This window comes from Rufibacter sp. XAAS-G3-1 (genome assembly GCF_013623775.1).
Taxonomy (GTDB): domain Bacteria; phylum Bacteroidota; class Bacteroidia; order Cytophagales; family Hymenobacteraceae; genus Nibribacter.
In genome coordinates this window covers 288,358-346,028 of sequence record NZ_JABFAM010000003.1, presented here as the reverse complement: position 1 = coordinate 346,028, position 57,671 = coordinate 288,358, and the positions used below count along the sequence as shown (strand labels likewise).

At 49.4% G+C, this 57,671-nt stretch carries 46 protein-coding genes, 1 tRNA gene, 1 pseudogene and 1 riboswitch (2 of these 49 only partly in view); of the genes and pseudogenes, 26 read left to right on the top strand and 22 right to left on the bottom strand.

The window, feature by feature from the left end; all coding sequences use genetic code 11:
* From HHO50_RS02290 to HHO50_RS02280, 3 genes are all read right to left on the bottom strand, one after another.
* Window positions 1-22, bottom strand: the beginning of a protein-coding gene (locus HHO50_RS02290; RefSeq protein ID WP_181304385.1) for a M61 family metallopeptidase. Its footprint begins 1,808 nt before the window's first position; only the first 22 of its 1,830 coding nucleotides appear in the window; its start codon is at window positions 20-22; its stop codon lies beyond the left edge, outside the window.
* Between the two features lie 587 nt (window positions 23-609).
* On the bottom strand, window positions 610-1,278 hold the full coding sequence (locus HHO50_RS02285) for a class I SAM-dependent methyltransferase (protein ID WP_181304384.1): 669 nt from the start codon (window positions 1,276-1,278) through the stop codon (window positions 610-612).
* A 616-nt stretch (window positions 1,279-1,894) separates the two neighbouring features.
* Window positions 1,895-2,389: a CinA family protein gene (locus HHO50_RS02280; protein WP_181304383.1), complete on the bottom strand. Its 495-nt coding sequence runs from the start codon at window positions 2,387-2,389 to the stop codon at window positions 1,895-1,897.
* Window positions 2,390-2,555: 166 nt separating this feature from the next.
* On the opposite strand from HHO50_RS02280, the gene HHO50_RS02275 reads away from it, so the two are divergent.
* The 8 genes and pseudogenes from HHO50_RS02275 to fabV all read left to right on the top strand — a co-directional run bounded on the left by HHO50_RS02275 (window position 2,556) and on the right by fabV (window position 7,828).
* Window positions 2,556-3,275: a phosphatase PAP2 family protein gene (locus tag HHO50_RS02275; protein WP_181304382.1), complete on the top strand. Its 720-nt coding sequence runs from the start codon at window positions 2,556-2,558 to the stop codon at window positions 3,273-3,275.
* A 90-nt stretch (window positions 3,276-3,365) separates the two neighbouring features.
* Window positions 3,366-3,447, top strand: a tRNA-Leu gene (locus HHO50_RS02270).
* A 170-nt stretch (window positions 3,448-3,617) separates the two neighbouring features.
* Window positions 3,618-4,403 (top strand): hypothetical protein, encoded by a 786-nt coding sequence (locus HHO50_RS02265; RefSeq protein ID WP_181304381.1) that lies wholly within the window; start codon window positions 3,618-3,620, stop codon window positions 4,401-4,403.
* A gap of 67 nt (window positions 4,404-4,470) precedes the next feature.
* Entirely contained in the window at window positions 4,471-4,923 is a 453-nt protein-coding gene (locus HHO50_RS02260; protein WP_181304380.1) for a hypothetical protein, read from the top strand.
* A gap of 125 nt (window positions 4,924-5,048) precedes the next feature.
* Window positions 5,049-5,309, top strand: a pseudogene (locus HHO50_RS02255) (DUF4160 domain-containing protein).
* A 10-nt stretch (window positions 5,310-5,319) separates the two neighbouring features.
* Window positions 5,320-5,568 carry a DUF2442 domain-containing protein gene (locus tag HHO50_RS02250; RefSeq protein ID WP_181304379.1) on the top strand — a complete coding sequence of 83 codons (249 nt, stop codon included), beginning with the start codon at window positions 5,320-5,322 and terminating at the stop codon, window positions 5,566-5,568.
* Window positions 5,569-5,759: 191 nt separating this feature from the next.
* On the top strand, window positions 5,760-6,482 hold the full coding sequence (locus tag HHO50_RS02245) for a phosphatase PAP2 family protein (RefSeq protein ID WP_181304378.1): 723 nt from the start codon (window positions 5,760-5,762) through the stop codon (window positions 6,480-6,482).
* A 155-nt stretch (window positions 6,483-6,637) separates the two neighbouring features.
* Window positions 6,638-7,828, top strand: coding sequence for an enoyl-ACP reductase FabV (gene fabV / locus HHO50_RS02240; RefSeq protein ID WP_181304377.1), 1,191 nt, complete (start codon window positions 6,638-6,640; stop codon window positions 7,826-7,828).
* A gap of 202 nt (window positions 7,829-8,030) precedes the next feature.
* Here fabV and map read toward each other — a convergent pair whose 3' ends face one another.
* From map to HHO50_RS02195, 9 genes are all read right to left on the bottom strand, one after another.
* Window positions 8,031-8,798 carry a type I methionyl aminopeptidase gene (gene map / locus HHO50_RS02235; protein WP_181304376.1) on the bottom strand — a complete coding sequence of 256 codons (768 nt, stop codon included), beginning with the start codon at window positions 8,796-8,798 and terminating at the stop codon, window positions 8,031-8,033.
* 78 nt (window positions 8,799-8,876) lie between these two features.
* On the bottom strand, window positions 8,877-9,353 hold the full coding sequence (locus tag HHO50_RS02230) for a hypothetical protein (protein WP_181304375.1): 477 nt from the start codon (window positions 9,351-9,353) through the stop codon (window positions 8,877-8,879).
* A gap of 319 nt (window positions 9,354-9,672) precedes the next feature.
* Window positions 9,673-10,212 carry a hypothetical protein gene (locus HHO50_RS02225; protein WP_181304374.1) on the bottom strand — a complete coding sequence of 180 codons (540 nt, stop codon included), beginning with the start codon at window positions 10,210-10,212 and terminating at the stop codon, window positions 9,673-9,675.
* Window positions 10,213-10,503: 291 nt separating this feature from the next.
* A complete protein-coding gene (locus HHO50_RS02220) occupies window positions 10,504-11,043 on the bottom strand; it encodes an O-acetyl-ADP-ribose deacetylase (RefSeq protein WP_181304373.1) in 540 nt (179 codons plus the stop codon).
* Between the two features lie 597 nt (window positions 11,044-11,640).
* Window positions 11,641-13,977, bottom strand: a complete 2,337-nt coding sequence (locus HHO50_RS02215; protein WP_181304372.1) for a GAF domain-containing protein — start codon at window positions 13,975-13,977, stop codon at window positions 11,641-11,643.
* Between the two features lie 323 nt (window positions 13,978-14,300).
* Window positions 14,301-16,244, bottom strand: coding sequence for a type I pullulanase (pulA, locus tag HHO50_RS02210; protein WP_181304371.1), 1,944 nt, complete (start codon window positions 16,242-16,244; stop codon window positions 14,301-14,303).
* Window positions 16,245-16,396: 152 nt separating this feature from the next.
* Window positions 16,397-17,557, bottom strand: a complete 1,161-nt coding sequence (locus HHO50_RS02205; RefSeq protein ID WP_181304370.1) for an MFS transporter — start codon at window positions 17,555-17,557, stop codon at window positions 16,397-16,399.
* Between the two features lie 554 nt (window positions 17,558-18,111).
* A complete protein-coding gene (locus tag HHO50_RS02200) occupies window positions 18,112-18,696 on the bottom strand; it encodes a thioredoxin family protein (RefSeq protein WP_181304369.1) in 585 nt (194 codons plus the stop codon).
* Between the two features lie 100 nt (window positions 18,697-18,796).
* Window positions 18,797-20,176, bottom strand: a complete 1,380-nt coding sequence (locus HHO50_RS02195; RefSeq protein WP_181304368.1) for a dicarboxylate/amino acid:cation symporter — start codon at window positions 20,174-20,176, stop codon at window positions 18,797-18,799.
* A gap of 237 nt (window positions 20,177-20,413) precedes the next feature.
* Between HHO50_RS02195 and HHO50_RS02190 the strand changes: the two genes are divergently transcribed.
* Window positions 20,414-21,412 (top strand): enolase C-terminal domain-like protein, encoded by a 999-nt coding sequence (locus HHO50_RS02190; protein ID WP_181304367.1) that lies wholly within the window; start codon window positions 20,414-20,416, stop codon window positions 21,410-21,412.
* Window positions 21,413-21,902: 490 nt separating this feature from the next.
* On the opposite strand, the gene HHO50_RS02185 is transcribed toward HHO50_RS02190, so the two are convergent.
* The 3 genes from HHO50_RS02185 to HHO50_RS02175 form a co-directional block, all read right to left on the bottom strand.
* A complete protein-coding gene (locus HHO50_RS02185; protein WP_370457513.1) occupies window positions 21,903-22,331 on the bottom strand; it encodes a DUF4142 domain-containing protein in 429 nt (142 codons plus the stop codon).
* A 921-nt stretch (window positions 22,332-23,252) separates the two neighbouring features.
* On the bottom strand, window positions 23,253-23,831 hold the full coding sequence (locus tag HHO50_RS02180; RefSeq protein WP_181304365.1) for a DUF6799 domain-containing protein: 579 nt from the start codon (window positions 23,829-23,831) through the stop codon (window positions 23,253-23,255).
* Between the two features lie 80 nt (window positions 23,832-23,911).
* The gene (locus HHO50_RS02175) at window positions 23,912-24,556 is read right to left on the bottom strand and encodes a DedA family protein (protein ID WP_181304364.1); all 645 of its coding nucleotides are present in this window, start codon (window positions 24,554-24,556) and stop codon (window positions 23,912-23,914) included.
* A 151-nt stretch (window positions 24,557-24,707) separates the two neighbouring features.
* Here HHO50_RS02175 and HHO50_RS02170 point away from each other — a divergent pair, with 151 nt between their 5' ends.
* From HHO50_RS02170 to HHO50_RS02150, 5 genes are all read left to right on the top strand, one after another.
* Window positions 24,708-25,157, top strand: coding sequence for a MarR family winged helix-turn-helix transcriptional regulator (locus HHO50_RS02170; RefSeq protein WP_181304363.1), 450 nt, complete (start codon window positions 24,708-24,710; stop codon window positions 25,155-25,157).
* A gap of 62 nt (window positions 25,158-25,219) precedes the next feature.
* The gene (locus HHO50_RS02165; protein WP_181304362.1) at window positions 25,220-25,894 is read left to right on the top strand and encodes a YceI family protein; all 675 of its coding nucleotides are present in this window, start codon (window positions 25,220-25,222) and stop codon (window positions 25,892-25,894) included.
* A gap of 412 nt (window positions 25,895-26,306) precedes the next feature.
* Window positions 26,307-29,567 carry a helicase-related protein gene (locus HHO50_RS02160; RefSeq protein WP_181304361.1) on the top strand — a complete coding sequence of 1,087 codons (3,261 nt, stop codon included), beginning with the start codon at window positions 26,307-26,309 and terminating at the stop codon, window positions 29,565-29,567.
* A 1-nt stretch (window position 29,568) separates the two neighbouring features.
* Window positions 29,569-30,387 (top strand): KilA-N domain-containing protein, encoded by an 819-nt coding sequence (locus tag HHO50_RS02155; RefSeq protein WP_181304360.1) that lies wholly within the window; start codon window positions 29,569-29,571, stop codon window positions 30,385-30,387.
* Window positions 30,384-33,755 (top strand): TaqI-like C-terminal specificity domain-containing protein, encoded by a 3,372-nt coding sequence (locus HHO50_RS02150; RefSeq protein WP_181304359.1) that lies wholly within the window; start codon window positions 30,384-30,386, stop codon window positions 33,753-33,755. The genes HHO50_RS02155 and HHO50_RS02150 overlap by 4 nt, the downstream gene beginning before the upstream one ends.
* A 26-nt stretch (window positions 33,756-33,781) precedes the next feature.
* Here HHO50_RS02150 and HHO50_RS02145 read toward each other — a convergent pair whose 3' ends face one another.
* A complete protein-coding gene (locus HHO50_RS02145) occupies window positions 33,782-34,594 on the bottom strand; it encodes a TaqI-like C-terminal specificity domain-containing protein (RefSeq protein WP_181304358.1) in 813 nt (270 codons plus the stop codon).
* A 180-nt stretch (window positions 34,595-34,774) separates the two neighbouring features.
* Here HHO50_RS02145 and HHO50_RS02140 point away from each other — a divergent pair, with 180 nt between their 5' ends.
* Window positions 34,775-35,398 carry a master DNA invertase Mpi family serine-type recombinase gene (locus tag HHO50_RS02140; protein WP_181304357.1) on the top strand — a complete coding sequence of 208 codons (624 nt, stop codon included), beginning with the start codon at window positions 34,775-34,777 and terminating at the stop codon, window positions 35,396-35,398.
* 453 nt (window positions 35,399-35,851) lie between these two features.
* On the opposite strand, the gene HHO50_RS02135 is transcribed toward HHO50_RS02140, so the two are convergent.
* Window positions 35,852-36,073 (bottom strand): hypothetical protein, encoded by a 222-nt coding sequence (locus HHO50_RS02135; RefSeq protein WP_181304356.1) that lies wholly within the window; start codon window positions 36,071-36,073, stop codon window positions 35,852-35,854.
* 158 nt (window positions 36,074-36,231) lie between these two features.
* Window positions 36,232-36,329: riboswitch (TPP riboswitch) on the top strand.
* A 61-nt stretch (window positions 36,330-36,390) separates the two neighbouring features.
* Here HHO50_RS02135 and HHO50_RS02130 point away from each other — a divergent pair.
* The 4 genes from HHO50_RS02130 (at window position 36,391) to queG (ending at window position 43,073) form a co-directional block, all read left to right on the top strand.
* Entirely contained in the window at window positions 36,391-38,826 is a 2,436-nt protein-coding gene (locus HHO50_RS02130; protein ID WP_181304355.1) for a TonB-dependent receptor, read from the top strand.
* Window positions 38,827-39,163: 337 nt separating this feature from the next.
* Window positions 39,164-40,342, top strand: a complete 1,179-nt coding sequence (locus HHO50_RS02125; RefSeq protein ID WP_181304354.1) for an acyl-CoA dehydrogenase family protein — start codon at window positions 39,164-39,166, stop codon at window positions 40,340-40,342.
* 441 nt (window positions 40,343-40,783) lie between these two features.
* Window positions 40,784-41,827 (top strand): Holliday junction branch migration DNA helicase RuvB, encoded by a 1,044-nt coding sequence (ruvB, locus tag HHO50_RS02120; RefSeq protein WP_181304353.1) that lies wholly within the window; start codon window positions 40,784-40,786, stop codon window positions 41,825-41,827.
* 274 nt (window positions 41,828-42,101) lie between these two features.
* Window positions 42,102-43,073: a tRNA epoxyqueuosine(34) reductase QueG gene (gene queG / locus HHO50_RS02115; RefSeq protein WP_181304352.1), complete on the top strand. Its 972-nt coding sequence runs from the start codon at window positions 42,102-42,104 to the stop codon at window positions 43,071-43,073.
* On the opposite strand, the gene HHO50_RS02110 is transcribed toward queG, so the two are convergent.
* The 3 genes from HHO50_RS02110 to HHO50_RS02100 all read right to left on the bottom strand — a co-directional run bounded on the left by HHO50_RS02110 (window position 43,038) and on the right by HHO50_RS02100 (window position 45,137).
* A complete protein-coding gene (locus tag HHO50_RS02110) occupies window positions 43,038-43,232 on the bottom strand; it encodes a hypothetical protein (protein WP_181304351.1) in 195 nt (64 codons plus the stop codon). The genes queG and HHO50_RS02110 overlap by 36 nt on opposite strands.
* Window positions 43,233-43,511: 279 nt before the next feature.
* The gene (locus HHO50_RS02105; protein WP_181304350.1) at window positions 43,512-44,360 is read right to left on the bottom strand and encodes a ferritin-like domain-containing protein; all 849 of its coding nucleotides are present in this window, start codon (window positions 44,358-44,360) and stop codon (window positions 43,512-43,514) included.
* 15 nt (window positions 44,361-44,375) lie between these two features.
* On the bottom strand, window positions 44,376-45,137 hold the full coding sequence (locus tag HHO50_RS02100) for a ferritin-like domain-containing protein (RefSeq protein ID WP_181304349.1): 762 nt from the start codon (window positions 45,135-45,137) through the stop codon (window positions 44,376-44,378).
* Between the two features lie 276 nt (window positions 45,138-45,413).
* Here HHO50_RS02100 and HHO50_RS02095 point away from each other — a divergent pair, with 276 nt between their 5' ends.
* Both HHO50_RS02095 and aroC read left to right on the top strand, forming a co-directional pair.
* Window positions 45,414-46,844, top strand: a complete 1,431-nt coding sequence (locus HHO50_RS02095; protein WP_181304348.1) for a BatD family protein — start codon at window positions 45,414-45,416, stop codon at window positions 46,842-46,844.
* On the top strand, window positions 46,841-47,923 hold the full coding sequence (gene aroC / locus HHO50_RS02090) for a chorismate synthase (protein ID WP_181304347.1): 1,083 nt from the start codon (window positions 46,841-46,843) through the stop codon (window positions 47,921-47,923). The genes HHO50_RS02095 and aroC overlap by 4 nt, the downstream gene beginning before the upstream one ends.
* A 533-nt stretch (window positions 47,924-48,456) precedes the next feature.
* Here the strand turns inward: aroC and HHO50_RS02085 are convergent.
* Window positions 48,457-49,833, bottom strand: coding sequence for a sodium:proton antiporter (locus HHO50_RS02085; protein WP_181304346.1), 1,377 nt, complete (start codon window positions 49,831-49,833; stop codon window positions 48,457-48,459).
* 213 nt (window positions 49,834-50,046) lie between these two features.
* Between HHO50_RS02085 and HHO50_RS02080 the strand changes: the two genes are divergently transcribed.
* The 3 genes from HHO50_RS02080 to HHO50_RS02070 all read left to right on the top strand — a co-directional run bounded on the left by HHO50_RS02080 (window position 50,047) and on the right by HHO50_RS02070 (window position 54,822).
* On the top strand, window positions 50,047-50,664 hold the full coding sequence (locus HHO50_RS02080; RefSeq protein WP_181304345.1) for a NifU family protein: 618 nt from the start codon (window positions 50,047-50,049) through the stop codon (window positions 50,662-50,664).
* A 303-nt stretch (window positions 50,665-50,967) separates the two neighbouring features.
* The gene (locus HHO50_RS02075; protein ID WP_181304344.1) at window positions 50,968-52,614 is read left to right on the top strand and encodes a peptide MFS transporter; all 1,647 of its coding nucleotides are present in this window, start codon (window positions 50,968-50,970) and stop codon (window positions 52,612-52,614) included.
* A gap of 783 nt (window positions 52,615-53,397) precedes the next feature.
* Window positions 53,398-54,822, top strand: coding sequence for an APC family permease (locus HHO50_RS02070; protein ID WP_181304343.1), 1,425 nt, complete (start codon window positions 53,398-53,400; stop codon window positions 54,820-54,822).
* 169 nt (window positions 54,823-54,991) lie between these two features.
* On the opposite strand, the gene HHO50_RS02065 is transcribed toward HHO50_RS02070, so the two are convergent.
* On the bottom strand, window positions 54,992-55,873 hold the full coding sequence (locus HHO50_RS02065) for a YitT family protein (protein WP_181304342.1): 882 nt from the start codon (window positions 55,871-55,873) through the stop codon (window positions 54,992-54,994).
* A gap of 129 nt (window positions 55,874-56,002) precedes the next feature.
* On the opposite strand from HHO50_RS02065, the gene HHO50_RS02060 reads away from it, so the two are divergent.
* Window positions 56,003-56,398, top strand: a complete 396-nt coding sequence (locus tag HHO50_RS02060) for a hypothetical protein (RefSeq protein WP_181304341.1) — start codon at window positions 56,003-56,005, stop codon at window positions 56,396-56,398.
* A gap of 430 nt (window positions 56,399-56,828) precedes the next feature.
* Window positions 56,829-57,671 carry the start of a cation:proton antiporter gene (locus HHO50_RS02055; protein ID WP_181304340.1) on the top strand. The gene runs 1,410 nt beyond the window's last position, so the window shows 843 of its 2,253 coding nt (coding positions 1-843); its start codon is at window positions 56,829-56,831; its stop codon lies beyond the right edge, outside the window.

Here is a 57,671-nt window from a genome sequence, read left to right as displayed (position 1 = left end):
AGGCAGTGAAGAGTTTCTTCATGGAGAGGGATGTTTCAACCCCCAAGTTACGCACGAAAGTCAAAAACCACCACTCGGCGCTTAATTATACCATTCTTGTTTCCTTTCTGTGCTTTAGCCTCTGCCTGGAACCGGCTTCTTTGGAGAGATTGGCGGGTGCACGGAATACGCTGTTCCCTTGGCTTGTCCGTTTGTTTCGTGGGTGCAGGTGCTGTATTGTTTCATCTTTGGCGGTATGCGCTCACGGCCGCGGGGCCCCGTCTTCCCCTCTCGCACTGCCCTTTCGGCCTGTGAAGATATTCGCTCTTAGTTTCTGTTTATCTATGGCCAAAAGCGAGGCGCGCTCGGGAAAGACTGGAACGGGGGAAAGGAGCAGAAGCGGCATTTATAGACCTCACAGGTTTTGAAAACCTGTGAGGTCTTGTTCTTCAAAGGCGCATTCCTTTCTCCTGCAATGGCGCATTTCACTTCTGCCCTCTAAAGCAGATACTCCCCCTTTGAAGGGGGCGAAGGGGGGATGTTTACACCTGCCGGTCAAACGCATTCCTTTCTCCTGCAAACGCGTATTCCCCTCCCAAGAGGGGTAGGTTGATTAAGTCGAAATTGGAGCTACTTAGTTCTGGCAGGTGGCATCACAGGCTTCTGCAGTACCTGCGCACGTATGAAATTCTTGAAGAAGAAAGCCTCCTGCTGGGTTTTAAGGCCTATTTTCTGAAACAGAGCCTCAAACGGCGGCAGGCGTTCCGCCGAAATGTGACTGACCAGCCCAAAGAAGCGGTACATGCCCCACAGCAAGAGCTTTTGCCAGAAAGGCGGGGCCGAAGATGTATGAAAATCGGTGTGCAGCCAGAGTCCATTGGGAAGCAAAGCCAGGGAAAGCCGCTGCATCATGTCAAGAGCTTCTTCGGGCGTGAACAGGTCTAGCACGAAAGGAGTAAGCACCACGTGAAACGTTTCCTGCGGCAGAAGGCTCGCCTCCGTCCCCAACCTGAATTCCACCTCGGCTTGCGCCGATGTTTGGGCAAACCTGTTTCTGGCTTTTTGCAGCATGTTGGTGGAGGGCTCCAGGTACAGCACATAGGCCGGGGCACTTTTGCGCAGGAGTTCGGGCAGAACCCAACCGCTTCCCCCACCCAGCACCAGCACCCGCGCACCTGTCGGGATCAAGGAAAGGAAATGCGCCTGCGCCTCTTTCTGGGCTTTCCCATACACCAGTTGCGCCAGCGCATCATAGACCGGGGCAATCAGGTTGAAGTCTGGGACAGAAGGTGGCGGCATGCAAGTCGTTTTGGGGCTGTTTTTACGAAAGTAAGGCAAAAACGCTTCTAATTGGGCCCAACGCTAAGACTCTCGCTCGCGTCCCGCGCGTGGGGGATCCGATCCCTCGGCCTCTGGCCGAATTCTTCTGTTGATAAAGGTGTTCACTTAGTACCTGATGTTACGCAAGAGCCTAGCTCCCCTCCGTAGAAGAGGAGCCAGGCTCCCGCGTTTTGGGGCTGTTTTTCGGAAAACGAGCCCAAAACGAAGAAACCTATGAGGTTTTCAAGACCTCATAGGTGAACCTTTGCTGTGCGTAGAGTTAGCGCGAGCGCTCTACGCACCCCTGGACAGCCAATCTCCTGATTGGCGAGCTATCGGCGCAGATGCTGCGAGGTCTTTTGGAGCGAGCGGCATTACAGGGTGAGCCAACAAAAAAAACTGGCGCGCGTCTCGGGACTCGTGACAAAGGATGAAGCGCGTCCGTCTCCGGACTCTCGCCGGGAACATTGGCAGAATTGCGAAACAGCAGGTAATAACCTGTGTAGCGGCGGGATGCGCGCGAGGGATGACCTGCGTTTTGAGGCTGTTTTTGGAAAATAACCGTTGAAACGCATTTGCCGAACCTCTGAGTTTATTACTGATGTTGGAAGTGCCGGTCTACCGTGTCGTTCAGTTTGTGGAAGATGAAATCCTCGGTCTGTTGGCGCATTTTCTGGGCATCGCCTTTGAAGACTTCGCGGTATTCCTCTACTTTCTCTTTGAAGAGGATGGACACGAAGGTGGTGCCAACGGGTTTCTCGGCGGTTTCTGAGGCACCCTGGCCGAAGAGTCCGGTGACGGCTACGCACACGTCGGCTTTCAGGAGCTTGTGGAGGCCCTGCACCATCTCGTTGGTGGTTTGCTGGCTCTCGGCGGTGTATAGTTTGAGGGTTTCGGCTTTGACGCCCAGTACTTTGGTCTTGGCTAGCTCGCTGTACGTGACCATGCTGCCCAGAAAGACGTCTGTGGTGCCGGTGGCTTCGCTCATGGCGGCGGCCAGGCTCCCGGCGGTACAGCTTTCGGCGAAAGCCAGGGTGAGGTTCTTGTCCTTCAGTTTCAGGATGAGTTGGGTCAGTTCGTCTGGTTTCATGGGTTTGGTTTTGGCCTATGGGCATCATACTGTTTTTAGCGGGGAGGGTTGCCCTGCGCGGCCTTCCCAACACCAGCCTTGCCCGTTACGTACTGTAGGAATCTTGTTGTTTAAGAGCCGTTTCCTGGAAACATGCCTGAAACGGCGGGCTCCCTGAAGAGACACTATGAGAAAAAGACTGCGGAAAATTGTGGCGGGTACCGCTTTGTTTACGGTAGAGTTGGTGGTCACCTGGTCGGTGTTTATTCTGTGCCTGGTGTTGTTTTTCTGGCTGGCCAAGGAGGTGTTGCCGGGCCGGGAACTGAAGTTTGACAGCCGGGCGTTCGCCTGGGCTGATGCCCGCGCCACCCCCGCCCTCACCGAGTTCATCAAAGGCATCACGTTTCTGGCTTCGCGCAACTTCATCTCAGGGGCCGGGCTCATGCTGATTGGGTATTTCCTGTTTGTGAAGAAGCACAAATGGTACTCGCTGAAAGTGCCGGTGATTGCGGTGGGCAGCATCACGTTGAACTTGATCTTGAAGTACCTGTTCAACCGGCCCCGGCCGCTGGTGCCGCATCTGGTAGATTCCTACGGCTTGAGTTTCCCCAGCGGGCACGCCATGATTAGCGCCTCTTTTTACGGACTGCTTATTTACCTGGTCTGGAAGAACGTGAAAGAGCCCGCCTGGCGCTTTCTGCTGATTACGCTGCTCTCTCTGCTCATTCTGTTTATCGGCTTTAGCCGGGTGTACCTGCACGTGCACTACGCCACCGATGTGGTGGCCGGACTGGCGGCCGGATTGGGTTGGGTGATTCTGGCGCTCTTTGTGCTGAACAAGATGGAGAAGTTCTCTAAGCGCAACCTACACCCCGTGGTGAAAGGGGAAGAGCCACCCGTACCCTGAAATTTTTTTCTGCAATTTTGTGGCGGGGGTTTGCAGTTAAAGAAAAAGTAGTATTTTTGTGCTCCCTAAGGCAACAAAGGGGCATTAGATGCGCTGGTGGCGAAATTGGTAGACGCACTGTCTTCAGGTGGCAGCGCTTTCGGGCGTGGGAGTTCGACTCTCCCCCAGCGCACATAAAAATAGAAGAGGCCTTGTAACGTAAGCAGTTATAAGGCCTTTTTCTTTTGGTGTGCGTCAACTGATTGAAAATTGGGATTAGGCAGGAAGAGAACGATGCAGCCGTAAGATAATGTCTTAGAATTTGACGTACTTAGAAGCGCTAACCCCAGGTGTCCTTAGTCCATGAAGAACATTTTACCCTTCCTTTTTCTGCTTCTTTCCCTACTGGTATTCTCCTGCAATGAGGAGGAAGAGGAGAGATTGCCACCACAGCTCCGTCTCTCCAAAACCACCATCTATCTTGATAGCCGGGCCGAACCTTTCATGACCCATACGTTCGCCTACAACGGAAAAGGCCTTCTAACGGACTTTGACCGAATCAGGCATTTCTATGATAAAAACGGCCGCCTAACCTCTGCCGCAGATGATGGGGTGAGCGAAACCTTCACCTATGACGCGGCCGGAAAACTGACAGGAGCCACCAGAAGATTCCCGCTTAACCCAGACCGACCCGCTGACATTGCTACTTTCGAGCATGACGCCCAGGGGCGTATCACAAGGGTGAACGGCGAAGGCGGCGGGGCCACGCTGCTCACCTATGATGCCGCGGGCAATGTGATCAGGCAGGAAGGCTACTATACCTCTCTTTACACCGGTGAGCTTGGGTTCAGGTCTTATCTCATAGAGGTAACGTATGACACCAAGCGCAATCCCTTGCAGGGGATAGGCTCCCCCATCGGCATTTACAGTAGCCCCACGCGTTTCACCAATGCCGGAAGTTGGAACTTCATCTCTTATCTAAGCCCCAATAACCCCACAGAGCTAAGAACTACCAATTTTGATAATAGTGTGGGCGGGAGTGCCCGGGAAGAAGTTATCCCGCTTGTGTATACATACAATGCGGAGGGCTTGCCTACCGAAATCCATTATGACGGGTTCTGGCAAAAGCTGGAGTACGCCATGCTGTGACAGGGTGAGCTTGCTGGCACGAAGGCTGACGCTTTACAGCGTTTATAAGCTGATTTCTACAAAACACATGAAAAACATACTGTCCTCCCTTTTTCTTGTCTTCTGCTTTCTTATGTCTTCCTGCCGGGAGGACGCAGACCCAGATTATGCGGCCAGATATGTGGGCTCCTACAGTGCGTCGGCGGAAGAGAACTTTGAGCCTTATAATCTGTCTGGGGCCAGAAAAGACACTTCCTATGCAAATGTGTTTGTTTCCATCTTCCGGAACGGACAAGACAAGAAGAAGCTGAGCGTGACTATGATTTTGCCCAACGGCAAGCAACTCAGGAGAAACCTAAAGGTAACGGCCGCCAAGGACAGCCTCTATGATTATTTCTCAGATAGCCGTTGCCTGTGCACTGCAACTATTGTTGGTAAGATGAAGGGTAAAAGCCTGGAACTGTCGCTTTACAACCATAAATACGACCTTGATACGCACCTCCTGGATTCTTACCTGACGGTGAAGGCGTTTAGGTATTAACTTGTTTCTTGGAAGAGGCAGTACGCGTGGTTGAAAATAGGTGATGCAGTAGGAGGACAGCCCTACTTTAAATTATCCTAACTTATGAAAATCAAAAAGCTACTCTTTCGTATCATTAAATAAAAATGCCAGAGTTAAGCAGGTTCTATGGGATAATTATAAAAATGTATTTTAGCGACCATAACCCGCCCCACTTCCATGCGGAGTATGAAAGTTGCAAAGCAGAGTACGACATAAAAACGTTAGATAGAATAGCCTAGACTTTGCCGAACAGAGCACATGCTTTAGTCCTTGAATGGGCTTCTCTGCATAAAGACGAATTGATCGCTAACTGGGAGAAAGCCCAGATACCTGCCAAACTGGATAAAATTGAACCGTTAAAGTAGTCTGACAGCCATGAGCGAAGTAATCGAGTTCGAGATCTTGAGCAATTACCATATCTGGGTGAAGTTTAACGACGGACATGAGAAGGTTGTAAACATCAGGCCATTGATTGGTCAAGGGTTTACCAAAGAACTACTTGAGGCTGATAACTTCTGCAAGGTAACAATTGAGTCAGGGGGCGGGCTTGAGTGGCATAACGGATATGACATCTGCCCTAACTTCTTACGGGAATTGCCTGCAGAAAAGAAACACGTGGCATAACCTCGCTAATGTAAGCAAACTGGAAAAACGGTACATAAACGCCCTTACCGTTCACCACCGAGGTTCTTTCAGGGAACAGGGAGAGGGGATAGTTTTCTGTTCAATTACCTTTCTTAAATCTGCTTCCTTCCTGTAGCTTCAATGTGGCTTGTATCTTACAGGGGGGCTTCTTGCGTACAAACGGGGAAACAATGCAGGAGCCTATGCAGGAGAACGGAGAACAGACAAGTAAGAAAGCGGGTGCTTTCCTGGCGGTGGTCACGCTGCAAATGGTCATTGCGTGGCTGGTGTTTGTGGGCTCTGCCTTCCTGTTTTTCTGGATGGCGACGGTGGTGTTTGTAGAGCAGGAGAAAGACTTAGACCAGGCGGCCTTCGCCCTAGCCAGGGAAATCACGACACCCGAGACCACCCAGGCCATGTACTTTGTCACGTTTTTTGGGTCTAAGAATTTTCTCATCTTCGGGTCACTGGGTTTGGCGTTCGTTTTCCTGATTTTCAAGAAATGGCGGTTTTACTCTCTTAAGATCATCACCATCGCCGCTACTACCACGCTCTTTAACCAAAGCATGAAGCTGTTTTTCGGCCGGCCCCGGCCCGAGACTGCTTTTTTAGAACAGAACGGCAACAGTTTCCCCAGTGGCCACGCCATGATTGGCGGAGCGTTCTGGGGTTTACTGGTATACCTGGTCTGGACTAATGTGCGGCAAGTCTGGCTAAAATGGCTGATTTCAATTCTAATAGGTATTTTGATATTCCTCATCGGCTTTAGCCGGGTGTACCTGAACGTGCATTACGCATCAGATGTGCTGGCCGGGTGGGCGGCGGGTATTTTCTGGCTTATCATGGCTATTTATCTGCTGAACAAACTCCAGCAGCGGCTTGGCCGGAAGGTGGAAAAGCAGGTGGAGGGCTGAAGCCCGAACCAGAGGCCATAAACAAGAAACACAGCGCCTGACAAAGCAAGCGCACACCAAAGAAGTCTTTCTGGTGGGTTTTGTAAATAAAATTGCAAATTTACATCTGCAACAGTCATTCCTACCAACTGATTTAACTGTTAAACCAGCTTTATATGATTATTACGCCCAGAGTACGCGGCTTTATCTGCCTAACCTCCCATCCCAAAGGATGCGAACAGAATGTAGTGAACCAGATCAACTATGTGACATCTAAAGGGCCGGTAGACGGGCCTAAAAAGGTATTAGTCATAGGCGCATCCACCGGCTTTGGCTTAGCCTCCAGAATCACCAGCGCTTTTGGGGCCAACGCCGCCACTATTGGGGTCTACTTTGAAAAACCATCGGCCGAAGGGAAGCCGGGTTCACCGGGGTGGTACAACACCGCCGCGTTTGAGAAACAAGCCCATGAAGCCGGTCTCTACGCCAAAAGCATTAACGGTGATGCCTTCTCTGACGAAATCAAGCAGAAAACGCTTGACCTGATCAAAGCCGATTTGGGCCAAGTGGACCTGGTAATTTATAGTCTGGCTTCGCCCCGCAGGGTACACCCCAAAACCGGCGTGGTGCACAACTCGGTGCTGAAACCAATTGGGCAGACTTTCTCCAACAAAACCGTCGATTTCCATACCGGCAATGTCTCTGAGGTAAGCATCACACCTGCCTCGGAAGAAGATATTGAGAACACCGTAGCGGTGATGGGCGGCGAAGACTGGGCCATGTGGATAGACGCTTTAAAAGCCGCAGATTTGCTGGCTGCTGGTGCCACCACCGTGGCCTACTCGTATATTGGGCCGGCCCTCACCGAAGCCGTGTACCGCAAAGGAACCATTGGCCGCGCCAAAGACCACCTGGAAGCGACCGCTTTCTCCATCACTGATTCCCTGAAAGACCTGAACGGAAAAGCGTACGTGTCGGTGAACAAGGCCTTGGTAACGCAGGCCAGCTCGGCCATTCCGGTGATTCCGTTGTACATCTCGTTGCTCTACAAGGTGATGAAAGCGAAAGGAATCCATGAAGGCACCATTGAGCAGATCCACCGATTGTTCCAGGAAAGATTATACACCGGCGGCGAAGTAACGGTGGACGAGAAAGGCAGAATCAGGATTGATGATTGGGAAATGCGCGACGATGTGCAGGCAGAAGTAGCGGCTCTCTGGGAGCAAGCCACCACCGAAACCTTACCCACCCTTGGCGACCTGAACGGCTACAAAACCGACTTCTTCCACCTGTTCGGGTTTGAGGTTGCCGGGGTTGACTATGAAAAAGAGGTGAACGAAGTAGTGGAAGTACCGGGTTTGGTGTAAGCTGCTTCTCTTAACTGAGGACAGATAGATTCAAAAGTCTATGTGTCCTCCTGAAAAGACCCTGTAAGCGAACTTTGAAGTCGTTTGCAAGGTCTTTTCTTCATGTTAGGCTACATCTGTTAAGGTTTACTGCTAACGTTTTGTGTAAGTGACGACGAAGCTGAGAGTAACGTTTACCCATGGTTAGCATCAGTTTTAACTTTCAATAGCTCCAAACTTCATTCATTTCTGTCAAGATAATGGGCTTTCCATCTGTCACTACTATGGTATGTTCATGTTGCGTTACAAACCCTCCTTTGTTGCCCACTAAAGTCCACCCATCCTTTAGGGTATTTGCCATTGTTGAAGTAGTAGATATAAAAGTCTCAATGGCTACCACTGAATTTTTTCTAAACCTTGTTAAATTAAATTTATCGTAATAGTTGGCTATTTCATGTGGTTCCTCATGTAATCTTCTTCCAATTCCATGACCTGTTAAGTTCTTAATTACTTTAAATCCTGATTTTTTGGCTTCACTTTCAATTAGTCGCCCAATCTCAGCAATCCGAACTCCGCTTTGAATGTTGTTGATGGCCTTCTGTAAGATTCTTTTGGAAGCGTCTACCAGAGGTTGATGGTTGTTTACATCTTTCCCTAACACGAATGAGCCCCCGTTGTCTGCCCAGTAACCATCCAGTTCCGCAGAAACATCAACGTTAATTAAATCACCTTCTTGCATTAGTTTGGTGGCAGAAGGTATTCCGTGGGCAATTTCACTGTTTAGGCTGATACAAGTCCAACCCGGGAAGTTATACGTTACTGCAGGTGCTGACTTTGCCCCATATTTCAAGAGTAGTTGCCCGCCAAAGTTGTCCAGCTCTTTGGTTGTCATACCTGGTTTAGCATAGTTCCGCATTTCCTTCAGGGTTAACGCAACAACTTCACTTATTCTTTGCATTCCAATAAGTTCGGGCTCACTTGTTATTGACATATGTAAATTGTTTGGAAATCTCTACTTACTGGCAACGGCCTCGTGTAAACAACGTGCTAGGCCGTCGACCGTTCTTTCTTATTTGCCTAACTTAACTGTTTTTAATTCTTTGAAAACAATTTCAAACATGTCTTTGTACGATGAAACATTTGGTTCATTTCTATTATTCATGAATTGAATTTGCTCTTTCAATATGGCAACCATTTCATCGTACCTCTCAAATTGGCAAAGTTTTACTGCTGCTAAATATTCAAAAATCCAATCCGCTCCAACATCACTCATCGAGCGTTCCTTGTTAAGGACAGGCAACACGTCATTGATGTAATAATTGTCTACAGTCTTGTATTTGGAGAAAAAGGCTGAGCTTATGTTTATTATTCTTTCTTTGAAATTAGAGTAGTCATACTCAAAATGTTTTCCTGAATCAAGGAAATAAAATTCGTCCTGATTCCCTAAAGTTTTACCGTCAGCAAAGACAGTCAGATTGTTTCTTTGGTCAGAAATTGACTTAAAGCTGAATTTTTCAAACCATTTTGATAAAATGTCAAACCGCACTCCATAAACAGGATAAACTTTTAGCGCAGGTTCATCCCGTCCTAAATCATAAGTTCTATGTTGATAGAATTCTATGTTATAAAAACCAAAGTCAGTTTTCTGTCGAAGCGAAATGTACTTTTTTATAAACTTAAATTGCCTGAACTATCCCTCTGTCTGTAATCTAGGAAGAATGTCACATATAAAATCTATCATTATATTCTCTTTTAATTTAGGGATTTCATTCAATTCCGACTTACGCACAACGGTCTCGTGTAAAAAGTGTGCTAGGCCGTCGGCCGACGCATAATTTTTACACAATGTTGGGCAATGTGGTTTTTTATTCAACTTTACTTAGCCTTATAATATCCAAGCCGCTACTTGCCCCCATAATTGGCAAAATGGTAAAGAATCCAAACCCGCCACGGTGGTGATATATCACTAGTTCCCCAGTTTTATTTTTAGCAATTATATTGTCACTTGTGCCTATTCCCCAGACAAGCGGATTCCCATTCACAAACAGTCCAGTTTTTACCCTGAAGGCTTTTCCTGAGTATTTTCCTTTTACCAATTTTGTTAGGGAATCGCCTTGTTGATTCCATAGCTGCACTAGAAGCCTTTTTTCATTTATTTGCTTGATTTTTAATTGAAAATCGGAGTTAGTTCTCCTAGCGAGAGAGTCATCTTGCTTCTGATTGAACAGATATCCAATGTTGGTGCTACTGCTGTCAAGACTATAAATTGGTGTCTCAGAACTTCCCTCACCAAAAATATTTACAAAATCTGTCCTAGCTTCTTTAGGAACATTTATCCTTGTACAGCTTGAAAATACAACTGCAAGTAGGATAAAAAGTAAAGTTTCTCTTAAAACTCTAGACACCTTTTTTTTTGTTAATATTTTCCATTTTGCCCAACTATTGTATAAACGGAACAACTCCGGTTATTGGCGCTATGTATGGAGTGCAACATCCGTTTATTCGACTACCGGTAGTCAGATAAGCGGAGGCTGTAACTGCCGAATATACCATTTACTGTTTAGTGATTTTCTAGGCAGGGCAAGTATTTTATCTCAGGATACCCTCTGCTTCCACTAGGGGGTACTCCCTTGTTTGCGCGGTTTTTTACCTTGTGATGGCGGGAAGGTCAGAAAAGGCAAAAGTTATTCCTCCTCTTACGAAAGGTTCGTTAACTGCTCTTCATACAACCGCAGGTTCTCCGCATCAAATACCACAAAAATGACTTGGGCTGGCAGTTGGTGCTGCGCAAGGAAGGCCCGTACCGTCTGCACCGCTACGTTGGCGGCTTTGTCTTTGGGGTACCCGTAAATTCCGGTACTGATGTTGGGGAAGGCAATGGTTCTTATCCCGTGTTCCTGCGCCAATTGCAAAGAGTTGTGGTAACAATTGGCCAGTAATTCCGGCTCCCTTCTATGGCCTCCGTTCCAGACTGGCCCCACGGTGTGGATGACGTGTTTCGCCGGTAAATTGCCGCCCGTTGTGATCACCGCTTCCCCGGTGTTGCAGCCGCCCTGGCGGGCCACAATTTTTCGGCAGTCTTCCAGAATGGCCGGGCCGCCTGCCCGGTGGATAGCCCCGTCCACCCCGCCGCCGCCCAACAAACTGGAATTAGCGGCGTTCACAAGGGCATCTGCCTGTACTTTGGTGATGTCTCCCTGCAGGAGTTGAAGGCGGTGGGCTAACGTGTCTGGCATGGCGTTTTAGGGCTGTTTTTTAGAAAATAAGCTTGAAACTAATCATTTCCTTGTCTGGGGGCGTTTGCTGCCTTCTTTTGCTGAATTCCCCTGTTGGAAGTTCATCTTGCAGGAAAGCTTTAACGAGTGCGCTGCGCGCAGTGGAGGATTTATAAATCCCCGACAGCGTGTTTTCGGGTTGATCAATCCGAAAGAGCCAGGATATACAACAAACATAAAATTAGTTGCCGTTGATAGTAAAATGCAATGCTGTATACAAAATGCGGAAACCTACCCTCCAAGGAGGGGAATTCTCCGGCGTTCCACATGGGTGTAATATGGGGTTTATGACGAACCTGTTTAGAGTTTTTCATTCACCGGCATTTAAAACAATTCCTTTGGGGCAAGCATCCGTTTATGCGCTTGTTTTGAGGCTACTTTTATGAAAACAGGCCAAAAACAAGAGGTTTAGCGGTACACTGCCGCATGCAGATGCTTGTACCGTCGTTTTCAGGCTACTTTTACAGAAACAGGCCTGAAACTCTAAACAGCTTCGACGATTAAATTAAACCATTCCCACACTCACTTCATCCACATTCTCTCATTCACTCAATAAACTCAGCATTTAATCTGCACGCGCAGGGCTTTCAGGCCGCTGACGCCCTGGAGGTCTTCTACCTCTAGCTGTTCCACGTTTTCGGTTAAGACGCCTTTGTTTTGGAGGTATTCAATGTACTCCAGGTACTCGTTGGCTTCGCGGGCCTGGGAGTAGACAATCGCGATTTTGCCGGGTTGGGTGAGGCGTTCTTCGGTGCCCCGAACCAGGGCTTTGTCTATGCGCTTTTTCACAATCTCATACCGGATGTTGTAGGCGCCGTCTACGTCAAACTTGCGCTCGTCTTGCCGGAACCGGATGGCCAGCGGTTGGCTGTGGATTAGAATCAGCTGGGTGGTTTCCAGCGGGACGTTCAACTTTGGTTTGAGGGCCTGCGTGCGGCGGGCCACTTCACAGATCACCATCAGCTGCCAGAGGCGCAGGTTGCGGAGGAACATAAGATCAAACGGCTGGTTTTCTACCAGAGACTGGCCCACGTAGATATTGAACTCCACGCCATCGGTCACAAACCGCTCAAAGTAGTGCGGGTACATCTCCTGGGCGGCCAGTTCCTGCTGCTCCACATATTCTGAGATGGTTTCGTTGATGAGCGTGAGGCTCTCCTCAAAGGCTTTGCGGCGTTTGTACAGAATACCCAATCCGGGATCCATGGCATTGCGGTAGTCCTGAATATACTGCAGCAACTCTGGGTGGGTGACTTCCAGAAACTGGAACATGGGCTCTACCTGTGACCGCAAGGTCTCAAAGATCAGAATGCCATCCTGCACCAGTAATCCTGTCTTCAGCTGACGCAGATGCTTGGAGATAGAGAAGCGCAGTTCATCCAGAATGGGCAGTGAATGCACTTCCACGGCTTTCTTCAAGACCCGCTCCGCCAGTTGCAGGTGTTCCATCAAATCGCCCAGAATGGCGGTGTTCCGCTCAGTGCTGGAACTGCGTACATCGGCCACGGCGTAGAGCGGGTACACATCTGGGAAGATGATGGGCTCCATCTCGGGCGTGGGCGCAATAGGCGAGGCGTTTATCTTGTCCAGCAGGTTCATGGCCGCTTCCCTGAAACGCCATTCCAGCACCGGGTGAATGGCCGTGAACTTCTCCCTTATCACAGACTGCACCCGCGCCTCAATCTCCTCTGAGTTTCGGTTTACCGCCACTGAGAACAACGGCAGAAACTGCTCTACCTTGGCAATGGCGAAGTTGTCTAAGTCGCCGGGGTTGGGAGAGCCCAGTTCCAGGATGCCAATGGGGTCATTGCCGTAGCGCAGCAGGGCCAGCACAATGTTCCGGATGCCCATGCTCAGCATCTCTTCCCGCACGCCCGCTGGTAATTGGGTAGTTGTTTCCACATTTTTTATAACCAGCGGATGGCCGTCACGCACCAGTTCGTCATAAATAGCCTTGAAACCGGCGTAGCTGGAACTGGTGATTTCGCTCTGCAGCAAAAAGCTGTGGTTTATCTTGTTGCCGAAGTTGACGAACGCGCTTTTGTTTTTATGGAACGCCGCCACGCCCAACTGCAGGTGCGGCCGCTTGAAAAGAATGCGGATTTTTTCCTGCAACTGCTCAAACCTATCTGGTGCCAGCATGACATCGCGCTCCAGCAGATCGTTTTTAAGCGAAGAAAGCACTTCCTGGTCAGTTACGTCCAGCAGGTTCATGATGTAGAACCCGCTGATCTCAAAGTTTTCGGGCGGCAGCAACTCCATCCAGATGTCCATGTCGCGGATGTTGTCCAGCATGGTCTGGATGTCTTCTTTGCTGAGCGCTGGTAGGGTTTGCGTAAGGGTGATGTCCAGAAATTGGGTGTTCAGCACTACGTTGTAGTGGCGGTACAGCCCCAGTTGGTAATCTGGCACGGTATAAATCAGGAACTCTTCATGCGGCACCTGCACGTGGTAGAATTTCTCCAGAATTAAGAGGTACACCATGCGCACCCGGTTGAAGAGCGTGCGGTGCTCGTCAATATTGAGGGGGCGTTTCAGGTGGTTGCTGTCATTGAGGATAATCTGCTTGTAGGGCTGGGTGTAGTAAAAGCTGGCATCATACCCTGGGCCCACCACGCCGCTGGCCTCAGATTCATGCGTGGCCGGCGGGAAAACCGCCGTCATGAGCAAATCAATGAGGCATTGGTGCTTGGGGCCCAGCGTGTTCAAATCAGTGATAGGCTCCAGAAGTTCGGGAAGTTCCTGCAACTGCCTGCCTATTTCCTGCGCGCTCAGCATGAAGCTACTTTTACAGTTGTCTTGGAACTGCTGCCAGTAGGTAATAATTGGTTTCAGGCTCAGGTGCGCCTTGAACGGAAAAGAAGTAACACTAATTTGATAATCGTTGGATCCCATACAGGTCTTTAAACGGAAAAACGGTAGCCCAGATACAAAAACAGTACGTACTGGTCAGGCCTGTGTTTTAGGGCCGGTTTCCAGAAAACAGTTCAAAAACGCGTGTTTACCACCCCGCCCTCCGGGCACCCCTACTGCAGTAGGAAGGGTGTTTTTGGTCACCACCGTCATACCGCCTGCTCCAAAGACCTCGTAGCGTCTTTAGACCTGCGCTCTACGCACAAACGGTAACGGCGGGCTGTTGCCTATTCTGTTTTAGGGCTGATTTTTGAAAAATAGGCTGAAAATGGCAAGGCTCTGAGTAGCGTGGTGGTATGTAAGGTTTATTCCTGGTACAGGACAAGCATGGAAACCGGAGGAATGGCAACGGTGCCTTTTACTTTTTTGCCTCCTTTTAACTTGATGGTTTCTCCCAGGGCGGCTACTTTCCACTCTCCGGTTAGAGGTATTTCAGCGGCAATTTCGCGGGCATTGTAGTAAACCAGAATGTTCTGCCAGGAATCGCCGTGGGCGTGGTCTTTGAGTTGATACCCCACCAGGCCGGGTTCTGTGACGGTAAACTCCAGGTGTTGGTTCACCAGTTGGGTGGTGGGCATCCAGAACGCCGGATGGGCTTTGCGCAGGGAAATGAGGTTTTTGTAATACGTAAACACCTCTGGGTGCGCGGCTTTCCAGTTCCAGTTGATTTGGTTGATGGCATCTGGCAGGTTATAGCTGTTGTGTTCGCCGTTTTTGGTGCGCATCATTTCCACGCCCGCGTGCAGAAAGGCTGTTCCCTGCGAGGTGAGCACGATGGCGTTGGAGAGCAGGTGCATTTTTTTCAACTGATTGGGGGTGGCGTGCTCGCTGGAGGCTTTCAGTTTGTCTAACAGGGTAAGATTGTCATGGCAGGACACATACGAGATGGCTTGCCAGGGCTCGCGTGCCCAGGGGGCTTTGGTGTGGTTCACCTTGGTCATGTCTACCTGCGCGTGCGAAACGCTTCCCACCACGCCAAATTTGATCGTTTCCTCGGTGTCTGTTGCGCCGCTCACAAACCCTTTGGCTTTTTCGTCAAACACGGAGCCTTTGATGGCATCCCTGATATCATCTGAGAAAGCGGCAATATGGCTGAGTTGATGGGTATTGGCCTTGAGGGCTTTGGCAGCATCGGGCAGGGGGCTGCTGCCAGCCGTCCAGCCTTCGCCGTAGATAATGAGGTTGGGATTGATCTTTTTCAGCTCCGCCGAGAGCTGGTTCATGGTTTCCAGGTCATGGATGGCCATCAGATCAAACCGAAACCCGTCTACGTGGTACTCTTGCGCCCAGAATTTGCAAGACTCAATGATGAATGTACGCACCATGGCGCGTTCGCTGGCGGTCTCGTTGCCGCAGGCCGAGGCATCTGAGTATTTCCCATCGGGCGTATGGCGGTAGTAGTAGTCTGGGAATTCCAGGTTGAAGTTGGAGCCTTTGGAGAGACCCGTATGGTTGTACACCACATCCATGACCACGCCCAAGCCACGCTTATGGAAGCCCTGCACCATCTGCTTGAACTCTTTGATGCGCACCTCGGCCTGAAACGGATCTGAAGAGTAGGAGCCTTCGGGTACGTTGTAGTTCTGCGGATCATAGCCCCAATTGAACTGCGGCGTATCCAGCGCGGCCTCGTCAATGGAGCGGTAATCAAACGAAGGCAACAGGTGAATGTGTGTGACCCCCAGATTCTTCATGTGGTCTATGCCGGTGGGTAAACCGTCTGGAGTTTTGGTCTTGGCCTCTACCAACCCCAGAAAGGTACCCGGTTTAGAGCTGCCCGAGGAGGGGTGCGAAGTGATGTCGCGCACGTGGGCTTCCCACAATACCACTTCGTTCATAGTTTTCACCGCGGGGCCTTTGTCGGTGGCCCAGCCCCTGGGGTTGGTGGAGGCCATGTCCAGCACCATGGCCCGCTGGCCGTTTACCCCCACGGCCGTGGCGTAGATGCCGGGCGTTTCATTGAGCCAGTGGTGATCGGCTTTGACCTGGTAGGTATAGTAAACGCCTTTGAGGTTCTTCTGGACGGTGAGTTGCCAAACGCCTTTCTCTCCTTTTTGCATGGGCAGCTTTTCGCGCGCCGTGCCCCCGTTGCCTGCGTCATACAGCTTAACCACCACTTCCTGCGCCATCGGCGACCAAAGCTTAAAGGTGGTGCTTTCAGGGGTGTACTCCGTCCAGAGGTTGGCCTCGGTGGGGGTAGGGTATTGGTCAAACTCCCGGATCTGGGCCCAAACGGTAACAGCACTCATCAGGTAAACGAAGCTAAAGGATAAAGAAAGGATCTTACGGCGTTTCATGAAAACAGGCGAAAGGCAACAGATGCAGCAAAAGCCGAAGCTAAGCATAATATTCCTGAACCTGCTGTGCCCCCAAGACTCTGGGAGAGCCGTTCAGAAATAGCTTATCCTTCTTCTGTCTTGATCCGGCCAGAGAGGATGACCACACTTACGCCCATGAGCGCAATAGTGGCAAAAGAAAGCCGCAGACTGCTGATGCCCGCCAGTAAACCAATCAACGGCGGGCCAACCAAAAATCCGGCAAAGCCGATGGTAGAAACTGCCGCCAAGGCCATACTTGGGGCCATGGTCTTGGTTTTACCCGCCACCCCGTACACCAACGGCACCACCGCCGACACCCCTGCGCCCACCAGCAGAAACCCCAGAATGGCGGTAACCAGAGACGGGAAAGTGACCGAGATGGCAAGCCCCACGGTTGTTAACGTGCCGCTTAGTTGCAGCACGCGTTTCAGGCCCAGTTTAGAGGTAAGCCAGTCGGCAATGAAGCGGGTGAGGGCCATGGTGCTCATAAAAGCGGTGTACCCGGCGGCCACCCAGGCTTTCTCGGCGCCCACTACTTTCTGGAAGTACACCCCGCTCCAGTCAAACATGGCTCCTTCACAGATAAGCGAGCAAAAAGCAATGAGTCCCAGCCCCATCAACGACTTGTCTGGTTTGACAAACAGCGGCTGGTCTGCGGGGACCGCGGCATCTTTGGGGAACGCATATTGGTAAGCAATGGCCACGCCCGCCATCACCACCGCCATAATCAGGGAGAAGTGCTGCAGCGGCTCCACCTCGGCCCCAATCATAAACGTACCAATGGCCGCCCCCACAAAGCCCGCCAAGCTCCACAGGCCGTGGAAAGAAGCCATAATGGACTTTTTGTACAGGCTTTCTACGCCCACCGCCTGAGTATTCACCGAGATGTTGGCCATGTTGCTCGCAAACCCGAACAGGAACAGCACCAAAGACAGGTGCAGAATGCTCTGGCTCATGCCAATCAGAACCAGGGTAACACTGTAAAGAAGCAAGGCAATGGTGACTACTTTGCGGCTGCCAATCTTAGAGGTAAGCCAGCCCGTGAACGGCAAAGAAAGCATAAGCCCCACGGGCAAGGCGAAGAGCACGGCCCCTAACTGGGTTTCAGAAAGATGAAGCTTTTGCTGGATGGTGGGAATGCGGGAGCCCCAACTGGAAAAGCACAACCCTTGCAGAAAGAACAGGGCACCTACGGCAATTCTATGGGCTTTCCTAGAAACGGGAAGCGAAGCGGTAAAAAGCATGTATAAACGGTATTCGGGCAAAAATACACCTTTGTACGGGAAGGAACTATGGGCGGGTAATTTCAATCCTTGCGCTAACGTTTTTGCCCTACTTGTAGCACTTCATTAGAGTTATAAGCAAGGACTACGTTTTTTGCAGCAACTGCTTTTCGCCCGTTTTCCCAAAAACAAGCTAAAAACAGTCTGGCTCTTTCAGCTCTTCCAGATTTATGAATCCGGAAGCATTCTGTCGGGGATTTCCTAATCCCCGCATTTACTCAACCAACGCGAAGGGAATTGATAATTCACAAACAGCATCGTTAACAAAAGTTTTCTACAAGATAAGCCCCGGAGAAGGAAACCCCTGTGATGCGTTTTAAGGCTGTTTTGCTGAAAACAGCCTTAAAACGCAAAAACCTGTGAGGTCTTGGAGACCTCACAGGTTTAGACGCAACTAGCGCGAGCCTAAAGTCTCGTGACACCGGATGAAACGAGTCTCCAGACTCGCCGGGAACCACCGGCAGGAGGCGCATCAGCAGAGCCCTCAACAGGTTCTGAATTAGCCCTAAAACAGCTTATTTGGCAGGGGGGGCTTTCAAAATAGTGAGCATGTTCATCTCAATGGTAGGGTAAGCCGACTCTACGATGCGGCCCACTTCCTTGCCGTCGCGGTACAGGATGAAGGTAGGAACGGCCGTGATATTGGCCGCTTTCTCCTCGCCGTTGGGGCTGGTCTTGTCTTCGCGCAGGCTCACCACGTGAAAGCGGGAATGCGGGAAATGGGCCTGGTCAAGTACTTTGTAGAAACGCGGCAAATCGCGTTGGCTGTCCAGGCACCAGCTGCCGGTGTACGCTTTCACCGTCACATTTTCCAGCAGAGGCTGCAGTTCCTCCATAATCTTGGGGTTGGGCGTGTACCGTTGGTAGCCCGGGTGAAACCATTTGCTGTACGGCTCACTTTCAAACGCCACGCGGTTAATGGGGCCAACCAGAATATTCTCGGTTCCGGCGGTGTCCTTTTCCTCGCGGTTCAAATGCTGGTCAAGGCCCGTTTGCCCGGCCGCGGAGTAGCCGGACTGTTCCGCAGGAGCAGTCGTTTTTCGGGCGCAGGCCGAAGCCCCAAAGATCAGAAAAGCAAGAAACAATAAGCGGAGATACATCTTCAACGGTAATTTAAAAAGCGGTTAAGATCCAGGGCACAATGACTAATGAACGATTCTAGCCGTGCAAAAGATACCTCCAGGAAAGAAACTTCTGCGCTTAAATAGTCTCTAGTGCGCGCGGGGCGTCCAAATCCACAAACTCACCTTCCCAGCGGGCAATCACGGCGGTAGCCAGGCAGTTCCCGATCACGTTGACCGAGGTACGGGCCATGTCCATCAGTTCGTCAATTCCCAGAATGATGAAGATAGGCTCTACGGGCAGGTTGAAGGAGGCGGCCGTCCCCAGCAGGATCACCAGAGAGGCGCGCGGCACCCCGGCAATTCCCTTGCTGGTTAACATGAGCGTGAACACCATCAGCAATTGCTGTTCCCAGGGCATCTCAATACCGGCGGCCTGCGCCACAAACACCGAGGCCAGGGAAAGGTACAGGGTGGAACCGTCCAGGTTGAAGCTATAGCCCATGGGCATCACAAAGGCCACCACCTTACGGGGTACGCCAATAGACTCCATGGCCTCCATGGCGCGCGGCAGGGCGGCCTCAGAACTGGTGGTGGCAAACGCGATGGAAACCGGCTCGGCAATGGCCTGCACAAACATCTTGATCGGAATCCGGAAGATAAGGGCTGTCGGCAATAACACCAGCAACAGGAACGCAATCAACGCCACGTACAGCGTCGCCAGCAATTTGAACAGGTTCACCAGAATCCCGAAGCCCATGTGCCCCACGGTGTACGCGATGGCGGCCCCCACGGCAATAGGCGCGAAGAACATGATGATGTTGGTGAACTTGAACATGGTCTCGGCCAGGCCCTCTGTCACTTCCAGCAACGGGCGGCGCTTGCGCTCATTCAGCATGGCCAGGGCAATCCCGAAGAGCACACTGAACACCACAATCTGTAATACCTGCCCTTCGGCTATTGATTTAGCGATGTTTTCAGGAAAGATGTGCAAAATAATGTCTTCCCAGGTTTGGGGCGGGGGAGCGGTAATCTCGTCGCTGGTTTGGCCCCTGAGCACAATGCCGTCGCCGGCGCGGCTAATGTTAATGGCGGCCAAGCCGATGAAAAGCGCGATGGTGGTCACCACCTCAAAATAGATCAGGGCTTTCACGCCCATCTTGCCCACCTGTTTCAGGTTGGAGTGACCGGCAATACCCACCACCAGCGTCGCGAAAACGAGCGGCGCAATGATGGTTTTCACCATTTTCAGGAAAACCTTGCTTAAAACGTTCAGGTTCTGGGCGAAGTCGGGGAAACTGTAGCCAATCTCGGCACCAATCACCATGCTCACCAGAATCCAAGTGGTCAATGATTTCTTGCGGGTAGCAAACAGAATGAGTACCGCAATGCCAATCCAGCGAACGGCGGTGAGCGCCACTTCCGGAAGGGCAACAATTCCATAGTTCTGACACAGCGTGAGCACAACGGCCACGGTAAGTATCGCAAAAGCCACTAAGGCGAGTGTGGTTTTTTTCATACAGCGTTAAGCTCTTTTCCCTTGGAGAAGGGGAAAAGCAGAGGTTTAGGTTTGTGTGGGTAGATGACCGGTAAGACCGGTTAAGGTGTTGGAACCTACAAATATAGTTTTTTCTTCCGGTTCTAAACAAGCAACACGTTTTCTGCCTGTTTCTTGAAAAAGGCGGGCAAAACAGGTTTTTTATTGGCCTTTGCATCTTTTTTAGTACACTTAGGCCTGCAAACGCTACTATTTACTATGCTACTATGGAATTTGGAGGCCCAAGACCTCACGTTGCGCTATACCTGGAAAATCTCCCGCAACGCCTCAGATGTGAAGACCAATCTTTTTGTGACCGTGGCCGATGAACGCGCGCAGGGCCGGGGAGAAGCCGCGCCCAACACGCGCTACGGCGAAACGCCCGACCTGCTGCAGCAGCAATTCCAGACCCTGCAAGCCAACGGTCTGGATCAGATTGCCTCCTTGGAAGAACTGCAGCACCTCATGGGTTTGCACCCGGTAATGCCAGCCCTTCGGTTTGCCATAGAATCTGCGTTTGTGCATTACCTCTGCCGCAGGAACGGCCAAACCGTGACCGAATTCTTAGGGGTGCAGCCGGTGGCCTCGGCCCCCACGGCTTATTCTTACCCCATCATGGAGCCCGGCAAGATTGCCGCCTTCACCAAGGAGCACGGACTGCGGCGGTTTGAGTACCTAAAAGTGAAAGTAAACCAGGAAAGCGGACTGGACATGTTGTCTGAGGTCACCAAAGCCACGTCACAGGGCTTGATCATAGATGCCAACGAAGCCTGGCAAGACCCAGATTCCCTCCTGCGGTTCTTTGAAGGCCTGAAAAGATACCCCATCCTCATGATTGAGCAACCCATGCCGTCTACGCTGGAGGAAGAATACCTGTACCTGAAAAAGCGCTCGCCCTATGACCTCTTCGCCGATGAATCTGTCACCGACCACGCCGATTGGGAACTGTTGCAGCAGCAGTTCCACGGGGTAAACATGAAACTCATGAAAGCCGGTGGCTACCTCAATGGCTTGGCCATTCTGCAAAAGACCCGGTCTCTGGGCCTCAAAACCATGATTGGCTGTATGATGGAAACTTCTATGGCTATCTGGTCTGCCCTGCAACTCGCCCACGGCGTAGACCTGCTAGACCTGGACGGCATGTTGGTGGTGAAAGACGAGCCGTTCAAACTGGTACGGGAAGAAGCCGGCAGACTGTATCCCATAGAGCAACCGTAAGCTATAAGCGCCATTTTTAAGCTTATTTTCAGAAAATAGCCTTAAATCAGAAACATTGGTACTGAGGCTGTTTAGAGTTCTTAGGCTGTTTTCCTAAAAACAGCCTAAGAACGGCGGTATAAACGGATGCTTGTGGCAGTGTACAAATACCCCTCTTGTTTTATGCCTATTTTCCTAAAAACAGCCTAAAAATGCTGGCCTACATGGCCCCTCGCACCAGAGGAATTGCTTTAGATGGCGGTTAATGAAAAACTCTAAACAGGTTCACTATGTAAAAAAGCCACCTGCTTAAATATGCAGGTGGCTTTTTTATGAAAGGGTGACTTAGAGCTTGTTTAAATTTCAGGTTTGCTGGCGAAAATGGTCAGAGAAAGGTTCTGCGGAAGCGTTTTTTGAGCCGCGTAGCAGCGCTACGGGGCGAGAAAAAGGCGAACGCAGGTTCTTTTTATGGCAATTTGCAGCGCAAAGATGAAATTTAAACATGCTCTTATTACATTTTATCAACCGCAGTTTTTAAGGTCTGGGCACGTTGCAGGTGCGTACGAAGTTTGGGCAAAGTAGCATCAATGAATGTCTGCACCTCGGTATCCATGATTTCTCTGTCGGCGGCTTCATACAGAGCTATGGCTTCTTGGTGCGCCAGTACTTGAACAGCGGCAAAGTCTTTGTCAAAGGTTAAACCAGACTCCCCGGTTAAACGATTGATGATGGCCATTTTGTCGGCTGGAGCCGTGGTAGATAGCGTAATGTTCCTTTCCGCGGCCATGGTCATGATTTGTTGGGAAGTCATGGTGTGATCTGTTACCAGCATTGTTCCAAAATCTCTAACTTCAGCGGTAGAGCCTTTCACTTTAGCCATGTTTCCTGTGGTGATTTCAAACATATCACTTTGAGCAGCATTCTGGAAGAAAGTAGCCACTCGTGTCCGATCCTGATCCGTTGCATCCTCATCGTCGTCGTCGCAAGAAACAAAAGCGGTACTGCTTACTAATAGTGCCCAAACCAGCACCCAGAGGTTAGTTTTTTCATAGGAATTGAAATGATAGATGTTTTAACTAGTAGCTGTTTACGGGTATGAAGTTGAAAGGCTATGAAAAATTCTAGTGCTAACGTTAAATTGGGTATAAACCCTAATTAACATATATGAATAATTATATTATTAAACTGGAAGATAGTCTCTTGTAAGTTAGTGCTTTATAGAGGCGGGTGCTGCGCTGAAAGAAACGGGTTCTGCGCTTTACACCCTCTTTTCTGGAGCTGAATGCTATAGAAAAGAGGGTACTTATACCAGCATTGCATGATTGGTGTGCCTTGGAAGGGTAGGGGCGGTGCGCGAAACCTACCCCTACCCCTCCGAGGAGGGGAATACGCCTATGAAGGAGAAAGGAATGCGTGAACTGCGTGTGTAAACATCCCCCTTCGCCCCCTTCAAAGGGGGAGTATCTGCTTTAGAAGAGTAAATACTAGAGGTAGAGTTCAGCCAGTACTCTCTGCTACTTTCCCCAGTTCCAGTCTTCCCCGAGCGCATACCGCCAAAGATGAAACAATACAGCACTTGCACCTGCGGAGTAACCGGATAAGCCAAGGGAACAGCATATTCCGTGCACCCACTAATTGCTCTACAGAAGCCAGTTCCAGGCGAGGCTAAAGCGCAGTAAGGAACCGATCAGTATCAAAAGCCCCCTGTCAACAACGGGCTGCCAATGGAAAAAGAGCTATCAGTGAAAACGAAAGAAATCTTTGTGCCTTCGGGCGCAAAAGAAATAACTTGTTGTCACCAGGGAAACAATCCAATGAATGATCCAAAGAAACAGGCGAGGGAGACCTTATGAAGCCAACACTATTCTTTCTTCTCCCCAGCGGCTAACTGCTGCTGAAGCCGGGCTAGGTCAGCGTCCAGCTTTTTCAACTCGGCCTGGCTGGGCTTGTTCTGGACGGTTTTCTGGAGGAGGTCGGTTTTTTGTTGGAGGACGCGTTGTTTCTCCTGTAAAAGCTGGAGGCGATCCTTCATCTGCTGGGCTTGTAGCAGTTGTTTTCCCAGGCCGGTGGTGTCGCCGGAAATGGTGGTGTTGCTGTGCGTGACTACGACGGAACGGTGAAAAGTGCCTTTCAGGTCTACATGATCGCCCTCGTTTAATTGAATGGTTTCTCCGTCTGCCGCCTTGAAAGCACCGTTGGGTTGCAGCGTGGCGCCGTTAGGGAACGTTCTGGCCTGGGCCAACGGGGTAAAGTCTTTCCCTTTTACCTCCATCATTTTCCCGTTACGCATGATCATGCCCTTACGCAAAGGAGTGACGCTGGTGGTAATGGTGCGGCCGCTCGCACTTTTTCCCATAGAGGCATTCTGGGCCTGGGCTAGCGCGGGGGCGAAGAGAATCCCCAGAAACAACCCGCCCGCTAAGATGAAACGTAGTCCCATAGTTATATAGCGTAGTTTTGGTATTTATACGGTGTTTTCCCGAAAACAGGCCAAAAACAGGAACTGAAGGGGAAAACAGTTCACGTGTTGCTTTCCTTTTTCCGCTCTTTCAGGTACTGAACAATACCGGGCAGAATAGACAGGAGAATAATAACCGGGATAGCGTAATGCAAGTAGTCTTTTAACTGCGGAAACTGCTGCCCCAGGTAATAGCTGGCCAGCACCAGAGAGCAAATCCAGAGGGCGGTGCCCATCAAACTCAGCAGCAAGAACCTGCCCAGGGTCATGCCCGTTACCCCGGCCAACAGCGGGTTGAACGTACGCACCACCGGTACAAACTTGCCCAGCACAATAGCCGATTTCCCTTTCTCGCGGTAGAATTTTTCGGCCCGATCCAGGTTTTTGCGTTTGAAGTACCATGTATCTTCTTTATGGTAGAGCTTTTTGCCCATCTTGCGGCCAATGGAAAACCCCAGCAGGTCTCCGGCCACGCCGGCCGCTGTCATGCTGGCCAGAAGCACACCCACCGGCACCTGCAGCACATCGGCACCCGCCAACAGACCCGTAGCCAGCAAAAGGGAGTCTCCGCCGGGAATAACCAAGCCAATGAGCAAGCCCGTTTCCACAAAAACCACAAGGAGAATAAGCGTGAGGCCGCCGTACCGGATCATGTTTTCGGGGCTGGAAAACAATTCTGACCATGAAACCTGGAGAAAGTCTGTCATTTGCCTAGCGAGATGGATTTACGGGCAATACGCACGCGGTAAGTGAGATGTTGATGGTATTTTTGAGGCGGCCCGTAGAAATACGGCCGCTAAGTTGCTGATTTTGCGGCAGGAACATATATTTGAGATCCCCTAAAGTTGCTGGTTAAAGATGAAGATTGAAGAAGAAATAAAGCAGAGCGTTTTTAAGGACGTTTACCAAAAATCGTACATAAACGTAATTTTTACCTCTAACTGGCTGGAACAAAGGCAATCTGCGCTGTTTAAGTCGTTTGGCGTCACGCTGCCGCAGTACAACGTGCTGCGCATTTTGCGCGGGCAATACCCTAAACCGGCCACGGTGAACCTGCTCATAGACCGCATGCTGGACAAAACCTCCAATGCCTCGCGCATTGTAGACAAACTGGAGGCCAAAGAACTGGTTACCCGCAAACAGTGCCCCACCGACCGGCGCACCGTGGACATCCTCATCACCGACAAAGGCCTTGAGTTGTTGCAGCAGATGGATGCCTTAGGCAACGAGGGCTATACCGGCCTGAATAAACTAACCCAGGAAGAGGCCGAGCAATTAAATGTTCTCCTAGATAAGATCAGAAGCTAAATTTTGCTTACCTTATATTCGTTTACAGCCTTTTACTACTACACCATTTACGAGTTAATCCCATGAAAAAAATGTTACTGTCCCTTATGGTAGCGGCTGCCGTAGGGGTTTCTGCCTTCACCATGGTAGCCCCGGGCTCTCCAGAGAAAGCGATGGCACCTAAAAACACGGTGGCGTATGCCGTCCAGAATTACAAAGTTATTCCTGCGGAAAGCAAAATCACCTGGATTGGCCGTAAGGTGGGAGGGGAGCACAACGGCAACGTCACGCTGACCAGCGGCACATTGTTACTAGATAAGGCTTCGTTTAGAGGGGGTACATTCGTGATGGACATGACCACCATCACCTGCAACGACCTGGAAGGCGGCTCTAACAAGAGACTGGTAGACCACCTGAAATCTGATGATTTCTTCTCAGTGGCGAAAAACCCTACCGCCATGTTCGCGGTCACCAACCTGACCCCCAAAGCGAACGCGAAGGCCGGAACCGCCAACTACATTGTGACCGGTGACCTTACCATCAAAGGCATCACCAACCAGATCTCTTTCCCGGCCATGGTAAACGTGAAAAAAGGCGTGGCCACCGCCAAAGCCACTTTGAAATTTGACCGTACCAAGTGGGACATCAAATTCCGCTCCGGCAACTTCTTTGAGAACCTAGGCGACAAAGCCATTCAGGATGACGTGGAGTTGAATATAAATCTAGTAGCCAAAGAAGAAGCAGTCGCTAAAAAGTAATTGCTCTTTCTTCGGGTTGAAAACGGTCAGTGCCTGGTAGGTGCTGACCGTTTTTTATAATAAGATTGTGTAAAGAATTGAGCTACAGCTTTGTGATAACTGTTTAGAATATTGGCTTTCTTAAAGTGTACTTGTGAATTTAATTAATCCATTTGCAGGATTTGTTTTGAATCTAATGTAGAAAGAGTTGTCCTGTAATCAACTAAAATCAGTTTGCCTCATTGATAAGTCGGTAAGTGGCCTTAATGGATAAACTTATATTTTCAAACGCTTAATCAAGAATTTTTAATAATATATATTTGGGAATCTGCTAAAACAATTTGGCTGAAATGTAGCCTTAAAAGTTTTCTGTGCAGTTTATTCAGTATAGGTTCTTCTAAGTAGTCCTTAAAGAAGGTGATTAATATATTATATGAGTACAAAGTTTTTTACGAACGAAGAACAAAACACCCTTCTAAAAAAGATAGAAGGAATTTTTAAACACAAAAACATTTATTTTCTAGATGCTTTAGTAGGTTACTTCAGAGCTTCAGGATATTTTCAAATAAGAGAGTTTGTTGAGAAAGCGCAGGAGATAAGAATACTGGTAGGCATAAACATTGACTATTTAGTCTACCAAGCTAACCAGCAAGGTGTTCTGTTTGATGGAGATGCTGAAAAAGCACAAGAAGAGTTCTTTCAAGAAATTAAGAAGAATATTCAGGAAGCGGCTTATGACAAGACCGTGGAAGCGGGCATGCTGCAGCTAATTCGGGACATTGTCACTGGTAAAGTAAAAATCAAGATACATCCCAAGCAGAATATACACGCCAAGATTTATATTTTCAGGGAAGAGGTGAAGCACGACCACGGGTATGGATCAGTCATTACGGGCTCTAGTAACCTGACAGATGCAGGCCTTTCTAAGAATTTTGAGTTTAATGTTGAGCTAAGGGATAACTCTGACATTGATTTTGCCACGCAAACATTTGAGAAGTTATGGGAAGAGGCAGTACCGGTTGACATAGACAACATAGAAAAGCTACAGAAAGAAACCTATCTGAATGACAACTATACGCCGTATGAAATCTACCTCAAATTCTTGGTAGAATATTTCGGTAAGAGTATTGAGTTTGACCCTAACTCCATCTCTGATTTACCCAAAGGCTTTAAAAGGCTTTCTTACCAAGTAGATGCTGTAAACGATGGGTTTACCAAAATGATGAAGCACAATGGTTTCTTTCTGGCCGATGTAGTGGGGCTGGGCAAAACCATTGTCTCTACTTTGATTGCTAAGAAGTTTTTCTATACCAATGGTTTTCCAGAGCATCGTTCCAGAACTTTAATTATTGTACCTCCTGCCTTAAAGGAGAACTGGATTGAAACTATTGAGAAATTCAATCTGGATAATGTGAAGATTGTTACCAATGGTAGCCTTCATAAGGTGCGTGATGCTACTATCTATGATTTAATTATTGTAGATGAAGCACATAAGTTCAGGTCAGATACGGCAGGCATGTACAATGACTTGCAAAAGATTTGTAAAACACCAACTAGGAGGGTTTTGCCAGACGGAACAACTGTAGCTAAAAAAGTTATGTTGGTCTCTGCCACCCCTTTGAACAACCGCCCAGAAGACATTGCCAACCAGGTGTATCTGTTTCAGAACAGCAAAGAATCTACTTTGGAAACAGGAAACCTACAGAACTTCTTTAGAGGGCAGATAGATGCTTATAAAAAAATTAAGCATGAAACAGACATTGCCAAAGTTCAGAAAGGGGTAAAACAGATTTATGAAAGAATAAGAACCAAGGTAATAGAGCCATTAACTGTACGCCGTACCCGCACAGATTTGCAGGCCCATGAGCTTTATTCTAAAGACCTGATAAACCAAGGAATCACCTTTCCAGTGGTGAAACAACCTAAAAAAATTCTATATGTTTTAGAACCGCATCTTGAAGATTTGTATGACATTACCATAAAGGTGTTAAGCCATGAGACGGAAGGATTGACGTATAACCGGTACCGTGCTATCGGGTTTTTGAAGCCCCATAAAAAGAACAAGTATAAGCAAGCAGACATGATTTCAGCGCAATTGGCTAAAATCATGAAAACGCTTTTGGTAAAGCGTATTGATAGTAGCTTTCATGCGTTTAAAAAGTCTTTGCACCGCTTTATGAAAGCTACCGAAGCCATGGTAACCATGTTTGAAAACGGCAAAATCTTTATTGCACCCAATCTGCCGGTTTCTGATATGATAAACGAAGGCAGGGAAGAGGAACTTTTGAACTTGGTATTAGAGCAATCCATTGAAGACCCAACCATTGAAATTTGCGAACCAGATGATTTTGAATACAACTTTTTTCCAGGGCTCCAGAAAGACCTTCAGTTATTGCAGGGGCTTTGCGGTGAATGGGCCAAGGTAAAACAAGACCCTAAATTAGAGGTGTTCATTCACTACCTGCAAAATATCTTGTTAGATAGTAAAATTAACCCAACATCTAAATTGGTAGTGTTTTCTGAGAGCAAAGAGACTACCGCTTATTTAGAGGAAGAGTTGCCCAAATACATTTCTGAAAACCTTATTTCAGTTGACAGCAAAACGCGCAAAGACCGTATGCCCACCATCCGGAAAAACTTTGATGCGAATTATGCTGGAGAAAAAGAAGACGTTTATAAAATTATTCTAACAACTGAAGTTCTAGCAGAAGGAGTAAACCTGCACCGGTCTAACGTGATTGTCAACTATGACACGCCTTGGAACTCCACCAGATTAATGCAACGCATTGGCCGGGTGAACAGAATTGGCTCCACTGCCGATGAGGTGCACGTGTTCAATTTCTACCCAACGGCTAAAGTTAACAATGACATTGAGCTGGAGAAAAAAGCCATCATGAAGCTTCAGGCATTTCATGCAGCTTTAGGCGAGGACAGCCAAATTTACTCACCAGATGAAGAAACAGAAACCTTTGGTTTATTTGACAAAAAGCTAGAAGAAGAGAAAGACGAGAAGCTGGCTTATCTGATGATGATAAGAGACCTGAAAGAAAAAAGGCCGGGCCTGTTCAAGCAAATCAAAAACATGCCTTTTAGAGCCAGAGTAGGCAGAAAGAAAAAGGAACTGAACCAAAGTACCATCTGCTACATCAAAGACAGCAAGCGCGATTCTTTTATTCAGGTAAAAGCAAACGAAGAGACAGAAGAACTTACGTTTTTGGAGACGGTTAAAATTTTTGAAGCAGATGTGCTGGAACAAGCTATACCGTTGCATAGCCAACACCATGAGCAGGTACAGGCCGGGCTTTTACTTTTTTCTGATTTGCTGGAAAGAGAGAAAGCCAGAGACAAAAAGATTGATACCACCCAAGGCCCTAATGAGAAGAAAGCCAATGCTTATTTAGACGGTATCTTAAATTTGCCCCTGGTGAATGAAGAAGAACGGGTACTCATTCTCAAGGCTAAAGAAGCTATTAGATTAGGACGTTTCCAGAATCTACAGCGAGATATTAACAAGTTCCAGAGAGCCCTAAAAAAAGCCCCTTTAAAACCAGCCATTGTCTTAGAAAAAATTATAGATATATTAAATGCTTATCCCTTGGTGCATGAGGAAGTAGACCAAGAGGTTGAGAAGAAAGTAGTACGGGCAAGAGTATTAAATCCTGAAATCATTATTACAGAAAGTTTTAGCCTTTAATATGGCAAAGAAGAAATCTATACAGGTACAGGGAAATGAAATCACAATCCTGAACCAAGGAGAAGGTGATTTTATCTCGCTGACAGATATGCTCAAAGCCAAAGACGGAGAGTATTTTATCTCTGATTGGTTGAGGAATAGGAATACAGTGGAGTTTCTGGGTATTTGGGAATCGGTGTATAACCCAAATTTTAATTATGGCGAATTCGACATAATTAAAAGCCAGGCAGGGTTGAACAGCTACCGCATTAGCGTAAAAGAATGGGTGGAGAAGACTAATGCCGTGGGCATAAAAGCTACTGCAGGCAGGTACGGTGGCACCTATGGCCATTCTGATATCGCCTTTGAGTTTGGTATGTGGATTAGTGCCGAGTTTAAAATATACCTGATTAAAGAATTTAAGCGGCTTAAAGAAGATGAAAGCGACCGCCTAAAGTTGGAGTGGGATTTCCAGCGCACCCTCACCAAAGTAAACTATCACATCCATACGGACGCCATCAAGGAAAATTTGATTCCGGGTGCCTTAAACAAAAGCCAGGCCTCTACCATTTATGCCAACGAAGCCGATGTCTTGAACATGGCCTTGTTTGGGAAAACCGCGCGGCAGTGGCGGGAGCAAAATCCAGGCAAGAAAGGAAACATCAGAGACGAGGCCACCATTGAACAGTTGGTGGTGCTTTCTAACATGGAAAGCATTAATGCCATGCTTATCCATCAAGGCCTGGATCAATCTGAGCGGTTATTGCAGCTCAACCAATTGGCCATTACCCAAATGCAATCTTTGCTGAACCATCAAAGCGCTATCAAGAAACTGAAATGAAGGAAAAAGAGCTTAAACACACATTACAGCAAAGATTTAAGTTTGACCTCTGGAAAGAACTTCTGCCATTTTTCTTTAAGAAAATAGAGTACTTCAGCACACCTGAGCTTTTATTTACTGGGAATGATAGAGTAATAGAAGGCCAGCAGGTAGGCACCGTTAAGCTAGATGATGGCAAGCAATTGGCTATCATTATTATTGAGGTTGATAACAGCATTATCATTAGCCGCAACCGGCAAGAACTCAGGAACATTGCCATCCAGCCTATTGATCAGAACATTGTACATGGCACCCTGGCGTTCTTCTTCAATAAAAACCAGCCTGACTACCGTTTTTCCTTTATAGCCAAAGAGGCCAGCATAAATGAAGAAACTGGGGAACTGATAAAAGGCGAAACCAAGCCCAAGCGCTATACCTATTTGCTCGGCCCCAACGAGGCCTGCACTACACCCTCCAAACGCCTCTTGGCTCTAGCCGACCAGAAAACTAAAGGTGAGGTGAACCTGAAGCAACTGAAAGAAGTGTTTTCTGTTGAGCCGCTAAAGAAAGACTTTTTCAAAACTTATAAAGCCCAATATGAAAAGTTCTGGAAGCACCTGGCCAATGAAGAAAATCCATTTAGGGAAAGACTTATTGATGCTGCTAAAGGTTTAGAGGAAAAAGAAGACAAAAAGAGAGTTCTGCAGGAAAAGCCAATCAGAGATTTTGTAAAGAAACTGTTAGGCAGAATTGTGTTCCTGCATTTCCTGCAAAAGAAAGGTTGGATGGGCTGTTCCCCTACCTCAAAAGATTGGGTAGACGGTGAGCCACGCTTTATGCAACGCCTGTTTGAAGATTTTTCTGAGCCTGAACACTTTCATAGCAAATGCCTCACCGCGTTGTTTTTTAATACGCTCAACAGCAAACGACCTAATGATGCGTTTGAGGTGAAAGGTTTGAATGGCAGACTAAATGGCTCCAGGGTACCTTACCTCAATGGCGGCTTATTTGAGCCTGAAAAGAACAAGGCCACGTTAGAAGTTGATTTCCCGGTAGATTTTTTCAGAGACTTACTGGAGTTTTTTGAACAGTACAACTTTACCATAGACGAGAACAGCCCCGAAGACCACGAAGTAGGTATTGACCCCGAAATGCTTGGCCACATCTTTGAAAACTTGCTGGAAGACAACCGCGACAAAGGCGCTTTCTACACGCCCAAAGAGATTGTGCAGTACATGTGCAAAGAGAGCCTGATACAGTATTTGCTCAACACTTTTGCGGGAGAAACAAGCATTGAACAGTTTATCAGGAACCATACGGTTTCTACTTTCCTGCAAGACAGAGACAATGCGCTTCTGCTTAACCAAAAGCTAGATGATATAAAAGTATGTGACCCCGCCATTGGCTCAGGGGCGTTTCCTATTGGTATGCTGCAAGAGATTTTTGAGGCCAAACGTTTCATCTATCCTTACCTCAAAACCAATAAAGATTTTAAACCCGCCGAAGTAAAAAAGAACATCATCCAGAACTCAATCTACGGGGTAGATTTGGAGAAAGGCGCGGTAGACATTGCCCAATTACGTTTCTGGCTTTCTTTGGTAGTAGAGGAATTGAACCCGCATCCTCTGCCTAATTTGGATTATAAGATAATGCAGGGCAATAGCCTTTTGGAACAGTACATGGGCATTGACCTGAGCCAAATGGGTAAAACCAAAAATGATGTGCAGGTGATAGAGCCAGCCCGAGACTTGTTTGGCAACATTCTGGAGAGCCAACTTAAAATGACGTTCTCCCAAACCCGCACCACCCAGAAAATACAAAATCTGATTAAGCAATTCTTTACCATTGAAGCCGGTGAAGAGAAAAAGCGCATACGCGAAGAAATAAACAGTCTAGTATTGCAGCACATTGAGTACAACATTGAGTTGCGCGAGAACCAGCTGCACCGCATAATTAATGAATCAGGCAACTCTGCTAATTTAAGTAAAGCGGGATTAAAGAAATATGAAGCCTGGCAAAACAACTTAACCCAACTGCGAGAAACCAAAACCCAGCTACTCAAGATTCAGGATACCGATGAGCGCCCATACTTCTTGTGGCACCTGTACTTTATGGATGTTTTTGAGCAAGGTGGCTTTGATGTGATAATAGGGAATCCGCCTTATATTCAGTTGCAAAGTATGGGCAAAGCCGCTGATACATTGCAAGAAGTTGGTTATGAAACATTTGCCCGTACAGGTGATATCTACTGTTTATTCTATGAGAAAGGGTTTAGCCTTCTAAAGCAAAAAGGAGTATTGAGCTATATTACTTCTAACAAATGGATGAGAGCAGGTTATGGTGAAAAAATGAGGTCATACTTTGCCAGCCATACCAATCCTTTATCATTGATTGACTTTGGCGGCTATCAGGTGTTTGAATCGGCAACGGTAGACACAAACATTATGATTGCTGAAAAGTCTCCTTTTCAGAATAACGTGAGTACTTGTGTTTTGAGCAAGGGGTTCAGCCTAAATAATATGAGCGATTATGTTCGGCAGCACAGCCACCGGACGTCTTTCGGGGCGGGCAGCAGCTGGGTGGTGCTCAACGAGGCGGAGATGCGCATCAAGGAAAAGATAGAGAAGGCCGGGGTACCTTTGAAGGATTGGGATGTCAATATCTACAGGGGAATTTTGACAGGCTATAACGAGGCCTTCATTATTGATACAGCAACTAAAGATAGATTAATTGCTGCTTCGCCAAATTCAGCCGAAATTATTCGACCGATTTTAAGAGGCAGGGATATTAAAAAGTATAGAGCCAATTTTGCTGACCAGTGGATGATTTTTACTAGGAGAGGAATTGACATCGAAAGATATCCATCTATTAAAGAATATTTATTAAAGAATTATGACTTCTTAAAACCTAAAGGGGATAATGATCAGCAAGGGAGAAAGCCAGGTGCTTATAAATGGTTTGAAATCCAAGATAATGTGGCTTATTATAACGATTTTGATAAGGAGAAAATAGTTTGGATTGAATTGACGGATTCACCAAAATTTGCGCTTGATACAAAGGGGTACTATCTTAATAACACCATTTTCTTTATGACAGGAGATCATTTGAAATATCTACTGGCGTACTTAAATTCTCGATTATGCGAATGGTATTTTGATAAAATTGCAGCTACTTCTGGAGTAGGCACAAGAAGATGGATAAAAATCTACATTGATCAAATTTGTGTACCAAACCCAAGTATGGATTTTGAGACTAAAATAAACTGTTTAGTTGATAAAGTTATCTCAGAGCTAAACCAAGAGAATCTAAAAAATATAGACCGTCACTTTTATGATTTCTTTAAATTAACAGAAGAGGAAATAGAGAACATAGAACATGCTTTACTTTAGACTTGCATATAAATAAATCAGTTCTTTTAATATGCAAGTCTGAAGGTTAATAAATCAATTAATTGCTTTTCTTCAATGGTTAAATTGTACAAATGGCTAACTATGGAGTCGATTTCAACTTCTTCCTTTATTGTTTCCTCTCCAGCTTCTCTTTTTAACAATATATTTTGCACTTTCTCTGTAAGAAGCTCTTGTGCCTCTTTGGACGGAACAGGTATGGGCAGGTTTTCGACAAACATAGGCTTATATTCAACATACCCACCACTTCTTGAAACACCTAGAGATTTAATATAGTAATCACCAAGCTTTGAATTAAGTATTGCAATTAAATAAAGATTATTAGTTACAAAAAAAGGAGAAGGAGCATTTATCATAAAACCATCAGGAATAATTGTGAATTGAGATTGTTGAGCAAGATTACCCCAGGCTACTTTAGGCTTATCAAACTCATCTAAATAAGCGCAGTTCCTAAGGTTTGTCCAATGGTCTCCTTTATCTAAACGTAACTCCAGCTTTTCCCTAAATTTGCTTAGGAATTCGAAGACTGCTGGATAATCATTTATAACATCAACTCTTGGAATTTTTTTGCTTTTTAACCCATTGTGAGCATTGATTAACCATAGCCCTTCCCATTGGTAAGAATACCTTTTAATGTTTCTACCTAAAAGAATCGGTCGAATGATTTCTTCACTTTTAGGACATTTCTCAATCAACTCTCTCCTTGTGGCATCATCTATAATGAAGGCTTCATTAAAACCCGTCTTAATACCATAGTTAATTTGAACATCCCAATCCTTCAAAGGTACCCCGGCCTTCTCTATCTTTTCCTTGATGCGCATCTCCGCCTCGTTGAGCACCACCCAGCTGCTGCCCGCCCCGAAAGACGTCCGGTGGCTGTGCTGCCGAACATAATCGCTGGCTTAACTTATGAGATAACTGCAACTGTAATATTTATACTTAAATAATACATCTAAAACCTGCTTAGAATAATTGCCGCTATTATTTTTAGCAGTAAAAACATGAACTACGGTTATATACGGGTAAGCACAGACAGGCAAACCACCCAAAACCAGAAATTTGAGATAAAGAAGTACGCCAGAGAGCAGAACCTACTTATTAATGAGTGGATAGAAGAAACCATAAGCGCCACCAAAAAACTAGAGGATAGAAAATTTGGAGCGTTACTGAAACGCATGCAAAAAGGCGACTTGCTGGTAGTGACAGAACTTTCAAGACTTGGCCGGAACCTGATGCAAATCATGAAGATACTGCACGACTGCATGGAGAAAGATATTCAGGTCTATACTATCAAGGAGCGCTATGAGCTAGGAAACAACATCAATTCTAAAGTTCTTGCCTTTGCTTTCGGACTGTCCGCAGAAATAGAACGGAATCTGATTTCTCAAAGAACCAAGGAAGCGTTGGCAAGGCGTAAAGCAGAAGGTGTAATCTTAGGCCGCCCCAAAGGCAGCAAAGCATCTTATGTAAAACTTACCGGGAAAGAAGAAGAAATCAAGGAGTTATTAGACAAAAAGATATCTTACAGCGCTATCGCCCGAATATTATGCGTTCATAGGCTTACAGTAGCGAATTTTGTAAAAGCTCAGGCCTTGAAAATCAAACAGGTAAAGGGGGGAAATTAATCTTAGGGCTGATTTTAGCTACACTTGCTACTGCTTGTATTTATGAGATATCCTTTGGACTTTAATAAAAAGCAAAGTTGATTTTTGGTTAAGGAGATGAATTATGTTCGATATATTATTCTCTACTTCAAATCGAAATACTGAACCTGTTTAGAGTTTTTCATTAACGTACATTTAAAGCAATTCCTCTGGGGCTAGCATCCACTTATGCCTTCGTTTTTAAGCTATTTTCAGAAAAGTGGGCTAAAAACCAGACTTTTAGCTGTACACTTCTCGTAAGCATCCGCTTGTACTGCCGTTTTCTGCCTGTTTTTATGGAAACAGGCAGAAAACGACGGTAGAGCTTCATTGATAATAATTGAATCTTTTACAAAAACTTAAAGTAAAAGCCCGGAAGCTTGGTTCTCAGACCATGCTTCCGGGCTTTGGCAATTCCGGTACACCAGATTACGTCTAAAGGGTAGTTTTCGCTACTGACCGGTTGTAATCGGGTTCCCAGTCATTAATGGGCAGGCAAATGCCTGGGGGAAGATCCAGATCGGGTAAACCATCGTTGAGGGGTTCGCCGCCGTCATCGTCGCTGTCATCCTGCGGGGGCACACTAATTCTTTTACGGGGGGCTAGTGCCAAAAAAGCTATCAAGGCAAACATAACCAAAGAGTATACGATCATCATACAACTTGATGAATTAAAAGTCTCACATCACATCCACACTAGCTAAGCGGTTCATTTTGTTCAACGTAGGGTTGCCCGCCTATGTTGAGCCGTAGCGCAAAAAAAACTTACATAAGTGGCGGGGCCGGTTGGTTTTGAAAAAGGGCAGGCGTAGCTTTGCCTCAGTTTAGGGGTGCCTTAAGATAACGGGCTGAGATCATACCCATTGAACCTGATCCGGGTAATGCCGGCGAAGGGAAAAACAAGGGAACAAAACAGAGTGGGAGCACCGGCCCCTGGTGGCTCCTGGTTGTTTTATCTATTTTTTACCTTTTCACATGAAAAACGCTTTAGCCCTGCTCATGGGCTGCCTGCTGCCTTGGCTTGCCCTGGCACAGAACACGTTGTCGGGCCGTGTAGTAGACGCCACCACGCGAGCCCCGCTCCTCGGAAGTACCGTTACCCTTTCTGCTGGCAACCGCATCACTTCTACCTCTTCTGATGGCCGTTTCACCTTCACTAACCTGCCTGCCGGCGAGTACACCCTGCAAGTAAGTTACCTGGGCTACGCCACGGGTACCCAATCTGTCAATGTGCCAACCGCCCAACCGGTGGAGATTTCCCTCATCCGCACCAGCGTGGCTACCAAGGAAGTGTTGGTGACGGCCACCCGTGCCAATGAGCGGACGGGCACCACGTACACCAACGTAAGCAAGCAGGAGCTGGAAAGCCGCAACTTCGGGCAGGATTTGCCCTATTTGCTGGAAAACACACCATCTTTGGTCACCACTTCAGATGCGGGGGCCGGCGTAGGCTACACCAGCATGCGCATTAGAGGGTCAGACATTACCCGCATCAATGTGACCGTGAACGGAATTCCGGTGAATGACGCCGAAAGCCATGGCGTTTTCTTCGTGAACATGCCAGATTTCGCCTCTTCCTTGCAGGATGTGCAGATTCAGCGCGGCGTGGGAACCTCGTCTAACGGGCCCGGAGCCTTCGGTGCCAGCCTTAATTTGCAAACCCAGGGTGCCAGCCCAGAGGCGTATGTCCGCACAGACAATGCCTATGGTTCCTATAACACCTGGAAAAACAACGTGCAGTTCGGCACCGGTTTGCTGGGCGGAAAGTTCGCGGTAGATGGCCGTTTGTCCCGCCTTTCCTCTGACGGGTACATTGACCGTGCCACCTCAGACCTCAAATCCTTTTACCTTTCTGGCGGTTACTACGGAGCCAAAGACTTCCTGAAAGCAGTGGTGTTTGGCGGGCATGAAGTCACGTACCAAGCTTGGAACGGGGTGTCTGCGGATATGCTGGAAACGAACCGAACCTTCAACTCTGTGGGAACAGATTACGGCAGCACAGATATTCCGTATGAAAATGAGGTAGATAATTACCAGCAGTACCACTACCAGTTACACTATGGCCACGAGTTCAGCCCTGTCTTGTCACTGAATGCAGCTTTGCATTACACCAGAGGCTATGGGTTTTATGAGCAGTACAAAGTCAATGAACGCTTTACCGGGTACAACATTCCGCCGGTAACCATTGGCAATGCTACGCTGTCTCGCACAGACTTAGTAAGCCAGAAATGGTTGGACAATCACTTCTACGGAACCACGTTTGCGTTGCAGTACAGCGGGGCAGGTAAACTTTCTGCCGTTTTAGGTGGCGGTTGGAACCGGTATACCGGCGCGCACTTCGGGGAGGTTATTTGGGCGCAGTACGCATCTACCATCAGGCCCGGCCACCGCTATTATGAAGGCGATGCCCGCAAAACCGATTTCAACGTGTATGGCAAAGCCACGTTGCAGGCCACAGATGCCCTGAGTTTCTTTGGAGACCTGCAGTTGCGTACGGTAGCCTATACAATAGACGGCACAGATGATGACCAGCGTGATGTAACCACCCGCGCCAATTACACATTCTTCAACCCCAAAGCCGGTATTACTTACGCTTTCTCAGATGCTCATAACCTGTACGCCTCCGTCGCGGTAGGACATAGAGAACCCACTCGCTCAGATTTCACAGACCGGCCGGCCACCGACAGAGCCACCGCAGAGCGCATGATAGATTATGAGGTGGGTTACCGTCTGCGCCAGCCCCTGGGGCAGCTGAACGGACTACCTATGCTCTTTACGGCTGACCTGACTTATTTCTACATGGACTACAAGAACCAACTGGTACTTACTGGTCAGATCAATGATGTGGGCACCGGCCTGAGAACCAACATCCCGGAAAGTTTCAGGACTGGGGTGGAACTGGCCGCCGGCGTAGGGGTAGGCGAGTTCGCCCGCCTCAGTACCAACCTCTCCCTCAGCCGCAACCGCATTAGGCAATTTACAGAAGTGCTGGCCTACGACTACAATCCGGAGGATGTGGTGGTAAACCAATACGAGGAAACCACCATTGCCTACTCGCCCAGCTTCGTTTCTTCTACCCAGCTGGAGGTGCAGCCGTTGACTGGTGTGCGTTTCCAGTTCCAGTACAAGACCGTAAGTGAGCAGTTCCTGGACAATACCGCCAACCAAAGCCGCCGCATCAGGCCCTATGAGGTGGGCGATGTGCGGGTGTTTTACCGCTTCAAACCCACTAACTGGATGAAGGAAATAGAATTGGGCTTGCTGGTGAACAACGTGCTCAATGAAGAATATGAAGCCAACGGTTATACCTATACTGAGCTTTACACCGGAGACCCTAACCGCTATGACTATAACTATTACTTCCCGCAGGCTCCCCGCAATTTCATGGCCCAAGTAAGCCTGCGTTTCTAAGCTGTTTTCAGCAAAACCGGTATAAATAGGAAACCCTTGTCTTTTCAGGCAAGGGTTTCCTATTTATACCGGCTTCTTACTCCCTTTTTCCCTAAGCTTGCTACATGTGCAAGGCAAGTTGAAAACTTGCTGTAGGTCTACCACAAGTTACGCCAGCGCTAATTTTGCCTTCAGACCGACAATGAAATAGGTGTTGCCGTTTTGGGCCTGTTTCATAGAAAACACCTCCAAAACAGACGGAGCAATCAATGTTGTGAAAGGTTTTGCTCACAAGTGTTGGCGGGGGCGGGGTTTCTTGTTAAGTTTGGAAACAGACAGTAATGGCACCCTAGAACCTATGGCTACAGACAACTCCAGCGCCCCAGACTACTTTAACGTAGACGACCTGCTCACCCATGAGCACAAACTTATCCGGCAGACCATGCGCGACTTCGTGCGGCGCGAAATCTCCCCTAATATTGAGAAATGGGCCCAGGACGCGCATTTCCCTTCTGAGATTGTCCCTAAGTTCGGGGACGTGGGTGCGTTCGGCCCCACTATTCCCACGGAGTACGGCGGCGGCGGAATGGACTACATCAGCTATGGCATCATCATGCAAGAGATTGAGCGCGGCGATTCGGGTATGCGGTCTACCGCCTCGGTGCAGGGTTCTCTGGTCATGTATCCCATCTACGCTTACGGTTCTGAGGAGCAGCGCAAGAAATACCTGCCTAAGCTGGCTAGCGGTGAGTGGCTGGGTTGTTTCGGGTTGACGGAGCCTGACTTTGGGTCGAACCCCGGCGGCATGGTCACCAACATCAAAGACATGGGCGACCATTACCTGCTCAACGGGGCCAAGCTCTGGATCTCCAACTCGCCGGAGTGCCAGGTGGCCGTGGTGTGGGCGAAAAACGAGCAGGGCCGCATCAAAGGCCTCATCGTGGAGCGCGGCATGGAAGGTTTTTCCACCCCCGAGATTCACAACAAATGGAGCCTGCGCGCGTCTACCACCGGTGAGCTGGTGTTTGAAGACGTGAAAGTGCCCAAAGAAAACCTGCTGCCCAACGTGGATGGCCTCAAAGGCCCGCTCGGCTGCCTGGATTCGGCAAGGTACGGCATCGCTTGGGGAGCCATCGGCGCCGCCATTGACTGCTATGAATCTGCCCTGAACTATGCCAAGCAGCGCATCCAGTTTGACAAGCCCATTGCCTCTTTCCAGCTCATCCAGAAGAAACTGGCCGAGATGGTGACCGAAATCACCAAGGCGCAACTGATGGTCTGGCGCTTGGGTGTGCTCAAGAACGAAGGCAAAGCCACTACCCAGCAGATTTCCATGGCCAAGCGCAACAGCGTAGACATGGCCCTGCACGTGGCCCGCGAAGCCCGGCAGATTCACGGCGGCATGGGCATCACCGGCGAATACCCCATCATGCGCCACATGATGAACCTGGAAAGCGTGATTACCTATGAAGGCACCCATGACATCCACCTGCTCATCACGGGCGCAGACATCACGGGCATTCAGGCGTTCAAGTAGTGGTGATTGATTTGTTGATAGTGATTAGTTTTTAGATAAACGATAAGAGGGCAGTTGCGGAAACGTGGCTGCCTTCCTTGTTTTTCGTGTCCTTGTTGGTGTTCTCACCAACCATCGTTTGCCGGCTCCTTTCCCAAAACTGGCATCAAACTGAACTGATTTGAAGGTGTTGATGAGAACATAACCAATGGTGAAAAACTTTTCAGAGTAGGCTAATCATTAGAGAAAATTGCGGAAACGTAGCTGCTTTTCCTGTTTCTAAGCCGTTTTTTTGGAAACAGGTTAAAAGTAAGAAGCTAAAGTGATTAGCTAATCAGAAGTTATTTGGCGAAAAATAATAGCAAAAAGATAGTTCTTAGTCTTCTCTTCGGGAGCGTTTTTAGCGTGTGATGTGTTATCTTTACATCTGAATCTTTGCTTACCACGCTAAGAGATATTACCATGAGAGAAGACTATTTAAGCGGCTCTGCCGACCATCTTTCCCCCGCCGAGAAGGAGTATGACAAGGCCCTGCGGCCGTTGGACTTCAGCGACTTTACGGGTCAGGCGAAGGTGGTAGATAACCTGAAAGTGTTTGTGGGAGCGGCCATTATGCGGGGCGAAGCACTGGATCATGTTTTGTTGCACGGCCCTCCCGGCCTGGGGAAAACCACCCTGTCCCATATTATTGCCAACTCCTTAGGTTCCAACATTAAGATTACGTCTGGCCCGGTATTGGACAAGCCCAGCGATTTGGCCGGTTTGCTCACCAACCTGGAGAAGAACGACGTGCTGTTCATTGACGAAATCCACCGCCTGAACCCCATTGTGGAAGAGTACTTGTACTCTGCCATGGAAGATTACAAGATTGATATCATGCTGGACTCGGGGCCTAACGCCCGTTCTGTGCAGATTTCCTTGAACCCTTTTACGCTCATTGGCGCCACTACCCGCTCCGGCCTGTTGACTTCGCCCTTGCGGGCGCGCTTCGGGATTAATGCGCGGCTGGAGTATTATGATTCTAAATTGTTGACTACCATTGTGCAGCGTTCCGCCGAGATTCTGGGCTCGCCTATTCTGGAGGATGCCGCTTTCGAGATTGCCCGCCGGAGCCGTGGTACCCCGCGTATCGCCAACAACCTGCTGCGCCGCACCCGAGACTTCGCCCAGATCAAAGGCGACGGCACCATCACGGTAGACATTGCGCAGTTTGCCCTCAACGCCTTGGACGTGGATCACAACGGTCTGGACGAGATGGACAAACGCATTCTGATGACCATCATCGATAAATTCAAAGGTGGTCCGGTGGGGCTTTCCACCATCGCTACCGCCTGCGGTGACGAAGCCGAAACCATTGAAGAAGTCTATGAACCCTTCCTGATTCAGGAAGGCTACATCAAGCGCACCAGCCGCGGCCGGGAAGCCACCGAAGCCGCGTACCGTCACCTGGGCAAGATTCCACCGAACCACGTACGCAGCGGCACCTTATTTGACAATGCCGAGTAGTTTGCGTTTTAGGGCTGTTTTAAATGAATTAAGCTTGAAACGGCAAGACACTCGTAGGAGCTGCGCGCGCTATGAGGTTTTAGAAAAACACTTTAGTAAGTGCAAACCTCACAGGTTTTGAAAACCTGTGAGGTTTTTTGTTTCCCTAGCCAATTCCGCTGCCATTCCGTTTCTGGCCTGTTTTCTAAGAAATAGGTTTAAAACAGAAAATGCCGCAACTGAAATTCTTTTCCGCCAATTTTGTTCTCTTGAAACGATCATCGGCCAAAGCACCATGTTCAACCTCGCCCCTAAACATACGCAGCTCATCAAGCAGAAAGCCCAGGAACTGGGGTTTATGTACTGCGGTGTGTCCAAGGCGGAGTTTCTGGAGGAGGAGGCCCCGCGGCTGGAGCATTGGCTGAACCAGAACATGCACGGCCAGATGCACTACATGGCCAACCATTTTGACAAGCGCCTGGATCCGCGCCTGTTGGTAGATGGGGCCAAATCGGTGGTGAGTCTTTTGTTGAATTACTTCCCGGAGGAAACCCAGCCCGAGGACACGTTCAAAATTTCCAAGTACGCCTACGGCCAGGATTACCACTTTGTGATTAAAGACAAGCTGAAGACGCTGTTCCAGTTTATTCAGGAAGCGATTGGCGAAGTGGGCGGAAGGGTGTTTGTGGACTCGGCACCAGTGATGGACAAAGTATGGGCGAAGAAAAGCGGTCTGGGCTGGGTGGGCAAAAACAGCAACCTTATCAGACCCGGGGTGGGCAGTTTCTTCTTCATCGCGGAGCTGATTTTGGACTTGGAACTGGAACCCGACGGGCCTATCAAAGATTATTGCGGCACTTGTACCAAATGCATGGATGCTTGCCCTACAGATGCTATTTCGGCTCCTTACGTGGTAGACGGCAGCAAGTGCATCTCCTATTTCACCATTGAGCTGAAAGACCAGATTCCGCAGGAAGTGGAAGGCAAGTTCGGGAATTGGGTGTTTGGCTGTGACATCTGCCAGGATGTTTGCCCCTGGAACCGGTTCAGCAAATCCCACCAGGAACCGGCGTTTGCCCCACACCCAGAGCTGCTCCACCTTTCCAAAGGTGACTGGGCGGAGCTTACTCAGGAAGTTTTTAAAGATGTTTTTAGAAAATCGGCGGTAAAACGCACCGGTTTTGAGGGGCTTACCCGCAACCTGCGTTTTGTGGCCAACGAACCAACGGGTTTAGGCGACCAGCACATTCCCGAAGGCCTTGTCTAAGATAGGGTTGTAGGCATCTGCGAAGCGAGTGTAGCACCAGTCCCGTAACATCTCTAACTCTGTGTCCAGCAGTAGACGCATGTTCTTGCGTAATTCCTTTTCAAATAAACCAGAGTCAAAACTTACTTTGTCTAAAATCAACTTCACGTATTCTAACATGGCTTTTTAAAGATGTAATTTGATTTATTATGGGGAGCTATGGTGTATACGTAAAGATGCACCATTTAATTCCCGTTTTTATACGGAATAGCTAACTATTTATACGTATTTTACCAAAATGGATCATGAAAAAGGAGCGATTTAGTGCAAACCGCTCCTTTTTCATGTAATGCCACTAAGTTCTGTTTTAAGTGAAGCCACAATAGCGTTCACCTGTACTACGGCTAAAAGGATTGATAACAGCGTCAGCCATTCTAGAGCCTCTAGCTAAACACGAGCTTAAGAGAGCTTCTGTCCGGCCAGATAAAAGTTATTTAATATAGCAATTACCGTAGCCCTGTCTAATGGTTCATCAAAGGCTTCCGACGCTGAATCTGCGGAGATGCCATTGGTGGCTATAGGAACAGTGGCTTGAGTGGTTAATTCTTCCCCATCATACACCGGTTGTGTCCAATCTGGTAAACCACCGCGGTCTTTCATGGTAATCCAGGGCTGGTTGGTGGCTAGGTTTTGGCTGTCCCGGCGCATTCTCCGGAAATAAGCGGCGTGGCGGGCTTCAACTGAGTGAATTTGCAGAGCTGTCTGCAGCACCATGTCATTGGTCATCAAACCGGGTGCCTGTCCTTTATACGCCCGAACACCAGTGTCTTCAAACGCCTGTCCTAAAGCCAACACGGTGGCATAGTCAGTGAATGGATTGGGTAAGCGACCACCGGCGGTAAAGTCTAACCGTGTTTCAGCAATGGTGACGGGTGTGCCTCCTAAAGCGGTAATAGCGGCCTGCAGCGTGGCCACGTGCCCTAATTCGTTGTCTCTGATGAGGGTTAAGCCGGTTTTAAAAGTAGCCGGTAAAGCAGCACCGTTGGCTTCCAATACTTTCCGGTAATAGGTAGAATCCGTTAATTCTGCGGTTAAAGCAAAATTCAGGATACTAATGATAGCGGCATTGGAGGTGCCTTGGCCATAGGCTTTGTTGAACACTGCCCCAAATGCTACCGGAATAGCGGCGGCGGCCAATTTCTTGCCAAAACCACCCAAATGTTTGAACACCCTGCGGCGTGAGTCAAAACGCGCGTACACTTCTGGGTCAACTTTTTCTATTTCTGTTAAGATATTAAAGATATTCATGGCGTTGTCTCCTGCTTAAATGGTTGGTAAATTGCTGGCATTGATGGTTTCCCTGATAAATGGCTGGGCAAGGGGTAATACCTGCGAAGGCAATAAAGCCATATCTAAACCGCCGTTAGCCGTTCCACCGGTAATGATAGTTTCCTGGCCAATTGCTGGAGTAGCACCCCGCGCCGCAAACGTGTTCACTTTTACCATTTCTCTGATTTCGGCGGCATGGCGCGCCTCCACAGATACAATTTTGCCCGCCAAGGTTAAGTTGGTAGCGCTGGTCAATAATTTACCTGCCCCGTTATAGGCCGCAACCCCTAAATCCTCAAAAGTTCGGGCGGTCATCAAGACTGAGGTTCTGTCAGCAAAGTTTACGGCTGAGAAATTAGGGGTAAGGGCAGGGATAGCACTGTTTCCCAGAACAGATTTGAAAAACTCACGGTGGGCTACTTCGTGGTCCCGGATATCCATCAAAACAGAGCGCTCGGTAGCGTTGCTGAAGGTAGATTGGAAGGAAGCATGAGTGACCACCATGCTATAAAAAGCCGCTTCTAACTGCTCCAGGGCATAGGCATAGTTTAGAATGCCTGTATCGCCGGTGCCCAGGTTTACGCTACCCGTCGTGTTGGTGTCCGTGATGTCGTCATCGTCGTCGCAACCGGCCAGCAGCAGGGCCGAGGCGGCTACGCCTGCTCCGGTGTACTGGAGGAAAGAACGTCGGTTCAAGGGGTTTTTCAATCCCTGCAATAGCTCCTGCTCAGGAATTGACTTTGTGTTTTTTGCCATAGTTTTTAAAATTGAAGATGAAACAATTTCTACTTTCGGGGCCCAGCTAAGCACCCAGATATGCGCAACGCCGCCTTCTTGAACCGGCGGAATTAGCGAGACCTACGACGGGAGCGATGGCACTGGATTTCAGAGGAGGCGAAAAAACTTGCCGAAGAGTGGTATTTCTTTGCAAGCAATCTATTCTACGCTGGAGGAGGGTAGGGCACTGACGGGATATTCGTACTTTTGTGGGCGTTGGGACCGGCTGTTTCAGGGCCGTTTTGAGAAAAACAGATGAAAAAGGGGGTAATTTTCTTTCTATGGTTTTTTTGCTGGGCTGCCTGGGGCAACGCCCAAAACCATGCTATAGAATATGGCCCCACCGTAATTCCCGTAGACCAGTACTTTACCATCTCTCTCAAATCACCGGCCACCCGGCCAGCTAAAGTAGAAGGCTTCCCAGAGGTAGAGGGGTTGCAGAAAAGCACCCAGAAATCTTTCACCACCACCATTACCAGGGGAACCAAAAAATCTGTGGTGTACACGCTCACCCAGCAATATGCCCCGCTGCGCGAAGGCGAGGTAGTGGTGAAGCCCTTCACCCTGCTGGTAGATGGCAAAAGTGTGGCCGCGCCCGGGGTAAAAGTGAAGGTAGGGGCTGCCGTTCCGGCTGGCGTAAACCCCAAAGACAGTCTGGCCGCCACAGTTCCCGCTACCGCAGTCCCAGAATTCGTAGACGTGAAAGAGAATGCGTTTCTTACGCTGCACGTACCTACAAGAAGGGTATTTGTGGGCGAAGCGGTTCCGGTTTCGCTTTGGTTTTACGTGGCAGACGTAGACCTGGGACTCCTGGATTTCTTTGAGTTCGAGGCCCAGATAGGAACCATTGTGCAGCAACTGAAACAGCGAAGTGCGCTGGAGGAAGTGGTGCAACCAGAAGAAATCCACCCCGAGAAAATCAAAATAGGGGAGAAGGCGTTTACGCGTTACAAGCTATACGAAGCGGTTTTGTTCCCCATCACTCCGCAACCGCTCCGTTTCCCGGCGGTAAGCCTGAAGATGACCAAATACAAAGTCGCGAAAGACCCGTCACTGCTTACCCAAAACCGCCTCCCGGAAATCAAAGCCTACCCGGCCCAACGCAGGGAAGTAAGCGTGAGGGCGCTGCCGCCGCACCCGTTGCGGGACCAGGTGGCAGTAGGCGAGTATCGGGTAGAAGAGCAGTTTTCCCGCAAAACCATTTCCCTGAACCAGAATCTGGTCTACCACTTTAAGGTGGAAGGCGAAGGAAACATCAGAACGCTGCCCTCGCCGCAGAGCCTTCATGTGTCCAGCGAACTGGAAATCTATTCTCCCGAGATCCGGCAGAGCCAGCAGATTTCCCAGGGCAGGCTGGTGGGCAGCAAGACGTTCCGGTACTTTATTGTGGGGCGGCAGACCGGTGAGTTTCCGTTGGCAGAGTTGTTTCAATGGGTGTTTTTCAATCCCGTAACCGCCCGGTATGATACCCTTCGGCCCTCTTTGACGGTGCAGGTGCGGGGGCAGGAAGACCAAAATAGTTTCATCAGGGCGCAAGATGTGGGCGATTTTTACAATATTGCCGCCACAGAAAGCAATGAGCTGATTAGCGTAGACCAATTCAAGGAAGTGCGCCTGTACACCAACGTGGTGCTGGGGATCATGCTGGGGGCGGCTTTGTTTATTTTCATACTGAAGAGAAAATGAGTAACACATACGGATCCATTTTCCGGATCACTACTTTTGGGGAATCGCACGGGACGGCCGTGGGTGTAATTGTGGACGGCTGCCCCGCCGGATTGCCCATTACCCTGGAAGAAATCCAGGCCGCGTTAGACCGTAGGCGCCCCGGCCAGTCCAAGATCACCACGCCCCGCGATGAGAAAGACCAGGTGCAGATTCTTTCCGGCATCTTCAACGGGCAAACCCAGGGCACGCCCATCACGCTGGCGGTATTCAACAAAGACCAGGCAAGCCATGACTATTCGCACATAGAAAAAGCATACCGTCCGTCGCACGCAGACTACACCTACACCGCCAAGTACGGCTCCCGCGACCACCGCGGCGGCGGCCGAAGCTCTGCCCGGGAGACCTTGGCGAGGGTAGCCGCCGGGGTATTGGCCCAGAAGTTCCTGGCGCTGCAAGGCATTCAGATTACCGCGTATGTGTCACAAGTAGGCAACATCTTCGCCCCGGCAGATTACACCCAAATGGACTTGAGCCAGGTAGACAGCACCATCGTGCGTTGTCCGCACCCCAAGACCGCTGAGGCCATGATCCAACTCATTGAAGAAACCCGCGACAAACTGGATACCGTGGGCGGCGTGGTTTCCTGCGTGGTCAAAGGCGTGCCGGCAGGCTTGGGAGAACCCGTTTTTGACAAACTGCACGCCGAACTAGGCAAGGCCATGCTGAGCATCAACGCCGTGAAGGGCTTTGAGTACGGCAGCGGGTTTGCCGGGGTCAGCATGTATGGCTCCCAACACAACGATGTCTTTTATACCGATGACGATGGTCTGGTGAAAACCCGCACCAATCACTCCGGCGGTATCCAGGGCGGTATTTCCAACGGGCAGGACATTTACTTCAAAGTGGCCTTCAAGCCGGTGGCTACTATTTTGCAGCCGCAAACCACCATTGACCAAAGCGGGCAGGAGATCACCTTGCAAGGCAAAGGCCGTCATGATCCTTGCGTACTGCCACGGGCCGTGCCTATTGTAGATGCCATGGCGGCGTTGGTGCTGGCTGATTTTGTATTGCGCCAGCGGGCAAATAGAATTGACTAGTTTTCCCTTTTTTGCCTGTTTTTCAGAAAATAGGCTTAAAATAGAGGCTTCCTTTGCGTGGGTGGCTGATGCCTTGGGATAGGGGTCTTTTGCGTGGTTTATGCGCTGTGTTGTTTCATCTGTAGCGGTAAGCGCTCACGGCCGCGGGGGCAAAGGGGCCAGTAGTTAAGGCCTTTGCCGCTGGAGCCAGCGAACCACCCTTGCCTCTCTCCCGTGGAGCTCATCTTGTAGGGAAAAAGGAAGTCCTTTCCTTGGCTTACCCCCTGACAAGCCAACATATATAGTTGCAGGCTTGAACGCTTTTCTTCCGGCCTGTTGGGCGACAGGCCGGGGAAGCGGAGGCACCTTTTAATTTTGGAGTTGTTGGCTAAAACCCGCTCCATTTCCCTTGTTGTGCGTAGTCTCTGACTACGCACAACAAGGGCAGCCAACTTCTGATTGGCGTACATGAGCTGAACCAAAAAAATCGGTTTCGGGGCTGTTTTCAAGAAAACAGCCCCGAAACCGATTTTACTGTAAAAGTATACGAAGCCTTACAGGATCACCAACACCCAAATCAGAAACAACACCGGTAGCAAGTACACAAGTGAGTACTTGAGCATGTACTGGAAGAACGGGGGCATTTTGACACCGGCTTGCTCGGCAATAGCTTTCACCATGAAGTTAGGCCCGTTCCCAATGTAGGTCATGGCACCGAACAGAACAGATGCAATGGAAATGGCCTCCAGCACCAGCAAGGTTTCAGGGGTTTGGCCTAAACCGTAGGCGAAGTCGTGGACATGGGTGGTGTTTGCGTAGTTCAAGTTGTATTTGGCCATTCCCAGCGATAGGAAGTTGGCGTAGGTGGGGGCGTTGTCCAGCACGCCGGAGAGCGAGCCGGTTACCCAGTAGAACACCGATGGGGTGAGTTTCGCCGCAAACTCGGGGGAGGAGGCCAGTTCAGCGGAAAGTTGCAGGGCGGGCATCATGGTGAAGAAAATCCCGAAGAACAGGAACACCACTTCCAGAATGGGGTCAAAGGAAAAGTGGTTCCCGTTGAGGGCGGTGCGGCTGGCCATCTTAAAGCACAGGAAAGCAGCCGTTAATTGAACCAACTCGCGCACAAAGGACACTTTAATGCCGCCTTCCAGCGGAATATAGGGCAGCCAAGCAAAGGAAGCAGGATTCAGGAACGTGGCGCCTATGATCACAGCCAGCCAAAGCAGGTTGCGTTTCCCGGTGAAGAAGAACTCGGTTTTGGCCTCAACGCGGGCTTGTACCTCCGGCTTAGGCGTGAAGGTTCCTTTGTTTCGGCTGTCCAGAATGAAGAAAATCAGGCACAGAGCGCCAACGGCGATAACCCAGGGCGTAAAGAGGTGCTGCAATGTCCAGAAGAACGGCACGCCTTTCAGGAACCCGATGAACAGCGGCGGATCTCCCAGGGGGGTCAACAAGCCGCCGGCATTACTCACAATGAAAATAAAGAAGACCACCTGATACGGTTTAATGCGGTGGTTGTTGAGCCGGATGAACGGTCTGATGAGCAGCAGCGAGGCCCCGGTGGTTCCAATCACGTTGGCAATAATGGCCCCAAACAGCAGAATACCCACGTTGAGGAGCGGCGTGGCATTGGCGTTGGCATTGATGTAAATTCCGCCAGCGGCGATGTACAAAGAACTAAGTAATATGGCGAAAGAAGCGTATTCGGCCAGGGTCTCGGCGGGCAGGTGCGTGTCATGCAAGACAAACAGGTAATAGGCCAGTACCAACAAGCCCAGACCCACCGCAATGGTTTTGAAGTGGTGGTGCCAGAAACTGGGGAAAAAAATGGGCCCGGTAGCAATAAGGCCAATGAGTAAGGCAAACGGGATAATCAAAAAGCCGGGCACATCTGGCAGAGTGGCCGCCAGTAGAACAGTGGCAAAGGACATAGGCGCGGGGTTAATTAAAACAAAGTAGACAGGTAAAGTTACGGTTTCTGGGGCAAAGGGCGGGCGTTTCTGTCCTTCTTTCCTGAAAACCGGCCAGAAACGGCACAGGGGCGGTACCCAAGAAGTAAGCACCAGGTATCGGAAATTCTCACTATTTTTGGAAACTTAAATACCTGACCGTAAGTTTTTACTATATATAACCAGAAAATAGCCATGACTGATAATACAACCAAACCGGTATCTGTGTACGCCGAGGCGAACCCGAACCCGGAGTCAATGAAATTCGTCCTGAACTCCACCTTGCTGGGCGAGGGCGGAAGCGTGGATTACCCCACCGTGGAAAGCGCCCTGGATTCTCCCTTCGCGCAGGAACTGTTCAACTTTGACTATGTGTCCAGGGTGTTCATCGCCAGTAACTTTGTCACCGTGACCAAGAACTCTCCGGTACAGTGGGCGCACCTGATCCCAGAACTGAGAACGTTCATCAAATCATACATTGAGGCCGGTGGCCCTATTTTCATCGGCAATCCGGTTACCACCACGGCGGCCTCGGCCTCAGCCGAGGTGCCCACAGATCTTTCTGCCGAAGACACCGAGATCTCGCAGAAAGTGATTGACCTGCTGGAAAACTACGTGCGCCCGGCGGTAGAGCAAGACGGGGGTAACATCACCTTCCGTTCTTACAAAGAAGGCGTGGTCACCGTCAACCTGCAAGGTTCTTGCAGCGGCTGCCCATCGGCTACCGTAACCCTAAAGGCCGGTATTGAGAACCTGCTCAAGCGCATGGTACCCGAAGTGCAAGAAGTAGTAGCCGAAGGCGTAGTGCTCTAAGGTGTATACTCCCATAAAGGAAAGGCTCTGAGAAATCAGGGCCTTTTTTGTTTGTAAGACTAAAAAGTGATGCTTCACTTTTTAGTCTAGCATTTTGCCGCCTTTGTTGGTGACAACACCCAGCAAGGGCAAGAGTGCGTTGCTGGATTTACCCAGCAGGTTCAGGGTCTTTTCTGCTTTACACCCAAGGAATGTGGTCAACTTAGTTCAGTTTTAAGCCAAATTACGCGTTCTATATCCCTCTAAAGAGATATTCCCGTTTCTTTTCCCTATTTTCAAAGCAGATTAAAAAACTACACCTGAATGTCAACATCAGCTTCAAAGCACCCGAAGGGCCTCTATTTTCTTTTTCTGGCGGAAATGTGGGAGCGCTTCGGCTACTACCTCATGATAGGTATTTTCTTCCTCTACATGACCGATACCCAAAGCGGTGGGATGGGATTACCTAATGACCAGGGCTCCGATATTTACGGAACCTTTATTGCCCTCGTCTTTTTAACGCCCTTTATTGGTGGCCTGCTGGCCGATAGATTGCTGGGCTACCGTCTCTCCATCACCATTGGCGGGATCTTGATGGGGCTGGGGTATTGCGGTTTGGCCATCCCCGGCGATACGTTCTTCTACCTGTCACTGGCGCTCATTGTCATTGGCAACGGTTTCTTCAAAGCCAACATCTCTACCCTCTTAGGCAACCTGTATTCAGAACCCCAGTACCTTCCCCAGAAAGACACCGGGTATAACATCTTTTACATGGGCATTAACGTGGGGGCCTTCATCTGCAACTTTGTGGCGGCGTACTTGCGCAACACGTATGGTTGGGGCTTCGCGTTTCTGGCGGCGGGCATTGGGATGTTCATTGGCCTCATTATCTTCTGGGCAGGGAACAAAACCCACCGTGACTATGACATCCGGAAACCGGCCCAGCCGCATGACATGCCGCTCTGGAAGGTGTTCAGCCTGGTCATCCTGCCCGCCTTGGTGGTGGGTATCCTCAGTTGGGTGTTGATTCCGGGCGATGTTTTTGGCTCAGATTCAACAGATGCCTTCATCTTTGGGTCAATTCCCATTATCCTGTTCTACGTGAGCCTCTGGTCGCGCGCCTCGGTGGAAGACAAGAAACCAATTGCCGCGCTGCTTTCTATCTTTGCCGTGGTAGTGGTTTTCTGGGGCGTTTTCAAACAGAACGGTACCGCCTTAACCACCTGGGCCGAATATTACACCGACCGCAGCCTGCCGGAAACGCTGGAAAAACCGGCCGCTTCGCTGGGCATGGTGCAACAAGTGGATGCAACGCCCACTACCGTCCCAGACTTTGACGCCGCCTTCCGTACCCGCACCGATGCCGAGGGCAAAGTAATCACCAAAGAGGCCCCGGCCCCCTACCTGAACAATCTTCCAGAGGAAGAATGGCCGCAGGAGGGAAACTCTCTGTCTCTGATTTCCACGGAGCTGTTCCAATCCATCAATCCCTTCTTCGTGATTATTTTGACGCCGCTGGTTGTTGCTTTCTGGGGCTTTATGCGCCGGAAGGGAAAAGAACCCAGCACCCCGGCTAAGATGGCACTGGGCCTGCTCATCACCGGCCTTTCTACGTTGGTGATGGTGGGTGCCGTGTGGGCGGGCGACAACGGACAATACAAGGTTTCCAGTCTGTGGCTGGTAGGAACCTACTTTGTGGTCACCATTGGCGAATTATGCCTTAGTCCAATGGGGCTGTCACTGGTGTCAAAAGTAAGTCCGCCCCGGTTGACGGCGCTCATGATGGGCGGCTGGTTTATTGCTACCTCCATCGGGAACAAACTATCTGGGATTCTGGCCAGCCTCTGGGACACCTATGATGACAAACAGTATTTTTTCTGGGTGAACTTCGCGGTAACTGTTTCGGCGGCGCTGGTGTTGGTGCTCATGCTTAAGTGGCTGCGCCGAATTATGGAGAAACCGGCTGTTTAAGGGGCCCTTAGGTTGATGTTAGACATGCTGTGGGTTACCCCTGTTCCCTTAGCTTGGCCGCTTGGTGCGTAGGTATTAGTAGGTGCACGCCTTTTGCTGTTCCCTTGGCTTTCCGTTTGTTGCGTGGGTGCAGGTGCGGCTCTTTGCATAGTTTCTGCTAAGCGCTCACGGCCGCGGGGCCCGTACTTCCCCTCTCGCACTGCCCTTTCGGCCCGGGAGGCCTGTCTCTCTTACCTTCTGCCTGTCCAGGGCCAAAAGCGAGGCGCGCTCGGGAAAGACTGGAACTGAAGAAAGGTGTATTCCCCTCCTGGGAGGGGAAGGTTCTGCTCCCCACGTCTCCTTCTAAGGCATATACATCAAATCTCTTGAATCAAGACACCCTGTTTTGAGCCTGGTTTCTGAAAAACAGGCTCAAAACAGGGTGTCTTGATTATTTCCATCAGTAGGAATAGCTCCCGGCCATTTACAGCAGAATGCCGATCTAGCACTGCAGACCCAGGCTAACTCCTTCTGCTCATCGCTAAAAATATAAGTCCAAGCCAAGCTGTTTTGGCCGTGTTTTCCTGAAAATAGCCTTAAAACAGAAGCCATGGTGTCTTAGCTCTCTGGAATGGCCGCATTCAAATAAAGTCCCCTTTACAACAGCCTTACCGGACTTGCCCCAACAGGAAAGCAAAGTGCCTTTCATAGGATATTTTCATGTGCTTTATTCAGGAGGGCAGCACCTGCAGGATTAGGGTTTCTCAATACTTTTTGGCAGATTGATAGAAATTTTTCATGGACATGGCCGACACAAAGCAGCTTCACCGGTCATTGGGCTTGCGCCTGGTGATAGTGGTAGTTATTGGGAACATTATTGGTTCTGGGGTGTACAAGAAAGTGGCCCCTATGGCCGCAGAGCTGCATTCGCCCGGGTGGGTTTTGGTTTGCTGGCTGTTGGGCGGCATTATCACTTTGTTCGGGGCCTTGAGCAACGCCGAGGTAGCCGGCCTGCTGGCCGATACCGGCGGCGAGTACGCGTATTATAAACGCATTTACAACCGTTTCTTTGCTTTTATCTACGGTTGGTCGCTTTTTACCGTAATCCAGACGGCGGCCATTTCTTCTTTGGCGTATGTGTTTGCCCAGTCACTGCACGGTCTGGCAGAGGTGCCGCCTTTGCTGGAATCTTGGGCCAGTGTAGACATTGCGGGCGTTTTTTATCCGTTCGCGGATTTCAACGTGAAGCTGACGGCCATCCTGCTCATTATCTTTCTGACCTGGATTAACACCCGGGGCCTGAAAGCGGGCGCGGGCTTGAGTTCCGCCATTCTGGTGCTGGTGTTCATTGGCATTGGCTTGATTGTATGCTTCGGGTTGGGCAGCGGACAGGCAGACCTAAGCCGAAGCTTTGACATGCGTACCCCTGCCAGTACCCCCGTCACGTTCAGTGCCGTGTTTGCGGCCATGCTCTCGGCTTTCTGGGCGTACCAGGGGTGGGCCGCCGTGGGCTTTGTGGGGGGCGAAATCAAAGACCCCCACCGGAACATCCCGCGGGGCATCACCATTGGTGTGTTCACGGTTATCGCCATTTACCTGCTTGTCAACGCCACTTATCTGGCCTTGTTGCCCATCCAAGACCTGGAAGCCGTGTACCAGGCCGGAAACAAAATAGCAGCCATTGAAGCCATCAAGAGTTTCTGGGGTGCCGGTGGCGGATTCTTCATTTCCATCCTTATTCTGGTGACCACCCTGGGTTGTACCAACGCGACGGTGCTGGCCAGTTGCCGCACGTATTTTGCCATGGCGCGGGAAGGCCTCTTCTTCCGGAAAGCCGCCGAGTTGAACCACGCGCAGGTTCCGGCCAAGTCTTTGGTTTTCCAGTGCGTTTGGGCCTGCGTGCTGGTGCTGTCGGGTACCTTTGACCAGCTTACAGATATGATCATCTTTGCGGTATTCATCTACTATGGCGCCACCACCTTGGGCGTTTTCATCCTGCGCCGCAAAATGCCAGATGCACCCCGCCCTTACAAAGCCTGGGGCTACCCCGTAGTACCGGCCATTATGATACTTTTTTGCATTGCCCTGTTCTTCAACACCATTATGGTGCGGCCCCGTGAGGCAGGGATTGGACTGGTGCTAATGCTCACCGGAATTCCTATGTACTGGTGGTTTCTCAAGAAGAACACCCCAGAGAAGAAGCCCGTGGAAGAAGCGGTGCATGCCTAAGTGCGAGTTCATCGGCGAAAGCCGATTCTTGCTATGACCATTTGCAGCACGAAAGACAAAGTTCAAACACGGTCACAAGAAAGCCCTGCCCTGTTTTAGGCCTGTTTTACTGAAAACAGGCCTAAAACAGGGCAGGGCTTTCTTGTGAGTGAATATTCTTGCAGAGCGCCTAGTGCAGCGGCCTTCTCTTGACCATGCCGCCGTCTGTGTCATCAATGCTCTGTTGGATGACGAAGGCATCTGGGTCAATGAGTTTCACTTCCCTTCTCAGGGCCGGTATTTCCAGGCGGGTCACCACGGTGAAGATAATGTCAATCTCCAGGTTGTGGCCCCGCTTCCCGAACCCCCGTTTGCCCTGGTAAATAGTGACACCGCGGCCCAATTTCTCAGTGATGGTCACCCGTATTTCTTCGCTTTGCGCCGAGATGATGGTGACGCCCGTGTACTGCTCAATCCCGTGCAGCAGGAAATCGATCATCTTGGAGGCTGAGAAGTACGTTAGAATGGAGTAGAGGGCTACGTCGGTGCCCAGGAAGAGCGCGGCGGTCAGGAAGATGATGATGTTCAGAATCAGGATCACATCGCTCACCTTTAGCAGCGGGTAGCGTTTGCTTACCAGCACGGCGGCAATCTCAGTGCCATCCAGAACTGAGCCGCCCCGCATGGCCAAACCAATCCCCAACCCAATGAACACCCCGCCAAAGACAGCGGTGAGCATGGTGTCATGCGTAAAGCTTGGGAACGTGATAAAAACCAGACTAAGGGAAAGGCCTATGATGGCGAGCGCACTCCTGACGGCGAAGACATGGCCCACGTACCGGTAGCCCATGAAAATAAAAGGCAGGTTGATCATTACCAGCAGGATGGAGAGCGGTATCCCGAAGAGATGGGTCAGCAGCATGGAGATACCGGTCACCCCTCCGTCAATCAAATGGCTGGAAAGCAGAAACCCTTTCAGGCCCATGCTGGCAGACAGAACCCCCAGGAGAATGAGAATGATGTTTTTTACCTCTGAGGAAAGGGTGAAGGTGTTGGGAGCGGTTATGGCCATTAAGAGGGAGCTAAGCTGTTCTGGTTACGCATTGGTGGGATGCCGATTCCCAATATAATCAAAATGTGGGTATTTTTTAGCGTAGAAGTTCATTTGGCATTTAAGGCATTTCGTTTTTATTTTGTAACAATGCTGAATTCCTTCCTCAGAATTGCGAAACATCACTTGAAGTACCCGCTCATGTGGGTGGTGTTGCTCTGGGCGGTAACCATGCCCGGGCAAGAGGTGGAAGTGTATCGGTTCCTGTTTTTCGGGCAGATGGAGAAAAACGGCCCTGAAACGGCACCCGGCCCGGCAGACGGGGAAAAGCCAGATGTAGGGCCGGAGGAGGTGCATGTTTTCCCAGATGCCAAGGCCTCTTCTTCGCCCAACCTTGAACTTCTGCCGGCCCTCAAACCGGCCTTAGTGGAACTTCCTTCTCTATATTTAGGCAATACAGGGCCAGCTCTTTACGGTGGCACAGCCGTTGTGTCTTTCTTCATTTTCCGGTTGCTGCCTTCTGCGCTGCAGCCCAATGCCCCGTAGGCAGCTTGCCTGGTTCCGGTGTAGAATTTACCTGCTCTGCCTTTCCCTTCTTAAAAAGATTAGATAGGTGAGGGGCCGTCGCTACATCTTGAACGGAGACAGGCTGCAGGAACCTAACCCAGCGTACATTCCGTATTTGTGTTGTGGCCAGAAAAGTAGCTTCTCTACACGTGGGGCCTCTTTTTTGATGGGCACACCGTAGGCGGTGCGCGTTTTAAGGCTCTTTTAGTGAAAACAGGCGTTATTCACTCCGTTGGGTTTACTTGCTTGGAAAGTGCGTTCACCGGGTATCTCTTGCCTTGGAATGCCCCCCGGAACGGGCCTGCTTTAAGTGCGGTACGCACATCCCAAACTACTTGCCAATGATGGGCCCTGGAGTTGCTCCTGCTTATTATTGCGTTTTCTTAAGATCACAAGTATATAATACTATATGACACACCTACCACATTTGGTAACAGACCTGGGCCTCATTCTTGGGGCGGCCGGTATTACTACGCTTCTCTTTAAAAAACTGAAGCAACCTTTGGTGCTGGGCTACATTATTGCGGGGCTGCTGGTTGGCCCCCATGTGGCGCTGTTTCCCACCATCATGGAAATGGAGAACATCACCATCTGGGCCGAGATTGGGGTGATTTTCCTGCTTTTCAGCCTGGGGCTGGAGTTCAGCTTTAAAAAACTGGTGAAAGTGGGCGGCGCCTCCTCGGTCATGGCGCTCATAGAAGTGGTGGTGATGCTACTCTTGGGGTACCTGGCCGGGCAGATCCTGGGCTGGTCTACCATGGACAGCATCTTTTTGGGCGGTATTCTCTCTATTTCCTCCACCACCATCATTATCAGGGCATTTGACGAGCTGGGCGTAAAGTCGCAGCGGTTTGCGAGCCTGGTGTTTGGGGTGCTCATTGTGGAAGACCTGGTGGCCATCTTGCTCATGGTTCTGCTTTCCACGTTGGCGGTGAGCCAACAGTTTGCCGGCTCAGAAATGCTGGCCGCCGTTCTTAAACTGGCTTTCTTCCTGCTGCTGTGGTTTCTGGGCGGTATTTTCCTTATCCCCACGTTTCTGCGCAAAGCCAGCAAACTCATGAATGACGAGACGCTGCTTATTGTCTCCCTGGCGCTTTGCCTGCTCATGGTCATTCTGGCCGCCCAAGTGGGGTTCTCTCCCGCGCTGGGCGCGTTCATCATGGGGTCTATCTTAGCGGAGACCACCAAAGCCGAAAAAATTGAACACCTGATCTCCTCAGTGAAAGACCTTTTTGGGGCTATTTTCTTTGTT

Bases quoted from the DNA above. Each gene is read 5' to 3' on its own strand.
- HHO50_RS02285 (WP_181304384.1), bottom strand. From the start codon at position 1,278: ATGCCGCCACCTTCTGTCCCAGACTTCAACCTGATTGCCCCGGTCTAT.
- HHO50_RS02280 (WP_181304383.1), bottom strand. From the start codon at position 2,389: ATGAAACCAGACGAACTGACCCAACTCATCCTGAAACTGAAGGACAAG.
- HHO50_RS02275 (WP_181304382.1), top strand. From the start codon at position 2,556: ATGAGAAAAAGACTGCGGAAAATTGTGGCGGGTACCGCTTTGTTTACG.
- HHO50_RS02265 (WP_181304381.1), top strand. From the start codon at position 3,618: ATGAAGAACATTTTACCCTTCCTTTTTCTGCTTCTTTCCCTACTGGTA.
- HHO50_RS02260 (WP_181304380.1), top strand. From the start codon at position 4,471: ATGAAAAACATACTGTCCTCCCTTTTTCTTGTCTTCTGCTTTCTTATG.
- HHO50_RS02250 (WP_181304379.1), top strand. From the start codon at position 5,320: ATGAGCGAAGTAATCGAGTTCGAGATCTTGAGCAATTACCATATCTGG.
- HHO50_RS02245 (WP_181304378.1), top strand. From the start codon at position 5,760: ATGCAGGAGCCTATGCAGGAGAACGGAGAACAGACAAGTAAGAAAGCG.
- fabV (WP_181304377.1), top strand. From the start codon at position 6,638: ATGATTATTACGCCCAGAGTACGCGGCTTTATCTGCCTAACCTCCCAT.
- map (WP_181304376.1), bottom strand. From the start codon at position 8,798: ATGTCAATAACAAGTGAGCCCGAACTTATTGGAATGCAAAGAATAAGT.
- HHO50_RS02220 (WP_181304373.1), bottom strand. From the start codon at position 11,043: ATGCCAGACACGTTAGCCCACCGCCTTCAACTCCTGCAGGGAGACATC.
- HHO50_RS02215 (WP_181304372.1), bottom strand. From the start codon at position 13,977: ATGGGATCCAACGATTATCAAATTAGTGTTACTTCTTTTCCGTTCAAG.
- pulA (WP_181304371.1), bottom strand. From the start codon at position 16,244: ATGAGTGCTGTTACCGTTTGGGCCCAGATCCGGGAGTTTGACCAATAC.
- HHO50_RS02205 (WP_181304370.1), bottom strand. From the start codon at position 17,557: ATGCTTTTTACCGCTTCGCTTCCCGTTTCTAGGAAAGCCCATAGAATT.
- HHO50_RS02200 (WP_181304369.1), bottom strand. From the start codon at position 18,696: ATGTATCTCCGCTTATTGTTTCTTGCTTTTCTGATCTTTGGGGCTTCG.
- HHO50_RS02195 (WP_181304368.1), bottom strand. From the start codon at position 20,176: ATGAAAAAAACCACACTCGCCTTAGTGGCTTTTGCGATACTTACCGTG.
- HHO50_RS02190 (WP_181304367.1), top strand. From the start codon at position 20,414: ATGCTACTATGGAATTTGGAGGCCCAAGACCTCACGTTGCGCTATACC.
- HHO50_RS02180 (WP_181304365.1), bottom strand. From the start codon at position 23,831: ATGGGACTACGTTTCATCTTAGCGGGCGGGTTGTTTCTGGGGATTCTC.
- HHO50_RS02175 (WP_181304364.1), bottom strand. From the start codon at position 24,556: ATGACAGACTTTCTCCAGGTTTCATGGTCAGAATTGTTTTCCAGCCCC.
- HHO50_RS02170 (WP_181304363.1), top strand. From the start codon at position 24,708: ATGAAGATTGAAGAAGAAATAAAGCAGAGCGTTTTTAAGGACGTTTAC.
- HHO50_RS02165 (WP_181304362.1), top strand. From the start codon at position 25,220: ATGAAAAAAATGTTACTGTCCCTTATGGTAGCGGCTGCCGTAGGGGTT.
- HHO50_RS02160 (WP_181304361.1), top strand. From the start codon at position 26,307: ATGAGTACAAAGTTTTTTACGAACGAAGAACAAAACACCCTTCTAAAA.
- HHO50_RS02155 (WP_181304360.1), top strand. From the start codon at position 29,569: ATGGCAAAGAAGAAATCTATACAGGTACAGGGAAATGAAATCACAATC.
- HHO50_RS02150 (WP_181304359.1), top strand. From the start codon at position 30,384: ATGAAGGAAAAAGAGCTTAAACACACATTACAGCAAAGATTTAAGTTT.
- HHO50_RS02145 (WP_181304358.1), bottom strand. From the start codon at position 34,594: ATGCGCATCAAGGAAAAGATAGAGAAGGCCGGGGTACCTTTGAAGGAT.
- HHO50_RS02140 (WP_181304357.1), top strand. From the start codon at position 34,775: ATGAACTACGGTTATATACGGGTAAGCACAGACAGGCAAACCACCCAA.
- HHO50_RS02135 (WP_181304356.1), bottom strand. From the start codon at position 36,073: ATGATGATCGTATACTCTTTGGTTATGTTTGCCTTGATAGCTTTTTTG.
- HHO50_RS02130 (WP_181304355.1), top strand. From the start codon at position 36,391: ATGAAAAACGCTTTAGCCCTGCTCATGGGCTGCCTGCTGCCTTGGCTT.
- HHO50_RS02125 (WP_181304354.1), top strand. From the start codon at position 39,164: ATGGCTACAGACAACTCCAGCGCCCCAGACTACTTTAACGTAGACGAC.
- ruvB (WP_181304353.1), top strand. From the start codon at position 40,784: ATGAGAGAAGACTATTTAAGCGGCTCTGCCGACCATCTTTCCCCCGCC.
- queG (WP_181304352.1), top strand. From the start codon at position 42,102: ATGTTCAACCTCGCCCCTAAACATACGCAGCTCATCAAGCAGAAAGCC.
- HHO50_RS02110 (WP_181304351.1), bottom strand. From the start codon at position 43,232: ATGTTAGAATACGTGAAGTTGATTTTAGACAAAGTAAGTTTTGACTCT.
- HHO50_RS02105 (WP_181304350.1), bottom strand. From the start codon at position 44,360: ATGAATATCTTTAATATCTTAACAGAAATAGAAAAAGTTGACCCAGAA.
- HHO50_RS02100 (WP_181304349.1), bottom strand. From the start codon at position 45,137: ATGGCAAAAAACACAAAGTCAATTCCTGAGCAGGAGCTATTGCAGGGA.
- HHO50_RS02095 (WP_181304348.1), top strand. From the start codon at position 45,414: ATGAAAAAGGGGGTAATTTTCTTTCTATGGTTTTTTTGCTGGGCTGCC.
- aroC (WP_181304347.1), top strand. From the start codon at position 46,841: ATGAGTAACACATACGGATCCATTTTCCGGATCACTACTTTTGGGGAA.
- HHO50_RS02085 (WP_181304346.1), bottom strand. From the start codon at position 49,833: ATGTCCTTTGCCACTGTTCTACTGGCGGCCACTCTGCCAGATGTGCCC.
- HHO50_RS02080 (WP_181304345.1), top strand. From the start codon at position 50,047: ATGACTGATAATACAACCAAACCGGTATCTGTGTACGCCGAGGCGAAC.
- HHO50_RS02075 (WP_181304344.1), top strand. From the start codon at position 50,968: ATGTCAACATCAGCTTCAAAGCACCCGAAGGGCCTCTATTTTCTTTTT.
- HHO50_RS02070 (WP_181304343.1), top strand. From the start codon at position 53,398: ATGGCCGACACAAAGCAGCTTCACCGGTCATTGGGCTTGCGCCTGGTG.
- HHO50_RS02065 (WP_181304342.1), bottom strand. From the start codon at position 55,873: ATGGCCATAACCGCTCCCAACACCTTCACCCTTTCCTCAGAGGTAAAA.
- HHO50_RS02060 (WP_181304341.1), top strand. From the start codon at position 56,003: ATGCTGAATTCCTTCCTCAGAATTGCGAAACATCACTTGAAGTACCCG.